This window comes from Bacteroides faecichinchillae JCM 17102, assembly GCF_000614145.1.
Taxonomy (GTDB): Bacteria; Bacteroidota; Bacteroidia; order Bacteroidales; family Bacteroidaceae; genus Bacteroides; species Bacteroides faecichinchillae.
Genome location: NZ_BAKK01000021.1, coordinates 1 through 57,671 on the forward strand (window position 1 = coordinate 1; position 57,671 = coordinate 57,671).

Genomic DNA, 57,671 nt, shown 5'->3' on the forward strand with positions numbered 1-57,671 from the left:
TTCGTCATTAACTAACTACCGTCCGCAGTACTTCAATTACTTTATCCGCACCGTCTTTTCCGAAACTACGATTCTTACTTCCCGATTCTCCATGACCAGCCATTGCATGACGGTCGAATTTCAAGTGAAGCAATGTCCAATAGTTACGATTACCGCGCAAGATGATATGACCTCCTCTTCCGCCATCGCCCCCGTCGGGACCTCCGTTAGGACAATATTTCTCGCGCCTCATGTGCGTAGAGCCTCTTCCGCCCTTACCGGAGCGGCAGTATATCTTTACGTAATCAACAAAATTCGATTCAGCCATATTGTTTCTATTCCTTTTAATTAAATGTTATCTACTACTTTGCAGATATCAGCAAAAATACCATCCATCGTACCTAAACCGTTGATATGCTGATATTTTTTTTCTCCTTTATACCAATCGATCAGCGGAGCAGTCTGTGAATGATAAACAGTCAGACGTTTCTTAATTGTTTCTTCATTATCGTCAGCACGACCGGAATCTTTACCACGTTTGATCAAACGAGTCATCAATTCATCTTCCGGAACTTCCAGATCCAGCATAACAGAAACATCCTGTCCTCTTTCCACCAGCATCTTCTTCAATGCTTCTGCCTGTGCAATTGTTCTTGGAAAACCGTCGAAAATTACACCTTTACTATCTTTAAAGCTATCAAATACGCTTGCCAAAATATCAATCATCAATTCGTCAGGAATCAATTGCCCCTGATCGATATAACCTTTAGCAGTTTTGCCCAGTTCCGTACCATTCTTAATTTCTGCACGCAATACATCTCCTGTTGAGATGTGATTAATTCCATACTTCTCTACAATACGTTCACTCTGTGTTCCTTTTCCAGAACCCGGAGCACCGAAAATTACAATGTTCAACATCTTTTCTTCCTAAAATTTAATTTGTATTTGATTTTAATCTATCACAGTATAAATATCGGGATAATTACGCCCGAAACCGTCATAATCCAATCCGTAGCCCACGATAAAGTCGTTAGGTATCTCCATCGCTACATATTCAATATTCAAATCTACTTTCAGTTTGTCTGGCTTTACCAACAGAGAAGCAATATGAATGGCTTCAGGATTACGTGTCCCCAATGTTTCCAGCAATCGTTGCATAGTAAGTCCCGTATCTACAATATCTTCCACGATAACGACCGTACGTCCGGCAATGTCTTCATTCAGACCTATTACTTCTTTTATCTTTCCCGTAGAAGTCACTCCCTGATAAGAAGCCAGCTTAACAAATGAAATTTCGCAAGGAATTGTGATATGTTTCAGCAAGTCGGCAGTAAACATAAACGAACCGTTCAACACACTAAGAAAGAGCGGATTCTTACCAGCTAAATCACAATTAATTTCGTTCGCTACCCGAATCACTTCTTTCTGAATATCCTGTTCTTTAATTGAAACAGCAAATTGTTTATCTTTTATCTGAATGGTATTCATAACCGGTTATTTTAAAAAAGTTGAGGCAAAAGTACAATTTTTATTCCACTCCATGCATCATCTTCTGTAATTTCTTCGAAAGGAGAAACAGAATCAGGGATGCAACACCAGACATTACTACGAACACCATAAAGAAATCGTACATGCTGGCAATCTGAAAACCAAGGATTGATTTTACCTTTCCATCTTCGGGGTAAAGTCCGCTTAACATACCTGCAAACTTATTGGCAGTGGCTGTAGAAAGATACCAGATACCCATCATCAGGGAGGCAAAACGCAACGGACTGAGTCGATTGACCATCGAAAGCCCTATAGGAGATAATGCCAATTCACCCATTGTATGAATAAAATAAAGACCTGTCAGCCAAATCATACTAACTTTCACACCGGGAATCGCATCCTTCACACCAAAACAAATAAAGAGATATCCTAATGAAAGAAGAAGCAATCCGATCGCTTGTTTGGTCGGAGAAGATGGCTCCATTTTACGTTTATTCAGAAAATTCCATATTTCCGGCATAATATAAGCCAACAATACAACAAAAAGCGGATTGAAGGATTGGAACCAGGAAGCGGGCATTTCCCAACCTAATATATCACGATTGGTTTGTTCGGCTGCAAAAAGGGTCAGAGAAGCACCGGCCTGTTCGTAAGCAGCCCAGAAGAATATAACAAAGAAAGCTACAATATAAATCACAAAAATACGACTGCGTTCAATTTTTGTCAATGAACCATCCAACAGAATAAGGATAGGGAATACAATACAAGCGGTAAAAATACCGATACTTACCCAATCTCCGCTAAAAGCATAGCTGAAGAAAACCAATAGGAAGGCTGTCAGCAGAGTGATGATAATACCATTACACCACATGGTTGCCGAATTCATCTTCGGGTGTGAAATGTGTTCAGCTTTATCTTCTTTCTTTTCACGTTTTGCGTCAGGAATTATACCAATAGGTTCTCCGGAAGGACTGAAAAGATATTTGTTCTTCTGAGTTTCAAAAAGGATTACTGTGAATAGTGTCATAATGCCGGATGCAAAAAATCCCCATTTGAAATCCTGTGGGTTTCCGGTTTCTCCCAAATATCCACAGATTAAAGGGGCCGCAAAAGAACCGACGTTTACTCCCATATAAAAGATGGTATAAGCAGCATCGAGACGTTTATCTCCCGGTTCATAAAGTTGTCCGACAAGGGAAGAAACGGTAGGTTTGAAACAACCATTACCTAATATAAGGAAGCCAAGTCCTCCATACATTAACCAATGTGCGAGTTGAGTATTATCCAATGTAGAGGCACTCATAAACATCATGAATTGTCCGACTGCCATCATCACTGCTCCCCAAAATACCGAACGACGAATACCCCAATATTTATCGGCAATATAACCACCTATCAAAGGAGTCAGATAAACTAATCCGGTATAGCTACCATAGATAGATGCGGCAGCTTCTTTATCAAACATTAAAGCTTGCGTTAAGAAAAGAATGAAAATGGCACGCATACCGTAATAACTGAAACGTTCTGCCGTACTTGTCGCAAAAATAAGATAAAGGCCTTTCGGATGCCCTTTCAATGCACTCATAAATATAAATGTTAGTAGTTTACGAGTTGCAAAGGTATAAAAAATAGATTAAACAGCTCATAAAAGCGAATTCATATGAAAAGATAAAGATCAAAACGTAGTAAATTCCATGCATCCACCTAATTAAGTTTTCGACAGTGTAAATAATCGAGTGGACACTAACCTTCATGCAAACAGAAGCATTTTAACCAAATGTAAATTCTACATCCTCAATACATGCAAAAAGCATTTCATCTTTTTTCCGAAGAAAGATTTTGTTTTCCCTAGCCAACCAACCAATAGCCAGAGCTACATCTTCAAATGTCAAACCTAAGTCGCGACATAAGTCAAACATAGATAGTTCACCTTTTTCATTTAAAATACGCCATACTTTTCCAGCATTTACACCAATTTTAGTTTTCTCCATCATGCAAACTTTAAAAGATTAAACAATATATTTATAATCAAGATTGTAAGCATAGGGAAATAATATTATTTTATACTATCACAAAGATAATATTTTTGCGCAGAATAACAAATAATCAGCCTTTTCACATTCAAATAATATTAAAAAGGAGGATATGTAAATACTGGTACAATGACTAATCAGTAAATGAGTAGTAAATAGCAACTCATTTTTCTTTGTGCTATCTTTATCAATAAAAGGATTAATTCAGAGTTTTTGTGTAAATTTGTAGGTCGAAAACCTAAAGAACATTACAATGAAAATATTTCCAAGCAGTAGTATTAAAAGACTGGACGCTTATACCATTGAGAACGAACCGATTGCCTCAATAGATTTGATGGAACGTGCCGCAAAAGCACTTACTAAAGCCATTGCCCAAAGATGGGATACAGAAATACCTGTCACTGTCTTTGCAGGTCCGGGAAACAATGGTGGTGATGCACTTGCCGTAGCTCGTATGATGGCTGAGAAAGGATATGAAGTTGAGGTATTTCTCTTCAACACAAAAGGAGAACTTTCTCCTGACTGCCAAACGAACAAAGAGTTGGTAGAAATGATGGAAGAAGTGAAATTCCATGAGATCAGTACACAATTTGTTCCTCCGACATTAACTTCCCGACATTTGGTAATCGATGGTTTGTTCGGTTCCGGACTGAATAAACCTCTCAGCGGAGGATTCGCTGCCGTTGTGAAATATATCAATTCTTCACCAGCTACTATCTTATCGATTGACGTTCCTTCGGGATTGATGTGCGAAGAAAATACATTTAATGTCAAAGCACACATTATCCATGCTGATGTTACTTTTAGTTTGCAATTTCCAAAATTAGCATTCCTCTTTGCCGAAAATACTGAATTTGTAGGTGAATGGGATATTTTGGATATTCAATTGAGTCAAAAAGGTATCGAAGAGACTGAAACGAACTATGAGATGTTGGAGGTCGAAGAGATTCGTTCTTTGATCAAACCACGAAAACAATTTGCTCATAAAGGAAACTTCGGACATGCTCTGCTCATAGCAGGTTCTAAAGGAATGGGAGGAGCATCTGTATTGGCAGCACGTGCTTGTCTTCGTTCAGGAGTGGGATTGCTCACTGTACACGCACCGTTCTGCAATAACGATATCCTGCAAACCTCCATTCCTGAAGCAATAGTAGAAAACGATACTAATGATACTTGTTTCGCTATACCAACCGATACGGACGACTACCAAGCTGTAGGCATTGGTCCGGGACTTGGACGAAGTAGTGAAACCGAGGCTGCTTTACTGGAACAATTAGAACATTGCCAATCACCCGTAGTACTGGATGCAGATGCACTAAATATTTTAGCCAATCATCACCATACGCTTACTCATCTCCCTAAAGGCTCTATCTTGACTCCACATCCCAAAGAGTTAGAACGTCTGGTCGGAAAATGCCAGGATTCCTACGAACGACTAATGAAAGCTTGTGAACTGGCACGCACCGCAAAAGTACATATCATTCTAAAAGGTGCTTACTCCGCTATTATCGCTCCCGAAGGTAAATGCTATTTCAATCCGACCGGAAATCCGGGAATGGCAACCGGAGGTAGTGGCGATGTACTCACCGGAGTGGTATTAGCGTTACTCGCTCAGGGGTATTCTGCAGAAGAAGCTGCCAAAATAGGCACTTACATCCATGGCCTGGCAGGAGATTTTGCACAAAAGAAACAGGGTATGATTGGACTTATAGCAAGTGACATTATTTCCTGTCTTCCTACCGCCTGGAGATTGGTAAGCGAATAAAAGTTAAGAACTTACAGATTTATAAATAACTTCATTAACTTTGTTTTCAGAATCAGCAAAAAATAACCGAATATGAAGAAATTAATAATAGCAACCGGACTATTAATAGCAACTACCGCTTATGCACAGACTGAAGTACTGACAGGTGTCACGCGGGGAAAAGATTATGGAGTAGTGTATACCCTCCCAAAAACACAGATTGAACTTGAAATTAAAGCAAATAAAATAAGATATACTCCGGGTGAATTCAGCAAATATGCCAATCGCTATTTACGTTTGAATAACGTTTCTACTGATCCTGAAGAATATTGGGAGCTTACGAGTGTAAAAATTACTCCGATAGGTGTACCCAACGGTGATGCGACCTATTTTGTTAAACTGAAAGACAAAACCGTAGCTCCCCTAATAGAATTAACAGAGAACGGAGTTATAAAATCAATAAACGTTCCTTATACAAAAAGTAATACTCCCAAAGCGCATGGAGTAACTCCTACCATACCCAATAAAATAAACCCTCGTGATTTTCTCACAGAAGAAATCCTGATCGCAAGCTCCACTGCTAAGATGGCAGAATTGGTAGCCAAAGAAATTTATAATATTCGCGAAAGTAAGAATGCCTTATTAAGAGGACAAGCTGATAATACACCTTCGGATGGCGCACAACTGAAAATCATGATTGACAATCTGAATGCACAGGAGGAAGCTATGACCGAGATGTTTGCCGGAACTCGTGATAAGGAAGAAAAAACATTCACTATCCGTTTGACTCCTGATAAAGAGTTAGAAAATGCAGTTGCTTTCCGCTTCTCTAAAAAACTGGGTGTAGTTAGTAATGACGATTTAGCCGGAGTTCCCTATTATATCAATCTGAAAGATTTGAAAACGGTAAAAATGCCGCAAGAAGACGAAAAGAAGAAAAAAGATTTGGATGGAATTGCTTACAACGTACCGGGACAAGCATTGGTAACCCTGACTGATGGCAAAAAGAAACTTTACGAAAGTGAAATCCCAGTTACCCAATTTGGAATTATAGAATATCTGGCTCCTGTTCTATTCAACAAGAACTCAACCATCAAAGTATATTTCGATCCAAATACCGGTGGTCTGCTCAAAGTAGAAAGAGAAGAAAATAAATAACTCCCTTAAATAAATAAGGCGATGGTATGAGGTGGATTTGTATTTGACATGATACGGCGGATTAAGCTTAACAAAGAAGCTTCCCGTATACGACGAGAACGTGCTAGTGAAAGAGTACAGCGTATACATTCCGCTGAGAGTCACTATCCACACCGGATACTACTCCTGAAGAAATGGAGAAGATTATTCACCAATCTGAAGAAAAGAAAGAGAAAGACGAAAGTTACTTTAAATGGGAAGGTTCCATCATTCTTGGAGCACTGATTGTACTCGCCTTAGTTACTTGGAGTATTTTCCTCATTTATAATTAACTTGATGAACCCATCTTTCTGTAACTGAGAAAGATAAACAGATACACGAGACTCGTAGCCCGCTTCATGATGAAAGTGGTCTGCGAGTTTTTCTATAATATCCTGAACCGTTCGCTTATTGTCTATCAACTCCCAGACAGCCGTTCCATGTTCTTCCAAACGTACATGAATCTCCTTTGACATTCCTTTAGGAACCAGATAACGGTTCATCCACGAACGTTTGAAACGGGGAAAGGAGAGAATCACCTCCTCTCCTTCCTTCACCGCTGTAATATGCTTACTACGACAGGGAATAACCTCTAACAGGTTTATTTTCTTTTTCTCCGCCATTATTTTATCTTTTTTGTTGTCCGCACCTTTACTTAACGTGATTTCGAAAGCACATTATCAGACAACTGACATCAAACTCTTTTTGTATTGGATATAGAAATAAAATATTATTTCTTGATATTAGGTTCTTCCAGTCCATAACCTTTCTTCCGGTTTTCTGCTTTCAACAGCAAAGCAACAATCAAAGCCAGTACACCGAAAACAGCAAAAATGGTCATAGGCAATGTGTAATCATAAGTTTGTGCACCTTCTACAACCGGACCTTTACAATATGAATTAAGCACCCACCCAATCAACAAAGGTACACCCATCAATCCCCAATTCTGCACCCAGAAAATTAAGGCATAAGCTGTACCCAACTGTTTTTCCGGAATAATCTTAGGAACAGAAGGCCACATTGCAGAAGGAACTAAAGAAAATGCAAATCCCAATATAATCATAATCACAGTAGCAAACCACCATACATTCAATATAGGAAGAGCAAACATAGTATGTACAAAAATCAACATAATGGAACCAATTACCATCAAAGTAGCACCCTTACCAATGCGGTCATATAATGAACCGAACAAAGGAGTCAGCACAATAGCACCAATTGGCAACAATCCAGGAATGGTTCCTGCCAACTTCGGATCCACATTATATTTCTGTACCATCAAATCAGCCGCATACTTAATAAACGGGAATACTGCAGAATAGAACAATACACACAACAGAGCAATCAACCAAAAACCTTTGTTAGTGATAATATATACAATATCTTTCATGCGGAACGGTTCTTCCGGTTCCAAGCCTTCTGCATCCAACGAAGCATCTAGTTTCCTGTCGTAGAAAGTATATATAAAGAAAGCGATAGTTCCTACACAAAGCATTACCAGACAAAACAAAATAGGAGCAGGAATATTAGTATGGAAAGTTCCGGTCTCGTCTGTAGTACCGAAGAAATCTGCCAAAGGAACAGTCAACACCATAGCCAACGTCGTACCGATACGCGCAGTAGCCATTTCAAGCCCCATAGCAAGAGCCATTTCTTTTCCTTTAAACCATTTCACTATAATCTTAGAAACTGTAATACCTGCAATTTCCACTCCCACGCCAAAGACAGCATATCCAATGGCAGCAAGTGTTACCTGCATCTTAAATCCGAAAAGCATCGAACCTTCAGGAAATGTGGTTGATACCGCATAATATTTTAGTCCACAGCCAAATACCATCAACAAACATGCTCCCATTCCTGTGAAACGGACACCCATCTTATCTAGAATGATACCGCCAAAAATCAGCATTAATAAAAAGACATTGAACCATCCATAGGCACTCGTAAAGAAGCCATAGTCCAAACTATCCCATAACAGTTCTTTCTCCAACATGGGTTTTAAAGGTGACATGACGTCGGTAAGGAAGTAGCCGCACAACATTGTAAAAGCGACCAATGCAAGAACACTCCAACGTAACATAGCGGAGTCATTCAATTTTTGTTTCAATTGTTCTGTCATTGTTATATTTCAATAAGTATTAATAATCAGATTACGGGCAACAAAGGTAGTTAAATATCGTTTGTTTTCCTCACAAAGTGTTTGTTTTTACAGGAAAAAGTTAAGCGCAGAATCCATGAATAACCCGGATATTGATTTACTCCGAGTACTTCATTCAATCTGCGCTTAAAAAGAGAGTGATGCAGTAGCATTCTTCCGCATCCTCAAAATAGATTTAACCGAATAATACCGAATCTTACCGAATGTTATTCTGCTGCCGAAGCAGGAGTTTCAGCAGGTGCCGGAGTTTCTGTGGCAGGTGCAGATTCTGTGGAAGCAGCATCTGTCTTAGGAGCGGCAGTACCGGTAGGCATGTTATACGGGTTGGTTTGTTGTTCTTTCTGTGCTTGTTCCATTACTGCATCTTGTGTTTTAGATTTATCAGAAGGAACTACATAAGCAGTCGCAATGCTCATTACAACCATAAAAGCAGCTAAGCCCCAAGTTGCCTTTTCCAGAAAGTCAGTAGTCTTGCGCACGCCCATGATAGCGTTTGATGAAGAAAATCCGGAAGCAAGTCCGCCTCCTTTTGAGTTCTGAATCAGCACAATGAAGCACATCAATACGGCTGCAATAACCATTAAGATAACGAATAATAAGTACATTTTGAGTTATTTTGAATTAGCGTTAATAATCAATTTCTCCAAAAATCTGATTTGGTCTGCAAAGTAAGCATTTTTTTTTGGATATTTCAAACTTAATTTTTTAATTATTTCAAGTGCTTTTGAATATCGTTGCTGTTTTACATAAATTTTTGCCAATGTTTCTGTAAAACAGCTATCATCTTCCTCTTCACTATCAAGAGGCTCTTCCGAAGGGGTAACAGACACTACATCCTCTTCCTTTAAAGGTTTCATACATAATACAGATTCACATTCACTTTTCTCAATAAAGCCATCAATGAGTTCATGTCCTATTAATGGAGGAGTCGTTTCTGGCGATTCACTTACTACGGTTGTATCTTCCAAGAGATAAGATGTATAGTCAATAGAATAATCGAAACTTGTCTGGTTGGTCACTTCTTCTGGGGCTGTTGAAAGGAAAGCGTCGATCAAAGCTAATGTACGGTCTACAGATGGCTCTTCTTCTAATACTTCAGTTAAAGCGACGTCCTTATCCTTAGCTTGGATAGTAAAACGTTCACCCTCAATCAAATGAAACAACTTGCGCCGGTCAGAAATATAAAGGACCGCCTTTCGAAGTTCAGCACCGAAATTAATATCATGGAGAATATATAAATTCTTTAGATACAACAAACGGAGCGACTGAAAATACGGATAACGTGCGAGCATATTACGTAGCTCATACAACGTATCCCTATTCAGCGTCTCAGGATGCTGAATCCATTGTTCAATATTAACAGAAGTCATTAAATTACCAGTTTGCTACAGTTGCATTAAATATTTGGTCGGTTATCTCTTTCGTCATTTCAGCAATCAATCCGTCCTGCACCGCCGTCAGCAGTTGAGTGGAAGAATAGGTACGGAAAGCTGAGAATTGTTGTTCAAAGTCCTCAGCATGATTGGTATTATTAACAAAGCGAACATTCACTGTGATGGTCAGCTTCGTCTCCGAAGAGTACCCATCGGCAGATACTGCTTGATTGTATTGATTGTAACCTGTTATTTCTCCATCGATCTGCAAGTCTGCATTTTGATTCGGTTTCAGTAACTGCAAACGTGTTTGACGAATAAATATATCTTTCAAATCCTCATTAAACTTGGTTGCTAACGGAGCATACACATATTCCGACTTAATCGGAAAATCGGCAATCGAAATGGTTTTTACCTTATCATAATTGATAGAGGAACCATTAAACTTATAGGAAACAGTACACGCAATCACTACTACCGGTAATACGAATACTAGCACAACACGTGATATCTTCTTAATCCAATCCATATTCTTTTATTTTTCTGTAAAGGGTACGCTCGGATATATTCAAATCCTTTGCTGCGCTCTTCCGCTTTCCATGATGCTTTTCAAGAGCCTTGCGTATCATTTCTTTTTCAACTTCATCCAACGACAAGGACTCTTCCACATACTCCTCGGTGTCTTGAATATCATCATCTTCATCTTTACAAACAGTAGCCTGTACCGGGTGAATGATAGCAGGAACAGATGGTTGATGTGCAGTCACTACGGGAGTAGAAACAATCTGCCCACCTGCTCTGCCCGTTCAGCCATCATATTATGTACCATCTTTTTCAGTTCCGCCACTTCCTGACGCATATCAAAGAGAACGGAATAAAGTATTTCCCGCTCGCTTTCAAAACTTTTACTTTCACGCGTATCCAATAAAGCCGGTAGGCGTTGCATATTCTGCTGAGGAAGATACGTATGTAAGATATTCGCCGTAATTTCTCGGTTAGTCTCAATGATAGAAATTTGCTCGGTAATATTCTTCAACTGACGTACATTTCCTGGCCAAGGATAGGCAAGTAATACTTGTTTAGCATCATCCGTCAGCTGAATAGCCGGCATACGGTATTTCTCTGCAAAGTCGGCGGCAAACTTACGGAATAGCAAGAGTACATCGTCTCCCCGCTCACGCAAAGGAGGTATCTGAATAGGTACTGTATTTAAACGATAATATAAATCTTCCCGAAAACGCCCTTGAGCAATCGCCTGTGATAGATTTACATTAGTAGCCGCCACAATGCGTACATCCGTTTTCTGTACTTTAGACGAGCCAACCTTGATAAATTCACCACTTTCCAAAACACGTAGCAAACGGGCCTGTGTAGGCAACGGCAACTCTCCGACTTCATCCAGAAAGATTGTCCCCCCATCAGCCTCGCCAAAATATCCTTTCCGCTCACCAATTGCCCCTGTAAATGCTCCCTTCTCGTGCCCAAATAACTCAGAATCAATAGTCCCTTCCGGTATAGCTCCACAATTGACAGCAATATACTGCCCATGTTTCCGCCGGCTGTATTGATGAATAATCTGTGGAAAGCTTTCCTTTCCCACACCACTTTCTCCGGTAATCAGCACAGACAAATCGGTAGGCGCTACCTGTATGGCAACATCAATGGCTCGTGACAACGTTTCGGTATTACCAATAATACCGAAACGTTGTTTCACTTGTTGTATCTCCGCTTTTGTCATTGCTTGCTTAATCTTCGTCTACTGTATCCAGTTTTAGTTTATCACTATCATCTCGTTTCTCATAATATTGTTTCCGCAACGGATTTACACGAGCTGCTTTTTCACGCTGGCGATTGCGAAATACATCAATTGCCACATAGATAGCTTGGCGAAAAGAATCCTCGCTAGCCAATCCTTTGCCTGCAATATCATAAGCTGTACCATGTGCCGGAGAAGTTCGGACAACCGGCAAACCTGCAGTATAGTTCACTCCATCATCCATTGCCAAAGCTTTGAACGGAGCCAGTCCCTGATCATGATACATCGCCAGAATTCCGTCAAAGTGAGTATAATTGCCAGATCCCATAAAGCCATCAGCAGCATAAGGACCATAACAAAGAATTCCTTTTTCCTCCATTTCCTTCAATGCAGGAATAATCATTTCTTGTTCTTCCATACCCAGCAGACCGCCATCACCCGCATGAGGATTCAATGCCAACACAGCAATACGGGGAGCACCAATACCAAAATCTTGTTTCAAACAACGATGAAAAATCATCAATTTCTCCTCAATTAATTCTTTTGTGATGGTAGTAGCAATCTCCCTTACCGGAATATGAGTTGTAACCAATGCCATACGAAAATCTCCTTTCATTAGGATCATCAGTGATTTATTACCTTCGCCCAGACGTTCCTCTATATATTCAGTATGTCCAGGAAAAGAGAACTCTTCCGATTGAATCGTATGTTTATTTATCGGAGCCGTAACAATCACGTCAATCAACCCCTCACGATATTCCTCAATAGCACGTTCCAAAGCACCTAATGCTGCTTTACCCGCTTCTGAATCAGGTTTAGAAAACTCAACTTTTACTTCGTCATCGGTGCAGTTCACTACACTCAGACGATTGTAAGAAGCCTCAGAAGCCGAGTTTATAATACTAAAATTAGTCGGCAAATCCAAAGACTTGCGATGATAGGCAGCCACTTTAGGCGAACCATATATAATCGGAGTACACAACTCCAGCATGGTAGGATCAGAGAATGCTTTCAAGATCACCTCATAGCCTACCCCATTGATATCTCCTTGGGTAATGCCGATTTTTATTTTGTTATCTTCCATGTTTTTATTTTTTAGTTTTCTCCGCTTCCCTAGTCTCTCCCAATGGTATTTGTGATTCCTTCACTTCTCCCGGAAGTTTCAGTGTATACAAAGAAGCCTCTACCTGGCGGAGTAAATTACGTTTCATTTTTTCGGGTGAATATACAAATACTTCTGCTACAACAACTCGATGGTTCTTTTCATCTACACGTGAATGTGATACAAACGGACCACCCATAAAGTCACCTTCCATACGCCACAATCCACGTGCCTCCAATGCATACTTATCATGTACCCGAATCGGACGGACACTTGTACGCAAAGAATCTGTAGACATATATACACCTTCCTTAAATCCAGGAATATTAGCTTTCATGAAAGAGTCACGTTTATGCACAAAATATTCCTTAGTAAAAGTATCCTTATCCGTATAAGGATATGAGTATATTACAAAATTCTGGTCAGCCGCACCTTTGTTGGTAGAAGCCCAGAAGAAATCCTTTCCTGTCTTATAATTAGCTAACTCCGAAGGAATCCATATATCAGCACCAAACAAACTATCCACTCTAGCAGAAATATAGTTATTGTGTTTTTTCTCTAACGAAATAATCTGGCGATTCATCTCAGCACGAGTAAAGAAGTCGATTATAACCTGTTTATTCTCAGTTACAAATTTCTCGAACTCCTCTTCATTCGGGGCCTGAATGGTCAGAATCAGCTGCGGAGAAGCATAAACATCTTTTGCGAATTTGAAGGATCCTTTCGTAAAAGTATCTTTAATATCTACAATGATAATATTACGAACCAACTTTAACGTAGAATTATAATCTTTCGATGAAGTATACATAATCCGGAAAGAAGATTCCGGCTGTGGCAAACCAGGCATTTCGGAGTCAAGCACATCATGTAAGGCTCTTCCTGCAGCACGCTCCCATACACCGGGATCTACAACAACTAGAAGTTCATACGGACGACCACTGGAAGTATGATTTCCTCCCATGCCACATGAGGCAAATACGAAGGCCATTAAAGCCATGCTCAAATAAAAAAGTACTTTTTCATGATGATCGGTTTTTATAAATTAACTTTTGTTATTTTCCTCCTGTTTCGCTGTCGATAACATGCCACAAGCAGCAAAGATATCTTCTCCTCTTGAAGCGCGAATCGTTGTAAACAATCCATGTGAAGTGAGATAATCACGAAAACGAGTCATCGTTTCCATATCAGTCCCTTCTAAGTTTACTCCCGGAATAGCATGAAAGCGAATCAAGTTAATTCGGCAATCCAATCCACGAAGCAATTTCAATAGTTCCTTAGCATATACTTGCGAATCATTGAGTCCTTTAAAAACAATGTATTCAAACGAAAGTCTACGCTGTTTACTAAAATCATAGTTTTTTAACAGTTCCACAATCTCGGTTATTGAGAAAGCTCTCTCTGCTGGCATTAACTCTGAACGCTGTGCCGATAGCGGAGAATGCAGACTGATAGCAAGATGGCAATTACTTTCTTCTACAAATCGCTGCAATCCTTTTCGCAAACCAATCGTAGATACGGTAATGCGTTTCGGACTCCATGCATATCCGTAAGGAGCAGTCATGATTTCCAATGCTTTTAATACTTCATCCAGATTGTCGAGCGGTTCGCCCATCCCCATCAAAACAACATTTGTCAGTTTGTCTCTTTCGGGCAATGAATGAATCTGATTGATAATCTGGTTGGCAACCAGATTAGCCGTATAGCCCTGTTTTCCGGTCATACAGAACTTACAATTCATCTTACAGCCTACTTGAGAAGAGACACAAAGTGTTGCTCGGTCATCATCAGGAATATAAACCGCTTCCACAAAATTACTTTCTCCAACGCGGTAAAGATACTTCACTGTACCATCCACCGAACGCATTTCATCCACAGGAGTATATGCTCCTACCTCATAGTTCTCCTTTAGTAACTCCCGACATTTCAACGACAAGTTCGTCATTTCATCAATTGAAGTCACTTTTTTATCATATAGCCACGATGCAATCTGTTTGGCAGCAAAACTTGGCATACCCAGTTTTTTTGCCATCGACTGTAGCTCTATGAGAGTCATTCCTAAGAGAGGATATTTAAGCATTTTTCTTTCAGTTCATAGTTTATATTTGCAAATGTAAGGAAATAAAGTCGATTTACGTATAGTGTGGATGTAAAAGTTAGCAAAAAAGGTCGTTCCCAGAAGAGGAACGACCTTTTAAAGTTATCGTTTTACAATTAATTTTAGAAGAACAGGTAACGAGTATCTTTCACATTTGCTTTCAGATACAAGTCATTCATCAAACGACCAGCAAGGCGTTCGTGCATTGAAGTTTGTTTAGCTTCTTCCTCTTTTGCATCAAATGTTTCGTTCAATTTATCCTTCGCATACATTTGCAATACATATACTCCAGCATTGCCCTTAATAGGAGCACTCAATTTATTCATCTCAGCAACAGATGCATAAGCACCCACCAACGGTTCATGCTACGCAAAGCCGCTACATAAGCAGGAGCGCCAAACGTAACCATCTTCAAAGAATCGCTAACTGCACCATTCATAGCCTTATACTGATCCAAAGAAACCGCATTGGCAGCTTTCATGTCAGCTATAATCTTTTCAGCTTTCTTATCTTTGATGATCTCAGCTCTCAACTGATCCTGTACTTGTTTCAAAGAACGGTATCCTTCCGGAGTAATGCCAACCAGACCTACTACAAGCATATGATCACTTTCACCACATTCATACAGCCCTGACACTTCACCCGGTTTCGCTTTATCAAACACCCATCTCAAAGCCTCTTTAGTACCTCTTACGCCTCCGATAGCATGTTCATAGCTATATAGGTTTTCCCTGTCAAGCAACTTATATCCGGCTTCTTCTGCATTAGCTACCATCTTCTCTACTGTAGGATTAGCAGCAATAAACTGGCTGAAATCATTATAAGCGCGGTTGTATGTATCCTTACTGAATTCTACTTCACGTTTGATAACAGCAACTTTATATTTGTCTTTTACAGCTTTCTTGTTAGTCACCTGAAGAATAACATTTGCCTGACCCATAGGTAGGTTGGTCAATTCATTTACATTTGCGTTGGTAATAGTTGTGATAAATTTCAGGTTATCACCATCAATCTGTGCACCTTCGTACTGTGCAGAAGTCAGCCAGCTAGTATCACCATTCTGACCATATTTCTTAGCTAACTCTACGAAATCAGCACCACCTTTAATTGCATTGTAGATACTGTCAGCTAATGTTTTTGTTTTATCAACATCTTCTGCAAATACTTGAATCTGACGGAACTCGATAGAGTCAGGAGCAGCAGTTTTAGCAACTAATTTAAAAGAATTGATTGTATTATCAGCTCCATTATAATAAGGCCCGTAAATAGAGCCTACAGAAACTGAGTCCAAACGAGCGACAACATCTGCCGGGAAGGCAGTCTTATTATAGAACAAGTCTACATAAGGAGCTTCAGAACCAATCGAGCGAATGAAAGAAGTATAGTCTTCCGCAGTAGCCAGTTGTGCTGTAGCTTCATCTACTTCTTTCTGAATAGCAGCTCTATCTTCTGCACTTGCAGTTACCTGTACATCGATATATTTAATATCGCGGGCTTCCTGATATTGTTTAAATTGCTCTTTCTTCTTATTATAAAGGTCTTTCAATTCAGACTCAGATACAGTCAATGTGGAATCTACTACTGTAGAATAAGGAACAGCAGCCATCAATAAGTCGTACTGATTTACTCTTGCATCGAAAGCATCCTGAGCTTCTACAGGGTTAGAAATAAGAGACTTCGTAATTAATGCCTGATATTTCTGTGCCAAACGGCTTTGGATCAATGTCTTTTCAATGAAGCTCCAATATTTATACATATTATTATATTGTTCAACATATTGAGGCGGCATTTGACTTTCATTCATCTTAGAGTATTCTACTAAAAATTTATTCAGCATATCCTTGTCAAAGCGACCCGTTTGTGGGTTGCGGAAAGGAGTCTGTTGCAACAAAGGATTAGTACCTGTGTTCAGAATGTCTTGAATTTCAGCAATAGAAACAGTCAATCCCAGTTTGCCAGCTTCTTTTTCAATCAGTTTATTGTTTACATAAGAATTCCATACTTCGTCGCGCACCTGACTGGTTTGTTCATCATTCAGAGAATTCAATCCACGTGAAAGCTTTAACACTTCGGTATATTCTTCGACTAAAGATTGAAACTCCTGAGCAGTAAGAGCATCTCCGTTCACCTCACCTACGTCATGCGTCTGATGCGGCTGTAGCACCTTCCATGCGTCACCCGCAATGAAGGCAAACAGCGCCAAGCCGATAACAATCACCAATAGAGGTCCTTTCGACCTGATGTTTTGTAATGTTGCCATTTTGATTAATACAATTTATGTTTATTATTTATTTCTTCCTAATGTCATTTTAGCGCACGAAGATACAAAAAATGCTAATATGCTTCTATTTATTAGCCAAAAATTTCATGTCTTTCGTCATTATTCCATGACTTTTAGTCGTACAAGTTCTATTTTAGTCGCCGTAACCTTAATTATCTTGAACTGATAACATCCTATCCGAATCAATTCATGCAATTTTGGGAAACTTTGATACTGGCTAAGAATTAATCCTCCTACTGTCAGATATTCATCCGACTCGGGCAGATCAAGTCCAAATGTTTCATTTACCTTTTCAATCTCCAAACGAGCAGACAATACATACTCATGCCCCCCAATCTGTTTACAGATATAAGAGGTATTATCATGTTCATCCTCAATGTCACCAAAAATTTCTTCTACCAAATCTTCCAAAGATACAATACCAGATGTACCTCCAAACTCATCCACTACCACAGCAATCGTCTTTTTTTGCTGCATGAAAAGCTTCATCAACTTATTGGCAGACATCGTTTCGGGTACAATCGGAACTTTCTTCACATTATTACGCCAATCATCCGGATTACGAAACATTTCTGACGAATGAATATAACCTACCACATTATCTATATTCCCATCATATACAATGATCTTTGAAATTCCAGATTCTATAAAACGCCCCTTCAGTTCATCTAACGAAGTAGTCAGATTGACAGCCACCACTTCAGTACGGGGGACGATGCAATCGCGAATCTTTATATTTGAGAAATCAAGTGCATTCTGAAATATCTTCACTTCCGTATCAAGTTCCTCTTCATTCTCGGCATTACTGATACTCGTCTGAACAAAATAATCCAAGTCCACTTTACCAAAAGCTTTATCAGACACTTCTTTATTCACCTTCAGCCCAAAAACACGTAGGAATAAACAGGACATGCCAGAAGATAATTTAGAAACCGGATAAAGAACAACATAACAAATAAAGAGAGGAACAGCGAACACATTCAAAACCAGATTCGGATTAATTTTGAATAATGTTTTCGGCAAAAACTCTCCCGTCACCAGGATAATCAAAGTAGAAATAACAGTTTGCGCCAGCACTATCAGAAAATGGCTCTCTATAAAATTCGATAACAGATTATCACCGATAATCTGCGCCATTAAAATACCATAAATAACCAGAGCAATATTATTTCCTACCAACATGGTAGAGATGAATTCATTGGGATTTTTAAAGAAGATGGCAAGAATACGCGAAGTAATGCCTTCTTTACGCTCCATTTCAAAACGTAGCTTATCTACTGAGACAAAAGCTATTTCCATCCCCGAGAAAAATGCGGAGAAAGCCATCGTGATAAGTAAAGAGAAATAGATATTCATAGATTATTTCACAAAATCCTTATTTCAGTGAATTTGGTTGAGAAATCGGTTTTACTTCCGGTGAAATACGGGGTTCATCATCCACATCAAAAATACCAGATACATTACGGAAAACATACTGAGTAAACTGCTCGTTTGAATCAAATCCATATGAATGGATAACTCGTTCAGGTTGTTGAATCCGAATAAACCGATCGGTATATACTTTTTTAGTAGCCTGATTCCAGTAAAGCAATTCTGTATTGAAACGCTCTCCTATCCGATTTTGTATATCAACATGCCCTATCAACTTCCAAAGCTTTTCTTTGTCATAATAGTAGGCAGTATCTGCTTTAATACTGGCTTCTACATGAAAGATAGAGTCAAATTGTTCCAGATATACCCCTTTTTCAAAAGCCCAATACGAAGGTATTTTACGGTCATACACCAACCATTCTTCAGCATCTACCTTGTAACGAGTCACTCCCGAATCAGAAATAAAAGTGGTTACTCCCAAAGTTTGCATTACTGGCAACGAATCACGTTCGGTAATAGCATCTCCCATAGCCTTTTTCTTCCCTCCACACGAAGAAAATAAAAGAAGCATAACAATTGCCCCGAAGGCAATTGTTATGCTCATGCATTTATGCAATAAACGTATACTTCGTTTTCGCGACATAAAATTTATCTAATCGTTGTGGTCTCTCCAATCCAGCCACCGATTGTAATACGATCACCAGTTTTATACCTAACATAAAGAGATCTTTAGCCTGCGGAGTGTAAGCTGAGTATACAGCAATCTGTTTATTAGCTTCTTCTGCAACACTCGGATCTACAGTTTTTGCACGCTGTAACTTATCAAGGATTACAAAGTAGGTACATTTATTTAATGCAGATTCATCACTCCAATTAGGACTGGTTGCATATAAGGCAGCTATCAGCATATAAGGGTCGCCATAATTCTCGTTAAAACTGATGGCCTTCTGACAATAAGTTCTAGACTGTGCTAATTTTTTTGCTTTATATAATGCAACAGCAGCTTTAAATGCATATTCAGCCTTCTTCACATTATCTGTTTCCAAATCAATAGCTTCGTCAAAGAACTTCAGAGCTTCATCAATATCACCTTTTTTGTTTGCTTGCAGTGCACAGGCAATAGCAGCATCAGCTGTTGGCTCCATCTTATAAACATAATACCCTGCTTGCAGATAAGCTTCACTCTCTGTACATTTCATCTGTTTCAAAATATCGATTATCTTCTTTAAAGCAACGATATCTGTTTTGTCAGCTTCCACTTTAGGACCATAAATAGCCTGTAAAGATTCACAATCAGCAGCACCACTCCCTACAAACAAAGCAACCAGATTATCTTTGATTCCCTTCAATCTTTCTTTATTGGCATCCACTGTCTCAGCAGCCAAAATAGTTTCCATATATTCAGATGCATTCAGATAATCCTGAATAAATTGCTCCTTATGAGCCGGATCTGCCTGTAATTTATCGAAAGACGTTTGGAAAAAATAAAAAATAACCGCTGGATCAGCTTCTGCCTTTACGGTATTTACAGATTGACTGAACCATTGATAGAGTTGATTTAAATCAACTTTGGGTGCAAACGACATATAATCCAAAGCTTTGATACCTAAAATTTCATCAACAGAAGCTACCTTGACTCCCTTTGCCAAAAAATCAGGAGTATATTTCATACGTAAATCATGCGTATTCATCAATTCATCAAAATACTTCTGGTATTCCGGATTATTCTTATCTTTGATTTGCCCCATCAAACCTTTCAGAATCTTAAATCCATCATTAAAAGTGTAGTAACGAAGTGTCGGGCAATTTTCCAGAACCGCTTTCCAAGGAATATAAGCGTCTTTAAAATTGCCGGCTTTCACCGATTCATGTGAGATACTACTATTCGAATTACAGTTAGCATCATCCTGCGCCATTACAGTAGTCGCCCCAGCCGATAGGAACAACATAGCTACAAGCGTCTTAATTTTCATTGTATCTAAATTTTAGTTGTTATTATTTAGTCGTCTATTCTCTCTCAAATTTTCCACTTTACTCTACTCTGCGTTTGAAGAACCAACGTTCATTAAACGTAAGTCCTATACTTACGCGGAATATATTTTCATTTAACATATTTACTTCTTTTCCTTTCACATGAACAAACTGTCCACTAATGCTAAGGATAGAGCGCGAACGAGGAACAGGTAAACCAAAACCTGCTGTTACACCAAATTCGGTTGAAGCCTTTTTGCCCTCGATCTTATAATACGGTGTGGAATAAAAAGCTCCCACACGATATTTTACATGGGCGAGATAGGAACGTCCCAACAAATTTGGGATATATTCTGCACCCACAGATATTCTTGAACGGTCACTAAAGGCATACGTCTCATCAAAACTCTGACGTAAATCCTCATCACTCGTTGCAAGCGAAGACTTAACCTTTGACCATTTCTGCAGGCTATAATCCATACCTACCGTCAAACGTCTGTCATATTTATAAGTAACTCCGACTCCAAAAGTATTAGGGATTTCTAATGTTGCATCGGGAGTCACAGTAGTGATCGTACTAACCTGCCTGGTGACTGTAAAATCATTTTTTAGACTCTTTTTCGGAGTATATACTGCGCCAAAAGTCATCAATCCTTTTTCATTGAGCTTTTGTGTATATTGCACACCGAAATCCAGCTTATAATCCGAAATGGATGTCAATGTACTTTCTTGATATGAAAAAGCGCTGGACTCATTCGGAAAGAATTGATTACGTACACGAGTGATATCACCCCAAAAATAAGATACATTCATACCTACCGACAAGTTCTTCAACAATTTCATTCCCAATCCGAGATACAGTTGGTGTAAACCACCGTCACCTGTAAAGCTTCTACTATATTGCAATCCGTTATCCGTAGTCTTAGTATCCGACACCGAATATCCAACACTTGAATATGGTAACAACCCAATACTCATCGCCATCCATGGCTGCAAACGAAATTGCATGGCAAGATAATCTAAACTAGAATTTTTTGCATTTAGTTTCACACCTCCGCCACTAATGTTCATATTCTGCATAGTAACACCACCTTCAAACAGAAATGTTAATGAGTCAATAGCTGTATACGAAGCAGGATTCAATACATTGATCTGCGCTCCATCCCGGAGTCCATATGCAATTCCTCCCATTGCCTTGCTATTCCCAAAATACTGGTCAGACAAATCGCCAAAGCCATATCGTGTATAAGGAGAGTTTGTATTATTCTGAGCAATTGCTATTCCAGTAATCATTGTGAGCAAAAGCGCACAAAACGTGTGTTTATATCCTACCATTATTATAGTTTAAAATTCTATTTAATCCTTTCAACACTAAAAATCTATCTGCAAAGATGACACTTTTTACGTTGGTTTCAAAAGAAAATTCATCTCCGCCCGTTAAAAAAACCAAAAGTTCAGGATATTTATGCTTCATAGACTCAATATAACCTGAAATCTCATATTCAATCCCTTTCAACACTCCTGCCCGCATGGCAGTCTCAGTATCCTTTCCCATCGGGAGTTTACGCCCATTGGAATCTACCAACGGCAAGCGTCCAGTAAACTGATACAGAGCTTTAAAACGCATCTGCATACCCGGAGAAATATTACCACCATGATATTGTCCTTTTGAGTCAATAAACTCATACGTTATACAAGTTCCGGCATCAACCACTAAGATATCCTTGTCAGGAAATTGTTCATTAGCCCCTATTACGGCAGCCATACGATCGTATCCCAATGTTTCGGGAGTTTCGTATAAATTAACGACTGGCAATGGAGTTTGATGATTTAACCACAACAGAGGAAATGATAATGCAGCTAGATCTGCCAAGACCTGTTCATTCAAATCAATGACAGTAGCAACAATTCCTTGTTCTATCGGATATTGGGCGCAAAGTTCAGCCAAACAACCCAACGAGTGATTAGATTCAATTAGCACTTCGACCATATCATTGTTATCAAAAAGTGCTACTTTAGCCATTGTATTTCCTATGTCAATAATTAAATTCAATGCTTTTCCTTCTTTTGCGGGCGCAAAGGTAAAGCAAAAAAAGAGAACTAAAAGCATATAAAGAGAATTATCTTTCCAAATGTATTTTTTTAATATCAAAAAAACGCCTATTTTCAAAAAATCGAACTATTTAATATTATTGTTCTGGCATACATTTTCAGTCGTTTTAATTTACACGCTAATTCATTAATTATCGAATGATTATAAGCTATTCGATACTATTTCAGTATGCGTTTCCTAAAAAGCCTTTAATAAAAACACAAAGCCTCTTTCCCACAAAACGAAAGCTCTGTTTCACAGAAGTAAAACCTCTGTTTACACAAAACGGAGCCTCTCCTTTTTTACGAATCCAACAATTCTTTGTATCTTCGCCGCGAAGATAAAACAGGCACTTTTTATGAAACAGACTATTTTATATATATTGATTCCATTTTACTTGTTATTCCTGCCCTACGGACAAGTGAAAGCAAATAAGGATTCTATCCGGGTTAGTCTTTTGACATGTGCTCCCGGAGAGGAAATTTATTCTTTGTTCGGACATACAGCTATCCGTTACGAGAACCCGGCACAAGGAATTGATGTCGTTTTTAATTATGGTATATTCAGCTTTAATGTCCCTAATTTCGTACTCCGTTTTTCACTCGGCGAAACAGACTACCGACTGGGAGCAAGTGATTATGACAGTTTTGTAGCCGAATATACAAGCGACAACCGTAGTGTATGGCAACAGACTCTAAATTTGAATAATGAGGAAAAAGCCTATCTCTTCAATCTTTTGGAAGTAAATTATCGCCCGGAAAACCGCATCTATCGCTATAATTTTTTCTATGATAATTGTGCTACCCGTCCACGTGATAAAATAGAAGAATGTATTACAGGCAAAGTTTTTTATCCCGAAGCTCCTCAGGATGGTTCCCGTTCCTTTCGGGATATTGTCCACCAGTATTGCAAAGGGCATCCATGGTCACGTTTCGGCATAGACTTCTGTATTGGTAGCGAAGCCGATCGCCCGATCACCCAGCGACAGATGATGTTTTCTCCATTCTATCTGATGAATTTCTTCGCCAATGCAAAGATAGACCATGACGGACAACAGCGCCCACTCGTTATATCCACTGAAAAAATTGTCGATGTGACACCTGATATGAACGAAAGCAGTTGGTTCCCTACCCCTCTACAATGCACGTTGCTCGTGTTTATATTAACCGCTGCCGTTACTATCTACGGCATTCGCAAGAAGAAAGGGCTTTGGGGATTTGATCTTGTCTTATTCGGTATTGCTGGTCTTGCAGGATGCATACTTGCTTTTCTTGCTTTATTCTCAGCACATCCGGCTGTCAGTTCAAACTATCTGCTGTTTGTCTTCCACCCGGGACAACTTTTATTCCTTCCTTACATTATATATTGTATCCGAAAAAGGAAAAAATGTTGGTATATGACCTTAAATGCTATTGTTTTAACATTATTTATAGTGCTTTTTCCACTCATTCCGCAAAGAATTGACTTTGCTGTCGTACCTTTGGCACTCAGTTTGCTGATACGTTCAGTAAGCAACATGATTTTGAATTATAAAAAGAAATAATGAAAGGACTACTAACTTCTCTTATCACCGTACTCACATTCACAGGGCTACAAGCTCAGTCTCTCCCCACATCCCCCAAGTTAGTGGTAGGATTGACTATTGATCAATTACGTACGGATTATCTGGAAGCTTTCTCCTCACTTTACGGAGACAGAGGATTCAAGCGAATCTGGAAAGAGGGAAGAGTATTCTGCAACGCTCAATTTACTTTTAACAACGTAGATCGTGCTTCTGCGATTGCTGCTATATATACTGGTACAACACCTTCTCTCAATGGAATTATTTCCAGCCAATGGATGGACGTTTCCACTTTGCGACTGGTAAATAGTACGGATGATACTGCATATATGGGATATTACGGAGACATGACTTGTGCTCCGACAAAGCTTTTGACTTCCACCATTTCCGATGAACTGAAAATAGCCACTCAAGGTAAGGGACAAGTTTATGCCATTGCTCCTACCTGTGACGCAGCCATATTCTCAGGTGGACATGCTGCTAACGGAGCTTTTTGGCTCAACCCGAATACTGGAAAATGGAGTGGAACCACTTATTACGGAGAGTTTCCATGGTGGGCAAGCCAATATAATGATCGCCAAGCTATTGATTTCCGTATCTCCGGTATTATCTGGGAACCAGTTTATCCTAAAATGATGTACACATTCCTGCCAGATTGGCGGGATGAAACATTCAAATATAAATTTGACGACGACCGTCAAAACAAATTCAGAAGATTTATCACAAGCCCTTTTGTAAACGATGAAGTGAATATGCTTGCAGATGAAGTCATAACCAAAGCACTTCTGGGTATGGATGACATTACTGACTTACTGTCACTGACATATTACGCGGGCAACTATGCGCATAAGTCCGTACAGGAATGTGCCATGGAGATACAGGACACTTATGTCCGTCTGGACCGTAGTATCGCTAGTCTATTGGACATTCTGGATAAAAAAGTAGGCTTACAAAACGTGTTGATTTTCATCACTTCTACCGGATATACAGACAGTGAATCAACGGATTCGGGATTGTATAAAATTCCTACCGGAGAGTTTCATCTGAATCGTTGTGCCGCTCTGCTAAATATGTTCCTGATGGCTACTTACGGTGAAGGAAAATATGTAGAAGCTTATTACGATCAACAAATTTACCTAAATCACAAACTGCTGGAACAAAAGCAACTGAATCTAATAGAAGTACAGGAGAAATCTGCAGAATTCCTGATGCAGTTCAGTGGAGTGAATGAAGCTTATTCTGCCCACAGACTCCTGCTGGGAGCATGGACTCCGGAAATTTATAAGATACGTAATGGTTTTCACCGTCAACGTTCGGGAGACCTGACAATTGACGTCCTCCCGGGATGGACCATTGTCAATGAAGATACTAATTCAAGCAAGGTCGTACGTCATTCGTACATTCCTTCTCCGCTAATTTTTATTGGCCATTCAGTGAAACCAGCTGTTATACAGACACCTGTAACAATAGACCATATTGCGCCAACTCTGGCTAATTTCATGCGCATACGGGCACCGAACGCTTGTAGAGTAGCTCCTATTACCGACATCTGGTAAAAGTTTCCCCGTAAAAACAAGGCGCAAAGTATAAATAAATCAGCATTTTAATGTAACTTTGCGCACGTTATTTCAGTACGATAAATAATAAACATAATAATACAAATGGGATTTAATGAAATTTTAAGCTCGATTTTTGGAAATAAATCCACTCGAGACATGAAAGAAATCAAACCCTGGGTAGAGAAGATCAAAGCTGCTTACCCTGAGGTTGAAGCACTTGACAATGACGCTCTACGTGCCAAAACGCGAGAGCTCAAGCAATATATCTATGACTCGGCTAGCGCTGAACGTGCGAAAGTAGAAGAGTTGAAAGCAAGTATCGAAAGCATAGAACTGGAAGACCGCGAAGAAGTTTTCGCTCAAATTGACAAGATAGATAAAGAAATTCTGGAGAAATACGAAAAGGCACTGGATGAAATACTACCGGTAGCGTTCTCTATCGTAAAAGCTACCGCTAAACGTTTCGCTGAAAATCCGGAAATCGTAGTTACTGCTACCGATTTCGACCGCGAACTGGCTGCCACAAAAGATTTTGTACGCATCGAAGGAGATAAGGCTATTTACCAGAATCACTGGATGGCCGGTGGTAACGATACATTGTGGAACATGGTTCACTATGATGTACAGTTATTCGGTGGTGTGGTACTGCACAAAGGTAAAATTGCGGAAATGGCAACCGGTGAAGGTAAAACCCTTGTGGCTACCCTCCCTGTATTCCTGAATGCATTGACCGGAAACGGTGTACACGTAGTAACTGTGAACGACTATCTGGCAAAACGTGACTCCGAATGGATGGGACCACTCTATATGTTCCATGGATTAAGTGTAGATTGTATCGACCGTCACCAGCCGAACTCTGATGCTCGTCGTCAAGCTTATCTGGCCGATATCACATTTGGTACTAACAACGAATTCGGTTTCGACTATTTGCGTGACAATATGGCGATCAGCCCGAAAGACCTTGTACAACGCCAGCACAACTATGCTATTGTCGATGAGGTGGACTCCGTATTGATTGACGATGCCCGTACTCCGTTGATTATTTCCGGCCCGGTCCCCAAAGGCGACGACCAATTGTTCGAACAACTTCGTCCGCTAGTAGAACGACTTGTTGAAGCACAAAAGGTATTGGCTACCAAATATCTGTCTGAAGCGAAGAGACTGATTGCTTCGGATGATAAAAAAGAGGTTGAAGAGGGATTCCTTGCATTATACCGTAGCCACAAATGTTTGCCCAAAAACAAGGCATTGATTAAGTTCCTCAGTGAACAAGGTATCAAAGCCGGAATGTTGAAGACAGAAGAAATCTACATGGAGCAAAATAACAAACGTATGCACGAGGTTACCGACCCGTTGTATTTCGTTATTGAAGAAAAACTGAACAGTGTAGATTTGACTGATAAGGGTGTAGATTTAATTACCGGTAATTCAGAAGATCCGACTTTATTCGTACTTCCTGATATTGCAGCACAACTTTCTGAACTGGAAAATGTACCCGGACTGACAGAAGAACAGAAACTGCAAAAGAAAGATGAGTTACTGACCAACTACGCTATCAAATCAGAACGCGTACATACAATCAATCAGTTACTGAAAGCATACACCATGTTCGAAAAAGACGACGAATACGTAGTAATCGACGGGCAGGTGAAGATCGTAGACGAACAGACCGGACGTATTATGGAAGGTCGTCGTTATTCTGACGGATTGCATCAGGCTATCGAAGCTAAGGAACGGGTGAAAGTGGAAGCTGCAACGCAAACATTTGCTACCATCACATTGCAGAATTACTTCCGTATGTATCATAAACTTTCCGGTATGACCGGTACTGCAGAAACGGAAGCAGGTGAGCTTTGGGATATCTACAAATTAGATGTAGTCGTTATTCCAACCAACCGTCCGATTGCTCGTAAAGATATGAACGACCGCGTTTACAAGACTAAACGTGAGAAATATAAAGCTGTTATCGAGGAGATCGAAAAACTAGTTCAAGCCGGACGCCCGGTATTGGTGGGTACTACCTCAGTAGAAATTTCAGAAATGCTAAGCAAGATGCTTACAATGCGTAAGATTGAGCACAACGTATTGAATGCTAAACTGCACCAAAGAGAGGCTGATATTGTTGCCACAGCCGGTATGAGCGGAACAGTAACCATTGCTACCAACATGGCTGGTCGTGGAACCGACATCAAGCTAAGCCCGGAAGTAAAAGCGGCAGGCGGTCTTGCTATCATCGGTACAGAACGTCATGAGTCACGTCGTGTAGACCGCCAGTTACGTGGTCGTGCCGGACGTCAAGGTGACCCGGGTTCTTCTGTATTCTTCGTATCATTGGAAGACGATCTGATGCGTTTGTTCTCTTCCGACCGTATTGCCAGTGTGATGGATAAACTCGGTTTCCAGGAAGGCGAAATGATTGAACACAAAATGATCTCTAATTCTATCGAACGTGCACAGAAGAAAGTAGAAGAAAACAACTTTGGTATCCGTAAACGTTTGCTGGAATATGATGATGTAATGAATAAGCAACGTACAGTTGTCTATACAAAACGCCGTCACGCTTTGATGGGTGAACGTATCGGTATGGATATTGTAAACATGGTTTGGGACCGTTGCGCAAACGCTATCGAAAACAACGATTACGAAGGCTGCAAGATGGAAATGCTTCAGACATTGGCTATGGAATGTCCGTTCACAGAAGATGAATTCCGTAACGAGAAGAAAGAGGTAATGGCAGAAAAGGCTTTCGCAATGGCAATGGAGAACTTCAAACGGAAAACAGACCGTTTGGCTCAGATCGCTAATCCGGTTATCAAACAGGTTTATGAGAACCAGGGACAAATGTATGAGAACATCTTGATTCCCATCACAGATGGCAAACGTATGTACAATATCTCTTGTAACCTGAAGACTGCTTATGAAACAGAGTCTAAGGAAGTAGTTAAGTCGTTCGAGAAATCAATTCTGTTACATGTTATCGATGAAGCATGGAAAGAGAACTTACGTGAATTGGACGAACTGAAACACTCTGTACAGAACGCTAGTTATGAGCAGAAAGATCCGCTGTTGATTTACAAATTGGAGTCTGTTACATTGTTTGACGCAATGGTGAACAAGATCAATAACCAGACAGTCTCAATCTTAATGCGTGGACAAATTCCTGTACAAGAAGCTCCTGACGAACAAGCTCCACGACGCGTGGAAGTTCGCCAGGCTACTCCGGAACAACGTCAGGACATGAGCAAGTACCGCGAACAGAAACAAGATCTTAACGATCCCAACCAACAAGCTGCCGCTAGTCAGGATACCCGCGAACAACAAAAACGCGAACCGATACGTGCAGAAAAAACAGTAGGACGTAATGATCCCTGTCCATGCGGTAGTGGCAAAAAATACAAAAATTGTCATGGGAAAAATGCTTAGTTTATGAATAGCTAATTATGCCCTATTCGTGACTGAAAAAAAGAAAGCCTCGAACGGTTAAAAACTGTTTGAGGCTTTCTTTTATTCATTTTAAATAGTATCTTTGTTTAAACCTAATTACTAAATATTCGGCACTATGGCAAAATTAGATTCATTGGCAGTTGCTGCATGTTCGTACTATTTTTTGGCAGTTGCCAAAGTTTGGAACAAATACCTATCGAATATGTGCATCCTGCGGAAATATCCTTTCCGCCTGAACTTCGAAAAGTGGCTATAGTGAACAACTGTAGTACTCCACCAGACAGTGCATTGATTTTGGCAGCTTCAGCTCCAAGAAGTATATTTAAACTAATACAAATGAAAGGTATCTCAGCTTATGCTAATGGCGATCCCCGGATTGTAACCGAATCTCTCGCTGCAGAAATTGCAAGTCAAAATTATTTTGAGACAGTTGTTATCTGCGATTCTGCTTTACGAGCAAATGATAAAATTCCTCGTGAAAGTACATTAAGTCAAGAGGAGGTTCGTACATTAGTATCAAATTTAGGAGTGGATTTCATCATTGCGGTAGAAGGTGTACAGTTTATAACAGGAAGATCAGTTTATTATCTGGATGATTATAATACTTATGAAGTAGCAATAGATCTAAAAGCTTTTCCCACTATAAGGACTTACCTCCCTACGCTAAAGAATCCGATGAATACGATCACAGCTACCGATAGTATTTATTGGGAAGAAGTTGGTACGAAAGAACAAATAAACGCACGAATGATTTCGGAAGAACAAATTCTGAAAGAAGCTGCTGAATTTGCAGGCACAATCCCTGTTAAATATTTAATCCCTTACTGGAAAAAAGACGCTCGTTTCATTTATACGAATGGGTCCATACAAATGCGTGATGCTAGCGTTTATGTACGTGAGGCTCATGGGATGATGCTTATAAGCTTTGGCTAGAAGCATTCAATGGTACAAAAAGAAAAAAGAAAAAAATGAAAGTTGCTACCAACATCGCTGTTTATTATGAAATGAAAGATAGCATTGCCAAAGCAGTGGAATGGGCAACAATAGCACAAAATCTTGCAAAAAAAATAGACAAGGTAGATCAAATTAAAGATAGTACAAATGTAAATTTAAGGGATATTCCCAATTTCTATCAAACGTCATTCTATGTCACTGAATTAAATAAGAGATATGACTCATTAACTAAAATAAAAATGCAAATGAGTCGATTTAATGATGTTTTTTAAAAAAATCATGCAGCAATTATTATTTTTTTCATACCTTTGAACTAACAAAAAGAAGGAACCCCATGAAATTGAGCCAACAATCACTATCTACCATCGAATCGGCTATCCAAAAGGCAGTCGGTAAATATGTATATGGCTGTGAACAAACAGTCGTAACAGATATTCATTTGCAACCCGACCAGACATCCGGACGACTCAACATTTTTAATGACGATGACGAGGAACTGGTGGCTGAAGTGATGATTGAGGAATGGGCCACTTATGAAGGTGACGACTTTATAGATAATGTAGAACCTATCCTACGCAATCTTCTTTGTAGAATGAAAAATGCCGGTGATTTTGAAAAGGTATCGATTTTAAAACCTTATTCATTTGTATTGGTAGACGAAGAGAAGGAAACTATAGCCGAATTGTTGCTGGCCGATGATGACACTTTATTAGTCAGTGATGAACTACTTAAAGGCCTGGACAAAGAATTGGATGACTTCCTGAAAGAGTTATTGGAGAAATAAAAAAACAGAATATAGTGATCACCGGAAGAAATGTTCTATTTACTTCCGGCAATTTTATTTTTCACTAATTATCATCTGCTCTAAGGTCTGCCCGGCTTACTCTATAAGGCAAAATAAACCAAAAAGTAGAACCTTTCCCTTTTTCCGACTTTACTCCGATCTTACCACCCAACCGTTCTACAATCATACTACAAATAGAAAGTCCTAAGCCTGTACCTTGAATAAACGGGTTATATTTTACAAAACGTTCAAAAACATGTTCACATTGTTCATATGACATGCCACAACCTGTATCGGAAACATAAAAATAGATATTATTAGCATCCTCTTTATGATATCCCATACGAATAGAACCACTTTCTGTAAATTTGATAGCATTCACAACAAAATTGGACATCAACTGCATCAATCGATTCTTGTCTACATATAAACTACATTCAGGCAAACGTTCAGCAAATGTAATACTCACCTTATTTCCCTTCAAACGCAATTTCATACTTTGTTCAATCTCTTCCATAACTTGATTCACATCTATCAACGAAGGATAAAAATCAAAATTTCCCGCTTCAATCTTCGACATATCAAGAATATCGTTTATCAACTGAAGTAACAGATTTGTATTTGTTTCAATGATATCAGTATATTCACGCATTTCTTTTTTGTCTTCTACGTCCGGCAGCATATTGGCAAAGCCACAATTGCATTCAACGGAGTACGTATCTCATGACTCATATTTGCTAAAAAAGCGGATTTCAGCTTATTAGCCTGTTCTGCCTTCTCCATTGCATCTCTAAAACGATCATATGCTTTCCGAAGAATGCGAATGTAATAGGAAATAGCAGCTATCAGAATGAGTCCAATCACCAGACATGACAGGATAGCACTCCTATATTGTTCGAAGAAAGTTTTAGGTGAGTTGATATAAACAGCATTATCCGGATAACGGTAAGAGGGAATATTATGAAATTCAAGTACAGGATAACAAAGATACGCACTTTCCTTGCCACCTACACTCTCCGGAATATCCCGAGCTTGCTCACCGGATAATATCCGATTTAATATACCTAACAATGAATCTCCAAAAGATTCTGCCGAAACATAATAACCTCCGGCAAAAGTATTATTAGACAAATCTTCGGATGAGAGAAGAAACAGAGGTGAAGGAGAGAAATTAGTAATGATATCCTGAATATGATCGAAAAGATAATTATTATCATCCTTATTATGAGACTCAAACCAAGAATAATAAATGATTCCGGTATTCGCTTTATAGCCGCGCAAAGTATCTAACAATAATTCTGTAGACACTTCTGTAGTCGATAACAAATCTAATGTCAAATCAGGAAAGTTTTCCTTTACTGCATCTTTCACATCACTACGGGTTTCTTCACTGATATAACGATCATCGGAAATAAATGCGAGGCGTTCCATATCGGGTATCAACTGATACATCAGGTCTACCGTTTCCTTAACATAATAATGCTGCGTTAAAGTAGTAAGATTATATCCCTGTCTCCACCTTTCAGCCGGAACACTATTTGCCTCCGTTAATGAAGCATGTGAAAGCAATATTTCTATTGTAGCGGGCAAACGATCACGAGAATTGGTTATAATTACCGGTACTTCCTTCCATATATCGTCAAACAATTCCCTGCAAACAATCCACCCGGGATCTCCAATCACAACAACTACCGTAGGAGGATGGGGATATTTCTGTCGTAAATGAGTAACCATGGCTTTCACCTCCACTGTATCAATCAAAGACGGAACAGACAATGATTCCGCTTTTACAGATATACCCTTGCTCCGAAGTTGATCATGTACATACCAATAAAAACTTTTAGCCCAAGGAAGATTAAAATTGATAGAATTCAAAACCAGTATCTCTTTTTCAGATTGCCCGTTACGAGCTGATGCAGTCGAAAAGGTTCCTCCCAGAAGAAAGAACATCCCATAAAAGACGGCAATTTTCAGTACTTGTTTCATTCGTGTTATCATAAATAGATTAGCAAAGATAGTATTATTTTCTAATCTAAAAAAGAAAGACACCTCAAATTCCTGAGGTGTCTCGTATTTACACATTATTAAGTATCAAATAATTATGATTTCCTTAGTGCAGCAATACTTTCTTTTAAAGAGCTGATAATACTTTCTGCATCTGCTTGTTTCTTACGTTCAAGTTCAAGTACAGCTGCCGGAGCATTATTTACAAACTTCTCATTGCTCAATTTCTTCATGACTCCCTGCAAGAAACCCTCCTTATGTTTCAGTTCAGCTTCCATACGGGCGATTTCAGCTTCCACATCAATCATATTTCCCAATGGAACTGCATATTCGGCCGTTCCTACCATAAAAGAAGAAGCTACTTCTGCTTTAGAGGTAACCACCTCGATAGATGAAAGGTTACATATCTTCTGAATAACCGCATTGAACGCAGCTACAGGATTCTCTTCTACAACCTGCAGTTCGAGTGCTTCTTTCTGGGTTATATTCTTTTGAAGGCGAATACTACGGATATTACTAATCACTTCTTTCACTACTTCAAACTGCTGAACAATCTCTGTATCTACATAAGTATCCAAAGTCAAAGCACTTACCATTAAGCTTTCTCCCTTTTCTGCATTACGTTCGTACATCTGTTGCCAGATTTCTTCCGTAATAAATGGCATAAACGGATGGAGCAAATGAAGCAGATTATCTAAGAAACAAAGAGTAGCATTATGAGTACAACTATCGATACCTTGTCCATAAGCCGGTTTTATCATTTCCAGATACCAGGAAGAGAACTCATCCCAGAACAACTTATACACAGCCATCAATGCTTCACTCAAACGGTATTTACTGAACAGATCCGCCATCTCAGCAGCTACTTCATTTTGTTTGGATTCAAACCATTGTGTAGCCAGATTAGCAGCCTCCGTAGGTACCAGCGTTTTATCTACCTGCCAACCTTTAATCAAACGGAAAGCATTCCATATCTTATTGCAGAAGTTACGCCCTTGTTCGCAAAGCGCATCATCAAAAAGAATATCATTTCCGGCAGGAGCTGAAAGCATCATACCCATACGTACACCATCAGCACCATATTTCTCTATCAGTTCCAACGGATCAGGAGAGTTACCGAGGGATTTAGACATCTTCCGTCCCAACTTATCGCGAACAATACCTGTGAAGTAAACATTCTTAAATGGCATCTTCCCCTCATATTCGTAACCTGCCATAATCATACGTGCCACCCAAAAGAAGATAATATCCGGTCCCGTAACCAGATCACTTGTCGGATAGTAGTAGTTGATCTCTTCATTTCCCGGATTGTTGATTCCATCAAACAGAGAGATAGGCCACAACCAAGAAGAGAACCAAGTATCCAGACAGTCCTCATCCTGACGGAGATCTTCTATTATCAAGTTGGCATTGCCTGTCTTTTCTTTAGCCTTCGCCAATGCTTCTTCAGGAGTTATAGCTACGACATACCCCCCTTCCGGTAAGAAGTATGCAGGAATACGATGTCCCCACCACAACTGACGGCTGATACACCAGTCTTTGATATTTTCCATCCAGTGCCGGTACGTGTTCTTATATTTTGCAGGATAAAACTTCAGTTCATCATTCATCACCGGAGGTAATGCCATTTCTGCAAAATGCTGCATTTTGAGGAACCACTGCATAGACAGTTTAGGTTCAATCACAACATTAGTACGCTCTGAATAACCCACTTTATTCGTATATGATTCTGTTTTCTCCAATAAATTTGCAGCTTCCAGATCTTTTTCTATCTGCTTACGAACATCGAAACGATCCATACCGACATACATTCCGGCAGCTTCGCTCAATGTACCGTTATCATTGAAAATATCGATAGTGGGTAGATTATACTTTTCTCCCAACATATAGTCATTCACATCATGAGCCGGCGTCACCTTCAAACAACCGGTACCGAATTCGATGTCTACATAATCATCTTCAATCACAGGAATGACGCGGTTTACCAACGGAACAATCACTTTCTTACCTTTCAACCATTGATTCTTCGGATCGTTCGGATTGATACACATCGCCGTATCGCCCATGATCGTTTCAGGACGGGTAGTTGCTACAACTGCATAACGCCCTTCCGGATCATCTTCTACTTTATAACGGAGGTAATACAGTTTGCCATGCTCTTCTTTATAAATAACTTCTTCGTCAGAAAGTGCTGTTAATGCTTTCGGATCCCAATTCACCATACGGACGCCCCGATAGATCAATCCTTTATCAAATAAATCGACAAACACCTTTATTACACTTTCACTACGCTTTTCATCCATTGTGAAAGCAGTACGTTCCCAGTCACAAGAGGCACCGAGTTTACGAAGTTGCTTCAGAATAATGCCTCCATGTTCTTCTGTCCATTCCCATGCATGTTTCAGGAACTCATCGCGAGTCAAATCCGTTTTCTTGATACCTTGGGCAGCAAGTTTGTTCACCACTTTGGCTTCCGTAGCAATAGATGCATGGTCTGTTCCCGGTACCCAGCAAGCATTTTTACCTTCCATACGGGCACGACGAACTAAAATATCCTGAATGGTATTATTAAGCATGTGTCCCATGTGGAGCACACCAGTGACGTTTGGGGGCGGAATGACGATGGTGTAAGGTTCACGACCATCGGGTTTCGAACTAAATAAACGGTGTTCCATCCAATATTGGTACCATTTTCCCTCTACGTCAGCGGGATTGTACTTACTTGCTAATTCCATGTTGTTTATATATAATATGATAGTTTCGAAAAATAACGGGTGCAAAATTAATAATTTTAATTTAAATCTGCCCACACTTAGGGTGATTCTCTTCTGTTGTAGCCATGTTTAATCAGGTTGATATTGGAGCATCAGGTTAGTATTAACAGTTTTTTTGCAAATATAGAGGTATTTTTCCGCGTTACATTTATTAATTGCCTATTTTTGTTACTTCAAATCTGAATAAACGATGAAACGGAGGTTAAAAATTAGATATATCATTTTAGGAGTGTTACTACTTCTGGTATGGATGATACAATGGATTCCTGCTCTGGCAACCATCTATTCCCAGAAAGTCTACCCAGGCATTTCTTATGTTTTATCAGCGTTTTCTAACATCTTTCCTTTTGCAATAGGCGATCTGTTTATTTTTCTCAGCATTGTAGGTGTCATAGTATATCCTATATATGCCAAGATTCGAAAGAAATTATCCTGGAAGAAAATCTTGTTAAACGACATAGAATATCTGTTATGGATTTATGTATGGTTCTACCTGGCTTGGGGACTTAACTACTCACAAAAGAACTTTTACCAACGAACCGGAATTCCATATACGGCATATAATCCGGAAAAATTCCGGACTTTTGTAGACGAATACATCACACAACTAAACCGTTCATATACTCCTTTAAATAACATTAGCGAAGATTTAATTCGTAAAGAAAGTGTACGGTTATACAATCAGCTTAGTGACAGCCTTGGCGTTCACCGTCCACCGCACGCTAATCCCAAAGTAAAAACAATGCTGTTTACTCCATTCATTTCAATGGTAGGTGTAACCGGCAGCATGGGACCTTTCTTCTGTGAATTTACTTTAAACGGCGATCTACTTCCAATCAATTATCCTGCCACTTATGCTCATGAATTAGCTCATTTACTCGGTATAACTAGCGAAGCGGAAGCTAATTTCTATGCTTATCAGGTTTGTACCCGTGCACAGGCTACAGGGATTCGTTTCTCCGGTTATTTTTCAGTACTCGCCCATGTATTAAGCAATGCCCGAAGATTACTTTCAGAAGAAGAATACACTAAACTTTTCAAGCGTATCCGACCGGAAATTATTGAATTAGCCAAGCAAACCCAAGCCTATTGGGCAGCTAAATACAGTCCCATTATCGGGGACATCCAAAACTGGATTTACGATCTCTACCTCAAAGGAAATAAGATTGGAAGCGGAAGACAGAATTATTCCGAAGTAGTAGGATTACTGATTTCTTATCAAGAATCACTAAAAGATAAAGAGAAAAAGATTGAACAGAAAAATTAATCATAAAATAAAATAGAAACAACATGTCACATACCAGACAAGAACAGATGGAAGCCTTCGGACGCTTCCTGGATATTCTCGATGAATTACGTGTAAAATGTCCCTGGGATCGTAAACAAACCAATGAAAGTCTACGCCCTAACACCATAGAAGAAACTTATGAACTTTGCGATGCAATAATGAAAAATGATAAGCAAGATATTTGCAAAGAGTTGGGTGATGTACTCCTGCATGTTGCTTTCTATGCCAAAATAGGTTCAGAGACAGGAGATTTCGATATCAAAGATGTATGCGACAGACTCTGTGATAAATTGATTTTCCGTCACCCACACGTATTTGGAGAAGTAAAAGCAGAAACAGCCGGACAAGTATCCGAAAATTGGGAGCAACTGAAACTGAAAGAAAAAGATGGTAATAAGAGTGTATTAAGCGGAGTCCCTGCCGCACTTCCTTCACTCATCAAAGCATACCGTATTCAGGATAAAGCACGCAATGTAGGTTTCGACTGGGAAGAACGGGAACAAGTCTGGGAGAAGGTAAAAGAGGAAATCGGTGAATTTCAGGAAGAAGTTGCCAATATGGATAAAGAGAAGGCGGAAGCTGAATTTGGAGATGTGATGTTCAGCTTAATCAATGCAGCACGCTTATACAAAATCAATCCCGATAATGCGTTGGAACTTACAAACCAAAAATTCATACGCCGCTTTAATTATCTGGAAGAACATACCATTAAAGAAGGAAGAAATCTCAAGGATATGTCACTTGAAGAGATGGATGCCATTTGGAATGAAGCAAAGAATAAAGGATTATAAGTTGAGCAAAACGCGTATTTTAATCCCCAGATCAAAATACGCGTTACCCATATGCTAATATAATAATTTATCGACCTCTCTTCGGATCATTTCCTCCGCGATTCATTGCTTTCAGCATTTCTCTGTGAAAACGAGTTTCCGCACGTTGCACAAGGAATATCTTCTTCCAAGTTAGAATCTTTTTAAACTTATCCAGATAAGTTTTATCCAAACGATCGGCTTCAATTCGATTATCACATATCTTCCCGATAATTTCTTCATATTGAGCTTCAGTAGCATTATCTTCTTTTCCCTTACGCATCAAAGTCCAAGAATCATCATTCAACTTCTTCTTTTTATCCTGAAGTTCAAAATAGATCGGGAAAAACTTCGTTGCCTCCTCTTTTGTCAATCCTGCTTGTTCTATAATAAATGCTTTTTGCTTTGCCCTAAATTCATCAGGAGTCAAATGCTGCTCACATCCGTCGGCTGCCAAAAGAAAGGGAACGAAACCACATAATAAAACGACTAAAGCAATTAATTTCTTCATTTTAAATTCTCAAACTTTTAATTAATCATTCTACACTTGCGTCACTCAGATAAACATATAATGAATAGTCATCCAACATGGCACCTTCTACTGCAAAATCAATCATCTGATCGGACACAACTTCTGTTTCTGGTTCCGGTGCTACAACATCATTATTCACAGGCTTATGATCTGATGATGCTACCCGGATAATCAAAGCAGCTCCTACAAACATAGCTGCCATATATACTAACGGTTTTAGCCTTGTCCATGTGCTAACAGGCTCTTCCTTAAAAGCAACTTTCTCTTTTTCGGGAAGTTTATCCATTACCTCGGAAGTCAAATTTTCAAAGTATCCTTCAGGAACTTTGAAGGAATGCTCCTTTCCAATCTTCTTCAATAGGATATCTTCTTCTTTCATACGTTTTTCTCCTCTCTTTTTGTTAGACATAATGCAACCTAAAAGGTTTAATCGATCTCTTCGAAAAACTTTTCTATTTTCTTCACTGCGTGGTGATAAGAAGCTTTCAACGCCCCGACTGAGGTACCAAAAATCTCAGACATATCTTCATACTTCATCTCCTGATAGTATTTCAAATTAAACACCATCCGCTGTTTCTCCGGCAAAGCCATCAACGCCTTCTGTAATAGTAGTTGTATCCGGTCACCGGAAAAGTAAGAATCACTTTCAAGATTTTGCACACCAATAGCTTCGGGATCATCAATAGCGACCGTATTGGCACGTTGTTTATTAAGAAAAGTAAGACACTCATTCAGTGCAATGCGATAAAGCCAGGTAGAGAGTTTAGCCTCGGCACGAAAATAATCAATGTTCGTCCATGCCTTAATAAAAGTATTTTGAAGGAGGTCGTTCGCATCTTCATGCGACAACACCATCCTACGTATCTGCCAATACAGTTGCTCACTGTATTCTGACACGATCATTTCAAATCCTTTCCGCTGCGTACTCTCCTCCTGAAGAAGCTCCAGCACTTCGCGTTCGTTATAAGGGGTCATAATTTCTCGTATTCTGTATTTTTGTTTATGGTTTCAGTTCTGGTTATTCGTTGTTTCCAACAGAGATACAAAGGTTTTCTTTCGCTAAGACTGTCACCGGAAAAATCCCTGATGCTTCTTCTAATAATATCTGTTCATTTTCATAACGTGCCGAAAAATGTCCGATTACTAATTGCTTGACTTCTGCTGCCCGAGCTATCTCTGCTGCTTGTGCAGCTGTCGAGTGAAAAGTCTCTTTGGCTCGCGCTGCTTCATTTTGAGCAAAAGTAGCTTCATGAAATAACAAGTCTACTCCTTTTATCTGCTCTATTATCTCTTCGCGATAGCAAGTATCAGAACAATAAGCATACTTTCGTACCGGTGATGCGGGACGTGTCAGACGCGAATTGGCAACAATCTCACCTTCAGGGGTCACATAGTCTGCTCCATTCTTAATCCGGTTCAACTCATAGACAGGGACCTGATAGAAATCAATCATTTCTCTGATAATATGATTGGGACGTGGCTTTTCTTCGAACAGAAAACCGCAACAAGGAATGCGATGCCTCAATGGAATAGTAGTCACTGTAGCCGAACGGTCCTCATATATCAAAACAGGTTCGTGAGTTTCAAACTCATGAAAAAAAACCTGATACGTCAGCTTCTTGCAAAAGAAGTCCAGCATTGGAGCAAATAATTCTTCCAAACCTCTCGGAGAATGAATATGTAAGTCAGCCGTACGTCCCAGTAACCCGAATGTAGAAATGAGCCCTAGCAACCCAAAACAATGATCGCCATGTAAATGAGAAATAAAAATATGGTTCAATCGGGAGAACTTTAACCGGGATTTACGTAACTGCATTTGCGCCCCCTCGCCACAATCAATCATAAAAAGCTTTTCACGCAGATTCACAACCTGCGATGTTGCAAAGTGGCGGGTAGTAGGCAAAGCGGAGCCACACCCAAGTATATGTAATTCGAATTTTTCCATCCTATGCAAATATAGGTGATTTAAACTTCACAACACCACTAACGAAGCAAAAAAATAATAATCACAGAAAAAGGGTACCCCGAAAACCAGAGTACCCTTCCTATTATATTGAAACAATTTTAAAAATTATTTCTTTCCTTCCAACTGCTCTTTCAATGCAGCCAAAGCATCAATATCACCAAGTGTAGTCGAAGCAGCTTGGTTCTGAATCATCGGAGCATCTTCTTTCTTAGTATTTTTCTTAGCAGTAGCTTTCTTTTCTGCTTTTTCTTCTGCCTTAGCAACATCTTCGAAGATACGGCTATGAGACAAGATGATTCTCTTAGCGTCCTTGTTGAACTCGATTACTTTGAACTCAAGTTTCTCATCCAACTGTGCTTGTGTACCGTCTTCTTTTACAAGATGTTTCGGAGTTGCGAAACCTTCTACACCATAAGGAAGAGCTACAACAGCACCTTTATCCAACATTTCGATGATTGTACCTTCGTGCACTGAACCTACAGTAAATACTGTTTCGAATACATCCCATGGATTTTCTTCAAGTTGTTTGTGACCAAGGCTTAAACGACGGTTTTCTTTGTCGATTTCCAATACTTGAACTTCGATATCAGCACCAATCTGAGTAAATTCTGACGGGTGTTTCACTTTCTTAGTCCAAGACAAGTCAGAGATGTGGATCAAACCATCAACACCTTCCTCGATTTCTACGAATACACCGAAGTTAGTAAAGTTGCGAACTTTAGCAGTATGTTTAGAATTTACAGGATATTTTTCTTCAATAGTTTCCCATGGATCTTGTTTCAGTTGTTTGATACCCAAAGACATTTTCCGTTCTTCACGGTCCAAAGTCAATACAACAGCTTCCACTTCGTCACCCACCTTCATAAAGTCTTGTGCAGAACGCAAGTGTTGTGACCAAGACATTTCAGAAACGTGGATCAAACCTTCTACGCCCGGAGCGATTTCGATAAATGCACCGTAGTCAGCCATAACAACCACTTTACCTTTCACTTTGTCACCAACCTTCAAGTCAGTATCAAGTGCATCCCATGGGTGCGGAGTCAGTTGTTTCAAACCAAGAGCGATACGTTTCTTTTCGTCATCGAAGTCAAGGATAACGACGTTAAGTTTCTGATCCAGTTCAACCACTTCTTTCGGATCGCTAACGCGGCCCCAAGAAAGGTCTGTGATATGGATCAAACCGTCTACGCCACCCAAGTCGATGAATACACCGTAAGATGTGATATTCTTAACAGTTCCTTCGAGAACTTGTCCTTTTTCAAGTTTACCGATAATTTCTTTCTTCTGTTGTTCCAATTCAGCTTCGATAAGAGCTTTGTGAGAAACAACAACGTTTTTGAATTCCTGGTTGATCTTAACCACTTTGAATTCCATCGTTTTTCCAACGAATACATCATAGTCGCGGATCGGTTTAACGTCAATTTGAGAACCCGGCAAGAATGCTTCGATTCCAAATACATCTACGATCATACCACCCTTAGTGCGGCACTTGATGTAACCCTTGATAATTTCTTCATTTTCCAGAGCAGCATTAACGCGATCCCAAGAACGAGTGGCGCGAGCTTTTCTGTGTGACAGAACGAGTTGTCCTTTTTTGTCTTCTTGGTTTTCGATGTACACTTCTACAGTATCACCAATCTTCAAGTCAGGATTGTAACGGAATTCATTCAATGGGATGATACCGTCTGATTTGTAACCGATATTCACAACTACTTCACGCTTGTTCATTGCAATTACGGTTCCATCAACAACCTCACGGTCGTTTACTTTGTTAAGCGTACCATCGTAAGCTTTTTCAAGATCTTCATGGCTTACATTGGTTACTGTTTCGCCATTTTCATAAGCTTCCCAGTTGAAGTCATCAATAGGAGCTACATTCTTCAAATTTTCCATTAATAAATAAATTGTTTAATACTTTAATTAAATAAGACACTATATTGCTATAAATCGGCTGCAAAGGTAGCAACATTTTCTTGATTGACAAAAGAATACCGATAGAAAAAAAATAATGATTGTACATTAAAAACATATAAAACTATCTGTTGAACAACTCAAATGTAAATTTGCATCCGATTTGGTCAAACTTCCAATTCTCACTGCTGACAAATACCCCTACATCAAATATATGTGTACCAATGCCATACCCAACTTCCAGATAAGGCTGAAGATGGGGCATAGAAAGTGCACTGATATAGATACGTTCATTCTGCACATAACGGGTGTATTTCATCAGGTGCTTTAATACAAGGAAAGGGGCTTCGTAAGTAAAGTGTCCGCGAACATACCGACGGGAAGAGTTATACCAACGACCATCGAGTAGCTGAAACACTCCACCGATTTCATCGTTCCAACCGACCGGAAGATTCCGGCGGGAAAAGTTGGCAAAGTCTACGAAATACAACTCATTCTGATTGGTGAACATTCCGAATCCGAAACGATAATAGATGTTTCTCATCAATCCCAAACGGATTTGGTGTTGCAAATCAAATTCTACTTTCTCATACTCGCCCGTACTTTTGAATACACCTTTAACTCCCCGCTCGTAATCGGCAGAAAAAGTCGGATAATTCGAATGAAGGTTGATTTTACGTTTCCCATTCATATAATAATACAGGCAAGGAGTCCATTCCAAACGAAAACGAGGAGCGAAACTTATATAAGTATTCTTAAACCGTTTCATGAATTCGGGTGGAGGCATCGGGTAATTGCCAATCATTTCAAAACGAGAAGGTTGGACTGCCGTTCTTTTATGTGCCGAGAAACCAACACTTACATCCAGTCCGTTTACAACTTCAATGCTATGGCGGAAATTAAAGTATAAGTCCTTAAAATAATCGAGATGTATCAAATCGAAATTGAAAATGCTATCCGGCATAGCCTTCAATTCATCCAGCACCTTACTACTATAAATACGGTTACCATTCCCCACATTCAACCTAAAGAATCCTCGTTTTTGAGGAAAATATTCAAAATCGGCATTCAAAGACCAATAAAACTCTTTGCGGGTAAAATTATATCCCAGTTTAGGTACGATACGAAGCCACTTATCACCACGAAAAAGACGGTTATAACGGAAATCCTGCCGATATGACAATCCATTACTTCCGCTATAACTGAATAAAAGGGGATTGATAAATGGCGAGAAACGTACACTTCCGATATTCGATAGATTAAACTTGTAATCTTCCAACATCAAGTCGCCCATTGTTCCCCAGAATGTCTGACTTTTCGATTTACTATGTTTCGCAACTGTATCCTTTCTAATCATATAATCCTTATATAACAGCTTTTCTCCATCTGTTAACGGAATCGGGCGTAACACAGCAAAAGTAGAGGCGTCTGTTTTATAGGCATTTGTATCACATCGTAAAGAGAAAGACTCCGAGAGATTATACTTCTTTTTTTTCTTCACAGCTGTTTCTTTCTCTTTCAATTCAATGGATTTATAATCCAACGAAGCTGTATAGTTTCCATCTATCTTATTACCAAGAAAATTAAAACGAGCATCCAATACATAACGTACAGGCAGAAACTCATCTATCTCTCCCTCCTCTCCCATTTGAATGTTACAAGTAAAGGTAAGCAGTTCCGACCGTCCGGAAAAACGAATCTCCCGTATACTCCAACTATTGCTGCTAACAATCATATACCCCCCAACCAACTGGTCACTTTTGGTTTTAGGAATGAATCGTATCCTATAATCAAAATTACTAGGATCTCCCATAATACTATCGATCCGGTATCTATAATATTTACGTCCATTTTTGGCCAAAGGTGATAAAAGACGCTCATCATTGAGCAAAGAAGACGAGTAAATATTCACATTAAAATATTCCAGCAAACCGGGTAATCCCCTATTCCCTCTTACAGTTCCTTGGGAGGCTTTTACTTTTTGGTCGTAAATATTAGGTGCAGTGTAATGAAGATCACTATATGTTTCCAGTAAATATTCACGAACTCCTTTCTGTAATCGAAACATCGAAGGTACATAGCGAAGAATAAAATTCTTCTTCTTGATGTCCATCTTACCTTTTATATAAAGATTTGCTTTGTAATCTCTGACAATTGTTTCATAAGTAGGAACCATCTCCATCACGCACTCAACAATAGAATCTACAGAAATTCCTTGCCCGATTGACGGATTCACAATATTACCAGCTGTTCCTTTTACAAAAAAAGAGAACAAACATAGCATATATAGTATCAATATCTTACCTCTCAATAGTCGTATCTCCCTGCTAATGGAAAGCAAATATAGAAAAGAATATTGAAAATCAAATAAATCCGGTCCTAAAAAGAGTTATTGCAAATAGGTTCTATTCACACTTTAACTCCTTCCCAGCACATAACCACCATCCACTCTTCCGGCTGACAGTTCCCATTATTTTTATGAGGAACGATACCGACCACCAGATCACTGTGAGTTTCCAATGCAATCTTCAATTCTTTCTGGAGCACTTTCATCAAAATAACCAAATGAATCTCGTCCATGATACAGTTTATCACACGTACATACTGATAAATGCACACATTGTGTCCGTTCTTAACCGCACTTATATCACGAGCGGACATATGAAGTTCCATTTCCAGATAAGGATAACTAAGTGACGCATCCACATTCATTAAACTCACCATGATATTATTCAGAAATTCATAAGAATCATGTTTCCCTTTTACTACACCCATTTCAGTTAAATATTTATAATTGTTTGTTATATATTTGCTTATTCAATCTGTACCGACTTATGGTACAGCCTTAAAAAACAGACTTCTTACTTTTGCTCCGGCTATCCCGATAGTGAGATAGATAATCAAAAACTTCAGTATCATATGAAAGCATTAGAAGAAATCAAAGTTTCGGTCTACGAAAGTGTGTATTCCAAAAAACCTCGAGTGACCTCTTTCCAAGAAGCGATTTTTATGTGTATTAAACCTACCTATGCGAGCATCATTAATTCCATCAGACGCTATCATCAAGAAGGAGAGCGTGAAGCTGCACAACAAATGAAAATCAAACTCCCCTGTTTCACACCTGCCGGAACATTCAACGGAGCACATGCCATTAAGAATTTCCTGCAACCAAGCAATATTGTCGGCCTTGACTACGATCATGTGCCCAACCGATTGGAAATAATCCGGCTCTGTGCCGAAGATCCACACACAATAGCCGCACTTGAAAGCCCGACGGACGGTGTGAAAATCTTCGCGTACGTTGAAGACATCGAAGGACGATACCGAGAAGCACAGCAAATAGTGAGCCATTATTACGACCAACTGCTCAAGCAGGAAAGCGACCCCGCCTGTAAAGACGAAAGTCGCCTGTGTTATTTCACTTATTCCCCCAACGGATATATTGCCAGCCTATATCAACCGTTCGAACTGGAATATTTACCGGAAACAGGGAATATTAACGCTACCGGACACTTTCCCGTTTCCAATGAATCGACTGTCCCGGAAATCTCCGAGGAAGAGGTTAAAGTTTTCCTTTCGTCCTACATTTTCTTAAATCCGCTAGTCCCCGGAAAGCGACATAGCAACCTATTCAAACTAGCTTGCGAAGCCGGAAAAAGACAATATCCCCAAGAATCCGTATTACGCGGAATTATGGCTTTTTTCAAAGGGACCGATTTCACAGCCGAAGAGATAAAGTCCGTATTACATTCTGGTTACCAAACCGTTAGCAACAGCAGCACAGCTTCACACTCCACATTTTCCCATTCCCCTCAAAACGACAAAACGACAAAAACGCCATATGACGCTTTTGCAGGAGAACTTGAAGCAGACGAAGCATATTGGCAAGGCGAAGAATATCGGAAAAACACACCTTGTTTTCCGGAAAGTGTGTACGAAAATCTTCCCAATCTTCTGGAGGGATGTATCCTTGAAGACGAAGGAGAACGTGAAAATGATATTTCCATGTTGTCTGTATTTACAGCAATAAGTGCCGCACTGCCGCAAACTTTCGGAATTTACAATCATAAGAAATACACTCCTCATTTCTATACCGTCATCATCGCTCCGGCAGGAAGCGGAAAAAGCGTGGCACAGACCGGACGTTATCTGTTAGATGAAATCCAACAATATATTCTCTCGCAAAGTGAATATCAGCAGAAAGCATACGAAAAGGAACATATCCGATGGCAAAAGAGATGCATGAAAAAAGAGAATTGTGAGGAAGAGATGCCCGATGCTCCAGAAAGACCGGCCTTCAAAATGTTGTTTATCCCGGCAACCACCAGCTATACGCGAATGCAAATACAAATGAGAGATAACGGGGGACTGGGAGGTATTATTTTCGATACTGAAGCCGAAACCCTTACCACTGCCAACCATCTGGATTGCGGTAATTTCAATGATATGCTTCGAAAAGCATATGAGCACGAGAATATTGAATCTTCTTACAAAGCGAATGGAATTACTCCCATTATCATCAAACATCCTAGTCTTGCCATGTTTCTAACCGGAACTCCCGGACAGTTGGAAGCCTTGTTAGGAAGTTACGAAAACGGCTTGACAAGCCGGGTCGGTTTCTATACATTCAGACTTGATCCGAGTTGGAAATCAATGGATGACGACAGTGTGTCACAGGAAGAAATCTTCCATCCGTTAGCACATCAGGTATTCAAGTTATTCAATTTTTGTTTGAACAATCCGGCCTTATTTCACTTCAAGCGTTCACAATGGAATCAGTTAAACAAAACCTTTTCCGGATTATTGAATGAAGTAGTGCTGGAAGGAAATGACGATCTGCAAGCAGTTGTGAAAAGATATGCTGTCTTAGTAATGCGTATCAGTATGGTACAGACCCGTATCCGCCAGTTCGAAAACAATGATCTTTCACCGGAAATCTACTGTACCGACATCGATTTTCAACGTTCATTAGAAATCGTACTTTGTTGTTACGAACATAGCCGCCTCTTACTCTCATCTATGACTTCATCAGGCGGTCATCCACTAAAAGATCCTAACATAACAAGAAGATTTATTAATGAACTTTCTGATACATTTACTACCGATGACGCCATCAAAGCCGGCGTAAATTACGGCTTCAGTTCTCGCAAAATAAACAGGTTACTAAAATCACTTAATGGGGTGATAATCACAAAAATATCCCATGGTTCATATCGAAAGCTGAATGGTAAATAACGTCATATGTCGTTTTTGTCGTTTTGTCGTTTTGAAACACTGAAAAAAACATTGGGAAGTTTGAAATAATCTTTTCAATGATTGAGTTCAAACATTGGGAAGAATGAAGACAAACTTCCCAATGTTTTTATCTTTTTTCAGTACGTCGGTGTACGTCATTGTACTTTATGCAGGTTCCGCTATATCGTATCTTTGCTATGTAATCGGTTACAAAATGATTCAAAATTTCAAAACTTAAAATTCTAATTGTTATGGCTCAGAATTATGTGATTATGGCTCGAAAGAACCTGTTGAAACCGGACGAAGCCCCCAAGTATTACGCAGTGGCACGCAGCGGAAAGAAAGTTTCCGTTAAGGAGGTCTGCAAACGTATCACCGAACGTTCCTCTTACTCCAAGGGAGAACTCGAAGGATGTATTGGAGAGTTTCTATTGGAGATTGTCAATGTATTGGAAGAAGGAAATATCGTACAGATGGGTGACCTGGGAAATTTCCGAATGAGTCTCAAAACCGGCACTCCTACAGCAACGGAAAAAGAGTTCAAGGCATATTGCATTGAGAAAGGCAAAGTGCTATTTCATCCGGGAAGTGATCTTCAGAAATTATGTAAAGCGATGGACTTCACTTTGTATAAGAGCGACAACAAGTCCGATTCGAAAGAGGATGAACCGTTGCCTGACGGCGGTGGATCTGATCCTGATGACGGAGAGTCTCCTGATCCGACCCTGTAACAAGTAAATCGGTGATTCATTATTTAAAATTCAAATGATTCATTTAAAACGTAAAATTGTATGTGTATGAAAAAACAAGTTTGGAAAAATGTTCTTCAGTTTATCGTAACGATAGCCACGTCTATCATTTCTGCCCTGGGTGTTACCTCTTGCATGGGAAGTTTATAAATAGATGAAGATGGAAAATTCAAAAGATGAGTATCTTCCACGTGAGATTAAGTTGTTGGTGATTCATTGCAGCGCTACGCGCTGCAATGTCCCCTTCTCTGTAGAGCAACTTCGCGAATGTCATCTGCAAAGAGGATTCAAAGATATCGGTTATCATTTTTATATTACCCGTAACGGAGAAGTACATCAGTGCCGTCCGTTTTCGGAACCGGGAGCTCATGTGAGAGGATTCAACCGGCATAGTATTGGAATTTGTTATGAAGGAGGACTCGATAAAGAAGGCCGTCCGGTAGATACGAGAACGCAGCCACAACGCTTCGCACTGATCGATCTACTGACTATCCTCAAACATCAGTATCCGGAGGCACAAATTCTGGGACATTATCAGTTAAGTGCTAATATTCATAAAGCTTGTCCTTGCTTTGATGCGAGAAAAGAATATTCACTGATATAATTTTGTGTATAATCCCTAAAAATTACGGGAGACGGCGAAAGTGCTGTCTCCCGTGATTTTAATATATCACTTACAATATAGGTTTCACAATTTCCGCACTTCAATCACCAAATTCATTGATAATTTGCTGTAATACATTCCGCAACTGAGGCAAATCATGTTTTATCACATCATAAACAATTTCTGCATCTAAATCAAAATAGTGGTGTGCAATTATATCCCTCATACCCATAACACCTTTCCAATCAACTTCCGGATACCTAACAAATAAGTTTTTTCAGTTAGCTTATCTACTCCTTTTACTCCTTCTCCTATTGCAATTAATAACATACATGTACTTTCCAATCTTTCCATGCCTGAAGGAGTCAATAAATAGAAGGAGAAGTGATACTTCCTGAGTTAGATAGAATCCTCTCTACTGTTTGCAGAATCTTCTTTAACAAAGATTGTATAATTTGATTTTTACACATAAATTCCATCCCTATTTATACACATCTTTAATAGTTCGTCCATGTTATTACGCAAACGAACAACATCAACTGAACATCTTAGCAATTTCTCTAATTCTTCTTTTATATGGACTAAAGTAAATATAGACGGCCTGTCTATTTCAACACAAACATCAATATCACTTCCTTCATGCTGCTCACCACGAGCCACGGACCCAAATATTCCCATACGAGAAATACCATATTTTTCAGCATTCCCCCGCATATACTCACGAAGTAAAGACAAATATTCTACAGTACTTAACATATAACCAATTATTAGTTTATAACAAAGAAAGAAATTTTCTCCCAATAATCAAAGCTTCTATCTCCTTTTTATTATAAAACCCTCATAACTTATGAAAATGCTTATGTACCTTTTCCAAGATAATCTTTTTAGATGCTTCCAAAGTTATACATTCGTTATCTAGTTCTTCTTGAGTAATCATAGGTACCACTTCTTCTTTATTGCACCGCTGATATTATACCATTTCCTCACGCGCAACAAAAGATTAAATCAGAATTCTCCCGGCTTCCCCAGATAATAAGCTATCAAACGTACTTCCCGCACAGAAAAGGCTTTCGTTTTCGGATGAAAATCCGTAGCCAATATCTCATCCATCAAAGGTTGGCAACGACGCATCCAACGACGGAGCTTATCAACAGAAGCACGAACACTTATATCAGGAAAATACATTTGGGCAAGTTCTTGTTTGTTGTAGCATTTCACTACAAAATCTGGTTGGTTCATTGTATCTTTATATTTGGATTATAGGATATAAAGATACAAAATAGATCACTAATACACAACAAAATAGCGCAACATTTCGAATCTCTAAAATTTCTTTCCGAAAACTATATTTATGAATGTTCTCACTAGAATTTTAAAATCAAACCACCAAGAACGATGTTGCAAATAAAATAGATCGTATCGTAGACGACGTAACATTTTCTCCATTGTATCTGTATACCCGTTATATAATGTCGCATACGAAGTCACTCCCGGACGGATCTGATACAAGAACCGGTAACGAGGATCACGTTCCATTATTTGATCAATATAAAACTTACGTTCCGGACGAGGACCAATAAATGCCATTTGACCACAAAAAACGTTCCAAAGTTGCGGTAACTCATCCAAGTGATGTTCACGCAAGAACTTTCCCACTTTGGTCAATCGGTTATCTTTTCCTCCAGCATAAAGCTGAGGTCCCATAGATTCTGCATCCAAACGCATACTGCGAAATTTGTAGATGTAGAACGGACGGCCGAAACGTCCTATACGTTCCTGTTTGAAGATAGCAGGACCGCCATCTTCACGATGCACTACGATGTAACAGATTAAAAACAACGGAGAAAAAATAATTAGTAAAATCCCCGCAATGATACAATCCCCCACTCGTTTAACATTGCGTTCAAAGCCATTCATTCCATCACGAATGAACTCGTCATCATACCCCATGATAATTATTGATTAAAAAAACAAAAAAGAATATTCAATTAATTGTACATATATTATTGTTTGTATATCTCCATATACCCCTCAACCATCTTTTCAACTGTTAAATCCTCATTAAATCGTTGAATAGCTTTTTCTGAAAACGATTTATTTACTTCGTCATGCTCTAGTATATATTTTATTTTTTCGACAAAAGCTTCTGCCACATTCTCTACTACATAACCATTCTCCCCATTCACCACAATTTCACTTATCCCCCCTACATTTGACGCAACAACAGGCTTACCATAGCTCATAGCCTCCAATATTACCATTGGTAATCCCTCATAGTTACTAGTCAATATAAACAAATCTGCATAATTTGTATATGCACCGGCATTAGGAATATTACCCATAAAGAAAACATTCTGTAGATTCTCTTCTACAACTTCGTGCTGATTCCCGATCCAGATAAAAGCATATTGAGGTAATAAAGATGCAACTTTAAGAAACAGTTCTAGGTTTGTCTGAGGTGACAAACGCGCAATACAAAGTATTTTGCGTTTATACTGACTACAAAAGTTAAAGGGATTGGATTCTAAAATAACAGGTTTTAAAATACCATTATATACCAAGCAAACATTATAAGTTATTTTTTCCTCTTTCAAATAATGCACATCATAAGAGCTAACCCCAACAATTGCTTTACAACGTGTTTGAAGCATACGTTCTATCGGCAAATATTTTCGATAGGCAACACGTATTGAGTCAACCCCATGTACCGTATATACAACCTTTGATTTAGGAAATACCAGACGTCCTAACACACCTATCTTAGAAGAATGAAGATGAATAATATCAGGCTTATATTCGCGATACAATTTTATCAATGATAGCCCGGTTTGCACATCTGAAATTAGTGACAAAGATCTTTTCAAATGTTTCACAGAAACTTTTTGCACATTAGTATTCAACATTTTCCACATCTTACCATCCCCTTCTCCCGCTGCAACAATGACTTCGTGGTCTTTACTCAGACTATTAGCCAGATTAACAACAACAGATTGCGCCCCACCTAGTTCACAGAGCGTTATAATTTGAAGTATACGCATATATAACTTTAGTTATTACACAAATCAATTAAGTATTGTATTCCGATTAATTCCATACATCTTTATCCTGAATAGCAGCATCTAGCTCCACCATAGCCTTTTGCATATCAAATGATATAGAGTATCGTTTATTAGTCTTCCTTAATGACACTAATACATCCATCTGATTAGTAAAATGACAATACAGACAGAATATACTTTTCGCAAAAGCAAAAACTATATTTTTTACAGCAGTCAACCAATTAAGATCATATTTTATGGGATGGACAAAAATTCTCAATGAGCTCATATGGGTGGTTAAATATTTCTTACAAGTTGGAATCCCATATTCTCTATAAAACATTAATGACTCTTGCAAATTTCGGAATTTTGAATATTTTAGTGTCCTCATCCACAACTCCTTATCTTCTATTCTTACAAATTTATCATTATATGGATTATTAACAAACCAATCTCTCTTAGCCATTACAGATGGATGGAGTATATACATATTACTTGTAATAGGAATATTTGGCATGAGTATACACGCATGAACCTCATTGTTAGCACCTATCGAATAGTACGAAGTACCCAAAACATCAATTGTACTATCAAGTTTCAATGTTTCTAATTGCTTCTCAATTCTCTGCCTATTCATTATATCATCAGCATCCATACGGGCATAATACTCTCCTTTAGACATTAAGACGGATTGATTCAACCTATATACCAGTCCCCTATTACCCCCGTCGGAAATCACCTTTATACGCTTATCTACAAAAGAAGTAGCTATAGCCAACGAACGATCTGTACTCCCATCATCAACCAATAATATCTCTAAATTAGTATATGTCTGGTTTATAACTGAACGTATTGCATCTGCTAAATGAGCTTCAGCATTATAAAAAGGAATAGCAACGGTTACTAAGATCTGATTATTATTCATATCATTAATTTTATCCAAAGTCCTATTTTAATATACAACTTCAAAATAAACTTACATTTATTATCTAATAAAAACAATATAAATCTATCTTTATTTGCTATTTCATCCTTAGTATAAGTTGTATTATCAGGAAATATATTCATTGCATAATCAAAGGCATCATTATTATAAACTGACGATTTTAAAAGATGAATCTTAAGAAACGTTTTGGAAAGAGATAAAACTCTTAAATAATATGATCCATCTCTCTTCAAAAAGAAATCAGAAAGAATAGTCATAGCCCTTTCCAGACTTTTCACAGACCGAACATTGACAGAAGCCGTATAAGATGAAGAATTATACTTTACATAATAATAGCAGACCGAATCAAGATATACTATTTTTTTAGCATTATATATTAAGCGAGGGGTAGTAGCATAATCTTCGCCATAACACACAAGAGGATCTAATTCAACCCCTTGATAAAGATCCTTCTTACAAAAGCGAAAACACAATTCAAAACGAGACTGTCTAGTAAGTACATTATAGAGATAGTCCTCCTTTATTTTAGGAATGGATTGAACAACTATCTTATAATGGTTAGAATACACTTCAGTAGCATTAAATAGAACCATATCAGCATCACTTTCGTTAGCCTTATTTACTAGTAGTTCAACAGCATCCATAGAAATATAATCATCACTATCAACATGCCAAATATATTCACCTTCTGCATATTGTAAGCCACTCCTCCTAGCAGCTGTAAGACCTTTATTTACATCATGTGTTACTACACAGACTTGATTAGCTCGATGAGGATACTCAAGAAGCTTTCTTTCAACATGCTTCATACTATCATCAGGAGTAGAATCATTCACAAATACATACTGAATATTTATGTAACTTTGCGAGAACAAAGAATCCAAACACTTGTCTATATATCGTTCTACATTAAATATTGGAACGACTATAGACACAAGAGGTAATTGAATATTTACCATAAAAATTATCTATTATAAATATACGGAGAACCCGACGAATCTATATTTTCATAAATCCAGTTATCATCATAATCCATTGTCAAAGCCACAGGAAATGGAGAAAACAAATAGTACCAACGGGTTATAGTATGTATTCGCCAGCCAACAAAAACAGCAAGAACAGTGTACAATAGATAGATCTGGAATAATCTCTTTACTTTTAAAACACCCACATACTTGATTAAGAATACAATACCATATAAAAAGAAAAAACTCTGAACACGACCATTTAACGCAAAAAATGAAATAGTAAATGCGTATAACAAAAAAAAGATTATATACAATAGAGGTATCCTTATTAATTGGAACTTTCTTACAAAATAGAATTATAAACAAAACATTAACAGCATATCCAAATATAACAGGTAGCCAGAAGAAAATATTAAAACCGGAAAGATACGAAGTATCCGAATATCTTCCTTCAGTATAATTCACTAAATAGTTTCCCAGATCTCCTAAAGGTAAATAAGACAAAAGAAGATTCAACGAATTAGAAATTACCAAAAGAGCACCGAATATAACATAAAAGAACGATTTTTTAGGTATATAAAAATTAAGCATTTTCATTATGATCAGCATTATTATCATCAAAATGCTAAAATGAAAATAGACAGCCAAAATCAATAATAAGAAATCGAAGAAACTTTTTTTATGAAAAACATACCTTTTACAAATATAAAATGAGACAATTACAGCAGCAAAAGTAAACCTTAGGCCAGTTGCAATAGCAGAAAAAGGAATAATTAATACAACAAATCCAAAAACAAATAGTCTATCATATGATCCTTTCTGCTCCGAATCACTAAAATAATCATATAATTTCAAGAATAGTAACGATGCTACAAATACTAACAAAAATCGAACAAAACCAAAAGAAATCTCATATCTTGTAAATATAAACTCTAGAATGTACAACAAAAAGTCTATTTTTATATTATACGACAGATAAAGAAAAAATTCATTCTTGTCCATCATAGATATAGTACCGAAAATTTTCCAATGACGATAAAGGTCTGCAGTAGGTGGAACCAGTAAAATTGCACACAGTCCCATAAACAAAGCAAACAGTATATATGCATTTTTCTTCTGTTTATAACACCTATTAATTACCATTGGCATTGCTAAAACCGGGCAAATTAAGAATACCAACCATATGAACCAATCAGTTTGAAGAAGGACCTTTAATTGTGCTTTTTCCATATTGTTCTTCCAATCGCGGATGACATTCAAGTCCTAAATAATGCAAGCGACTATCTTTGGGGAATGAATAAATAGCTGTACTATCAATGGTATATACGTCATCAAAATGAATACCGACTAATGCAAAAAGTTCTGCAGGCAACTTCCTAGAATAAACAGTTATATTGGGAAAGACCTTAGTATAGTCTATACTATCACGAGGATGAGTTTTAAGAAGAACATCTTCTGGCTGATATTTAGCAATTATATCCCCATAAATATTAATCATAACATCATCACCGACATCTTGATTATAGGGTTGGGTTAAAATAATAACCTTTTTCCCCTTTAACATTGAGATATCCTCATTGTCAAAATCAAATAAATATTTTATATATTCCTGGGCTTCACTCTGATTCCACATTTTATTCAGATCTATCACAGTTGCTTTATTTTTCACACACTGAGGTATCTCGTCTATTCCTGTCATCACCACCTTTTTTGACTGTCTGGGATATCCATATTCCCCTTCTCCCATTATAGGACCATAAAGTAGTTTATATAGCCATTTAGGATGGAGATTCGTAGTACGAGTTATCTCATTTATATCATAGTTTGCAAGTCCGTCTTCAAGCACTACCATTGTGCGTTTACGCAACAGAGCTGGAGTAAACCATAGATGATCACCACCATAAATAGGAAGTTTTTTAAGAAATGGCCATCTAAAATAAGAAGTACAATAAAGCCCGAAACGATACAGAACCCTCATAAGATAAGGTTTTCGTATCATCTTTAAATACGAAAGACACTTTTTATACTTCATTTTTTTCTGTACTTCTTCTGAAATAGCATCAGACACGAAAAAGAAAGTAGACTCAAACTGTTCTTTTCCGTAAACCAACAGGTATAATAACATGGAATATGTAGAAGCCAGGAAACACACCGCTTTTATATCTTTATATTTAGCCATTTTTACACCTCCATTCGCATTTCTTTTGCACGTTCCAAATTCTTCTGTAAATAAACAGCCGCCTCCAAACGGTAATTTCTCAATGCCTCTTCAGTCAATTGATAATCAATATTTCTCATTAACTTCTCGCCTAACTGACTGTAATGACTAACCAAACGGTCAGAAAGGTGTAGCATAGATAATAGACTCGTCAACTTCTGCATATTGGAAGAGCGTAAAAGAGTACAAAATCTACTATGAGTTATAATAGAAAATATACTTCCATGAAATGTATCAGTAACTACATATGAAGCATTTTTTGAAATAATCAAAAATGTCTAAAGGAGAATTAGGAACGAATTCACTATCACACCAACTATAACTACAAAACAACGATATAATCCGCAGTTTATATTTAAGAGCATAAGATTTTATCTCAGCAACTTCCTTTTTACTTCGAATACGTCCTTCGTAACTATAAATCAAAATATAATCTTCATATTTTACTGACTGCATCTTAGATATCTCACTCTGATAGCCATAAATAAGCACAGGATCGAGATGCATAGTAGGAATATTACCTGTCAATTCCTTGATGATTTCATATGAATTACGATCACGAACAGAAATATTTTTCAATGCCTTTAAATGATGACTTATCTCCTCAGCAATACCATATTGGAAAAGTTGCTTAATTGTAGTATGCCCAAACGAACCAGCATAGGAAAAGACATAAGAACAATCCATTTTTCCATAAAGTTGAGGAGTATACCCCCAAGATGAGTTTTGTACAGCATTAAAAACCTCATCACTACCTATCACCACTGCATCACAAGCACTAACATCAACCCCTCCATTGGGATCTAACTGTTTATAAAACTTCTCAAAAAGGGGAGCCAGAGTCTTACCATGATTACGAGTTATAATCTTCCCTCTGATACCCATAAGCCGCAAATCTTTCAAAAAACGTTTAATCCGACAAGGTATCGACTCTGACACTAATATTATGCCAGGCTCAATATCAATAAAGCCTACTTCATCAGCCCCATTAACTAAAAGCAACTGTTTCAATGCATAAGCTTGTAACCAAGAACCATAATTAGGCACTCTCTGCATAGATAATATACCCACCTTCATCTAAATATCTACTATTTCCTTAATAAAATTCGTTTCAATCTTCTCCATACTCTTTGTGGTAAACGCAAGATGCGTTCAACAATAAATACCAATCTCCACATGCGAGTACTCCATAAAAGAGAACTCTTTAACATACATTGTACCACCGGAGTCATAAATGCTTTTCCTGCATTCTGCTTCATCTGTCCTTGGGCAACTACATCAAAAGAATGTTGCGTAAGTTCGCAAAACCGTTTCAATTTTTCAGCAATTGCAAGTCCCTTAGGAGTGAAACAGACTAAAGCACTAACCCCCTTCTCATCATTTTTATAAGCAGCTCCCCAAAGATCACCAATACGAATATCAGCAGCTGAAGCGTCATATTTATATTTACACTGCTTACTACATGCACTACTACAGCAATAATCACCTAAAAAGAGACTATAAAAAATGTCACCTTGCGATAATCGGGAATTTAGATAAGTTTTTTTTTCTCTAATTAATATATTATACGAGTCTTGCCAATCCACTTTATCACCAGACTTATCTTCCCCATCTATCCCCATAACCCATGAATCATGCCAACCGGTTGTTTTATTACGCCATGACACATAGGTAACCTTTCCCACTTGCTGTTCAACCAAAGCGATGT

48 protein-coding genes and 6 pseudogenes (1 of these 54 running past the window's edge) are annotated in these 57,671 nt (G+C 38.6%); 13 read left to right on the plus strand and 41 right to left on the minus strand.

Annotation, left to right across the window (positions count from 1 at the left end; all coding sequences use genetic code 11):
• Positions 1–28: 28 nt before the first annotated feature.
• The 5 genes and pseudogenes from JCM17102_RS11585 to JCM17102_RS11605 all read right to left on the minus strand — a co-directional run.
• A pseudogene (locus JCM17102_RS11585) lies at positions 29–307 on the minus strand (GTPase ObgE); the annotation flags it as partial.
• 20 nt (positions 308–327) lie between these two features.
• Complete coding sequence (locus JCM17102_RS11590) at positions 328–897, minus strand: adenylate kinase (protein ID WP_025075236.1); 570 nt, start codon at positions 895–897, stop codon at positions 328–330.
• A 33-nt stretch (positions 898–930) separates the two neighbouring features.
• Positions 931–1,467, minus strand: a complete 537-nt coding sequence (hpt, locus tag JCM17102_RS11595) for a hypoxanthine phosphoribosyltransferase (RefSeq protein ID WP_025075237.1) — start codon at positions 1,465–1,467, stop codon at positions 931–933.
• A gap of 40 nt (positions 1,468–1,507) precedes the next feature.
• Positions 1,508–3,052 carry a peptide MFS transporter gene (locus JCM17102_RS11600; RefSeq protein ID WP_025075238.1) on the minus strand — a complete coding sequence of 515 codons (1,545 nt, stop codon included), beginning with the start codon at positions 3,050–3,052 and terminating at the stop codon, positions 1,508–1,510.
• Between the two features lie 184 nt (positions 3,053–3,236).
• The gene (locus JCM17102_RS11605; RefSeq protein WP_136498394.1) at positions 3,237–3,461 is read right to left on the minus strand and encodes a winged helix-turn-helix domain-containing protein; all 225 of its coding nucleotides are present in this window, start codon (positions 3,459–3,461) and stop codon (positions 3,237–3,239) included.
• Between the two features lie 292 nt (positions 3,462–3,753).
• Here JCM17102_RS11605 and JCM17102_RS11610 point away from each other — a divergent pair, with 292 nt between their 5' ends.
• Complete coding sequence (locus JCM17102_RS11610) at positions 3,754–5,265, plus strand: bifunctional ADP-dependent NAD(P)H-hydrate dehydratase/NAD(P)H-hydrate epimerase (RefSeq protein ID WP_025075240.1); 1,512 nt, start codon at positions 3,754–3,756, stop codon at positions 5,263–5,265.
• 72 nt (positions 5,266–5,337) lie between these two features.
• A complete protein-coding gene (locus tag JCM17102_RS11615) occupies positions 5,338–6,402 on the plus strand; it encodes a DUF4831 family protein (protein ID WP_025075241.1) in 1,065 nt (354 codons plus the stop codon).
• Positions 6,403–6,677: 275 nt separating this feature from the next.
• Here the strand turns inward: JCM17102_RS11615 and JCM17102_RS11620 are convergent, their stop codons facing one another.
• The 15 genes and pseudogenes from JCM17102_RS11620 to JCM17102_RS11690 form a co-directional block, all read right to left on the minus strand.
• Positions 6,678–7,043, minus strand: coding sequence for a PqqD family protein (locus tag JCM17102_RS11620; protein ID WP_025075242.1), 366 nt, complete (start codon positions 7,041–7,043; stop codon positions 6,678–6,680).
• Positions 7,044–7,150: 107 nt separating this feature from the next.
• Positions 7,151–8,539 carry an MFS transporter gene (locus JCM17102_RS11625; RefSeq protein ID WP_025075243.1) on the minus strand — a complete coding sequence of 463 codons (1,389 nt, stop codon included), beginning with the start codon at positions 8,537–8,539 and terminating at the stop codon, positions 7,151–7,153.
• Positions 8,540–8,784: 245 nt separating this feature from the next.
• Positions 8,785–9,183 (minus strand): preprotein translocase subunit SecG, encoded by a 399-nt coding sequence (gene secG, locus JCM17102_RS11630; RefSeq protein WP_025075244.1) that lies wholly within the window; start codon positions 9,181–9,183, stop codon positions 8,785–8,787.
• A gap of 6 nt (positions 9,184–9,189) precedes the next feature.
• Complete coding sequence (locus JCM17102_RS11635) at positions 9,190–9,948, minus strand: DUF8458 domain-containing protein (protein WP_025075245.1); 759 nt, start codon at positions 9,946–9,948, stop codon at positions 9,190–9,192.
• A gap of 4 nt (positions 9,949–9,952) precedes the next feature.
• The gene (lptE, locus tag JCM17102_RS11640; RefSeq protein ID WP_025075246.1) at positions 9,953–10,480 is read right to left on the minus strand and encodes an LPS assembly lipoprotein LptE; all 528 of its coding nucleotides are present in this window, start codon (positions 10,478–10,480) and stop codon (positions 9,953–9,955) included.
• Positions 10,467–11,689 (minus strand): annotated as a pseudogene (locus JCM17102_RS27365) (sigma-54 interaction domain-containing protein). The gene lptE and the pseudogene JCM17102_RS27365 overlap by 14 nt, the downstream one beginning before the upstream one ends.
• Before the next feature lie 7 nt (positions 11,690–11,696).
• Positions 11,697–12,791 carry a 4-hydroxythreonine-4-phosphate dehydrogenase PdxA gene (pdxA, locus tag JCM17102_RS11650; RefSeq protein ID WP_025075247.1) on the minus strand — a complete coding sequence of 365 codons (1,095 nt, stop codon included), beginning with the start codon at positions 12,789–12,791 and terminating at the stop codon, positions 11,697–11,699.
• Positions 12,792–12,795: 4 nt separating this feature from the next.
• On the minus strand, positions 12,796–13,806 hold the full coding sequence (locus tag JCM17102_RS11655) for a DUF4837 family protein (RefSeq protein ID WP_025075248.1): 1,011 nt from the start codon (positions 13,804–13,806) through the stop codon (positions 12,796–12,798).
• A gap of 45 nt (positions 13,807–13,851) precedes the next feature.
• Entirely contained in the window at positions 13,852–14,886 is a 1,035-nt protein-coding gene (gene rlmN, locus JCM17102_RS11660; protein ID WP_025075249.1) for a dual-specificity RNA methyltransferase RlmN, read from the minus strand.
• Positions 14,887–15,026: 140 nt separating this feature from the next.
• A pseudogene (locus JCM17102_RS27370) lies at positions 15,027–17,164 on the minus strand (peptidylprolyl isomerase).
• A gap of 120 nt (positions 17,165–17,284) precedes the next feature.
• Positions 17,285–18,541 carry a hemolysin family protein gene (locus JCM17102_RS11670; protein ID WP_025075250.1) on the minus strand — a complete coding sequence of 419 codons (1,257 nt, stop codon included), beginning with the start codon at positions 18,539–18,541 and terminating at the stop codon, positions 17,285–17,287.
• A 19-nt stretch (positions 18,542–18,560) separates the two neighbouring features.
• Positions 18,561–19,160 carry an LPS export ABC transporter periplasmic protein LptC gene (lptC, locus tag JCM17102_RS11675; protein WP_025075251.1) on the minus strand — a complete coding sequence of 200 codons (600 nt, stop codon included), beginning with the start codon at positions 19,158–19,160 and terminating at the stop codon, positions 18,561–18,563.
• A gap of 44 nt (positions 19,161–19,204) precedes the next feature.
• Positions 19,205–20,529: pseudogene (locus JCM17102_RS27375) on the minus strand (tetratricopeptide repeat protein).
• Positions 20,530–20,587: 58 nt separating this feature from the next.
• Entirely contained in the window at positions 20,588–21,862 is a 1,275-nt protein-coding gene (gene bamG / locus JCM17102_RS11685; protein ID WP_025075252.1) for a BamG family beta-barrel-assembly machinery protein, read from the minus strand.
• Positions 21,849–22,637, minus strand: coding sequence for a type III pantothenate kinase (locus JCM17102_RS11690; protein ID WP_033886779.1), 789 nt, complete (start codon positions 22,635–22,637; stop codon positions 21,849–21,851). Before JCM17102_RS11690 ends, bamG begins: the two co-directional genes overlap by 14 nt.
• 340 nt (positions 22,638–22,977) lie before the next feature.
• On the opposite strand from JCM17102_RS11690, the gene lnb reads away from it, so the two are divergent.
• From lnb to JCM17102_RS11715, 5 genes and pseudogenes are all read left to right on the plus strand, one after another.
• Positions 22,978–24,162: a lipoprotein N-acyltransferase Lnb gene (lnb, locus tag JCM17102_RS11695; RefSeq protein WP_025075254.1), complete on the plus strand. Its 1,185-nt coding sequence runs from the start codon at positions 22,978–22,980 to the stop codon at positions 24,160–24,162.
• Positions 24,162–25,736: an alkaline phosphatase family protein gene (locus JCM17102_RS11700; RefSeq protein WP_025075255.1), complete on the plus strand. Its 1,575-nt coding sequence runs from the start codon at positions 24,162–24,164 to the stop codon at positions 25,734–25,736. The genes lnb and JCM17102_RS11700 overlap by 1 nt, the downstream gene beginning before the upstream one ends.
• A gap of 105 nt (positions 25,737–25,841) precedes the next feature.
• Positions 25,842–29,162 (plus strand): preprotein translocase subunit SecA, encoded by a 3,321-nt coding sequence (gene secA / locus JCM17102_RS11705; protein ID WP_025075256.1) that lies wholly within the window; start codon positions 25,842–25,844, stop codon positions 29,160–29,162.
• Between the two features lie 136 nt (positions 29,163–29,298).
• Positions 29,299–30,409: pseudogene (locus JCM17102_RS27380) on the plus strand (DUF6340 family protein).
• A 62-nt stretch (positions 30,410–30,471) separates the two neighbouring features.
• The gene (locus JCM17102_RS11715) at positions 30,472–30,921 is read left to right on the plus strand and encodes a hypothetical protein (RefSeq protein WP_025075257.1); all 450 of its coding nucleotides are present in this window, start codon (positions 30,472–30,474) and stop codon (positions 30,919–30,921) included.
• A gap of 64 nt (positions 30,922–30,985) precedes the next feature.
• On the opposite strand, the pseudogene JCM17102_RS27385 reads toward JCM17102_RS11715, so the two are convergent.
• Together JCM17102_RS27385 and JCM17102_RS11725 are read right to left on the minus strand one after the other, a co-directional pair.
• A pseudogene (locus tag JCM17102_RS27385) lies at positions 30,986–32,907 on the minus strand (sensor histidine kinase).
• Positions 32,908–33,020: 113 nt separating this feature from the next.
• Positions 33,021–35,660: a valine--tRNA ligase gene (locus JCM17102_RS11725; RefSeq protein ID WP_025075258.1), complete on the minus strand. Its 2,640-nt coding sequence runs from the start codon at positions 35,658–35,660 to the stop codon at positions 33,021–33,023.
• 229 nt (positions 35,661–35,889) lie between these two features.
• Here JCM17102_RS11725 and JCM17102_RS11730 point away from each other — a divergent pair, with 229 nt between their 5' ends.
• Together JCM17102_RS11730 and mazG are read left to right on the plus strand one after the other, a co-directional pair.
• Positions 35,890–36,966, plus strand: coding sequence for a DUF3810 domain-containing protein (locus JCM17102_RS11730; RefSeq protein WP_025075259.1), 1,077 nt, complete (start codon positions 35,890–35,892; stop codon positions 36,964–36,966).
• A gap of 23 nt (positions 36,967–36,989) precedes the next feature.
• Entirely contained in the window at positions 36,990–37,778 is a 789-nt protein-coding gene (mazG, locus tag JCM17102_RS11735) for a nucleoside triphosphate pyrophosphohydrolase (RefSeq protein WP_025075260.1), read from the plus strand.
• 67 nt (positions 37,779–37,845) lie between these two features.
• Here the strand turns inward: mazG and JCM17102_RS11740 are convergent, their stop codons facing one another.
• The 7 genes from JCM17102_RS11740 to JCM17102_RS11770 form a co-directional block, all read right to left on the minus strand.
• On the minus strand, positions 37,846–38,307 hold the full coding sequence (locus JCM17102_RS11740) for a hypothetical protein (RefSeq protein ID WP_025075261.1): 462 nt from the start codon (positions 38,305–38,307) through the stop codon (positions 37,846–37,848).
• A 25-nt stretch (positions 38,308–38,332) separates the two neighbouring features.
• The gene (locus tag JCM17102_RS11745; RefSeq protein WP_025075262.1) at positions 38,333–38,707 is read right to left on the minus strand and encodes a hypothetical protein; all 375 of its coding nucleotides are present in this window, start codon (positions 38,705–38,707) and stop codon (positions 38,333–38,335) included.
• 47 nt (positions 38,708–38,754) lie between these two features.
• Positions 38,755–39,303, minus strand: a complete 549-nt coding sequence (locus JCM17102_RS11750; protein WP_025075263.1) for an RNA polymerase sigma factor — start codon at positions 39,301–39,303, stop codon at positions 38,755–38,757.
• Positions 39,304–39,346: 43 nt separating this feature from the next.
• On the minus strand, positions 39,347–40,273 hold the full coding sequence (locus tag JCM17102_RS11755) for a ribonuclease Z (RefSeq protein ID WP_025075264.1): 927 nt from the start codon (positions 40,271–40,273) through the stop codon (positions 39,347–39,349).
• Positions 40,274–40,399: 126 nt separating this feature from the next.
• A complete protein-coding gene (gene rpsA, locus JCM17102_RS11760) occupies positions 40,400–42,187 on the minus strand; it encodes a 30S ribosomal protein S1 (RefSeq protein ID WP_025075265.1) in 1,788 nt (595 codons plus the stop codon).
• A 142-nt stretch (positions 42,188–42,329) separates the two neighbouring features.
• A complete protein-coding gene (locus JCM17102_RS11765) occupies positions 42,330–44,489 on the minus strand; it encodes a DUF5686 family protein (protein ID WP_033886783.1) in 2,160 nt (719 codons plus the stop codon).
• 125 nt (positions 44,490–44,614) lie between these two features.
• Complete coding sequence (locus tag JCM17102_RS11770) at positions 44,615–44,980, minus strand: hypothetical protein (RefSeq protein WP_025075267.1); 366 nt, start codon at positions 44,978–44,980, stop codon at positions 44,615–44,617.
• Between the two features lie 144 nt (positions 44,981–45,124).
• Between JCM17102_RS11770 and JCM17102_RS11775 the strand changes: the two genes are divergently transcribed.
• From JCM17102_RS11775 to JCM17102_RS11785, 4 genes are all read left to right on the plus strand, one after another.
• Positions 45,125–47,440: a DUF3987 domain-containing protein gene (locus JCM17102_RS11775; protein ID WP_025075268.1), complete on the plus strand. Its 2,316-nt coding sequence runs from the start codon at positions 45,125–45,127 to the stop codon at positions 47,438–47,440.
• A gap of 251 nt (positions 47,441–47,691) precedes the next feature.
• On the plus strand, positions 47,692–48,171 hold the full coding sequence (locus JCM17102_RS11780) for an HU family DNA-binding protein (protein WP_025075269.1): 480 nt from the start codon (positions 47,692–47,694) through the stop codon (positions 48,169–48,171).
• A gap of 66 nt (positions 48,172–48,237) precedes the next feature.
• On the plus strand, positions 48,238–48,339 hold the full coding sequence (locus tag JCM17102_RS30680) for a smalltalk protein (RefSeq protein WP_159106330.1): 102 nt from the start codon (positions 48,238–48,240) through the stop codon (positions 48,337–48,339).
• A gap of 10 nt (positions 48,340–48,349) precedes the next feature.
• Positions 48,350–48,793 (plus strand): N-acetylmuramoyl-L-alanine amidase, encoded by a 444-nt coding sequence (locus JCM17102_RS11785; protein WP_025075270.1) that lies wholly within the window; start codon positions 48,350–48,352, stop codon positions 48,791–48,793.
• A gap of 100 nt (positions 48,794–48,893) precedes the next feature.
• On the opposite strand, the gene JCM17102_RS31680 is transcribed toward JCM17102_RS11785, so the two are convergent.
• The 12 genes from JCM17102_RS31680 to JCM17102_RS11845 form a co-directional block, all read right to left on the minus strand.
• On the minus strand, positions 48,894–49,019 hold the full coding sequence (locus tag JCM17102_RS31680; protein WP_245798521.1) for a HepT-like ribonuclease domain-containing protein: 126 nt from the start codon (positions 49,017–49,019) through the stop codon (positions 48,894–48,896).
• Entirely contained in the window at positions 49,016–49,147 is a 132-nt protein-coding gene (locus JCM17102_RS31685; RefSeq protein WP_262481107.1) for a hypothetical protein, read from the minus strand. Before JCM17102_RS31685 ends, JCM17102_RS31680 begins: the two co-directional genes overlap by 4 nt.
• 108 nt (positions 49,148–49,255) lie before the next feature.
• Complete coding sequence (locus JCM17102_RS11800; RefSeq protein ID WP_025075271.1) at positions 49,256–49,549, minus strand: nucleotidyltransferase family protein; 294 nt, start codon at positions 49,547–49,549, stop codon at positions 49,256–49,258.
• 249 nt (positions 49,550–49,798) lie between these two features.
• Positions 49,799–50,032 carry a DUF4248 domain-containing protein gene (locus JCM17102_RS11805; protein ID WP_025075272.1) on the minus strand — a complete coding sequence of 78 codons (234 nt, stop codon included), beginning with the start codon at positions 50,030–50,032 and terminating at the stop codon, positions 49,799–49,801.
• An 84-nt stretch (positions 50,033–50,116) separates the two neighbouring features.
• The gene (locus JCM17102_RS11810; protein ID WP_025075273.1) at positions 50,117–50,743 is read right to left on the minus strand and encodes a sugar transferase; all 627 of its coding nucleotides are present in this window, start codon (positions 50,741–50,743) and stop codon (positions 50,117–50,119) included.
• 53 nt (positions 50,744–50,796) lie between these two features.
• Positions 50,797–51,831, minus strand: a complete 1,035-nt coding sequence (locus JCM17102_RS11815; protein ID WP_025075274.1) for a glycosyltransferase — start codon at positions 51,829–51,831, stop codon at positions 50,797–50,799.
• Positions 51,832–51,877: 46 nt separating this feature from the next.
• Positions 51,878–52,756, minus strand: a complete 879-nt coding sequence (locus JCM17102_RS11820; protein ID WP_033886787.1) for a glycosyltransferase family 2 protein — start codon at positions 52,754–52,756, stop codon at positions 51,878–51,880.
• Positions 52,753–53,736, minus strand: coding sequence for a glycosyltransferase family 2 protein (locus JCM17102_RS11825; protein WP_025075276.1), 984 nt, complete (start codon positions 53,734–53,736; stop codon positions 52,753–52,755). The genes JCM17102_RS11820 and JCM17102_RS11825 overlap by 4 nt, the downstream gene beginning before the upstream one ends.
• A gap of 1,201 nt (positions 53,737–54,937) precedes the next feature.
• A complete protein-coding gene (locus JCM17102_RS11835; RefSeq protein ID WP_025075278.1) occupies positions 54,938–55,924 on the minus strand; it encodes a glycosyltransferase family 52 in 987 nt (328 codons plus the stop codon).
• A gap of 2 nt (positions 55,925–55,926) precedes the next feature.
• The gene (locus tag JCM17102_RS30355; RefSeq protein WP_148302054.1) at positions 55,927–56,127 is read right to left on the minus strand and encodes a hypothetical protein; all 201 of its coding nucleotides are present in this window, start codon (positions 56,125–56,127) and stop codon (positions 55,927–55,929) included.
• Between the two features lie 70 nt (positions 56,128–56,197).
• Positions 56,198–57,040, minus strand: a complete 843-nt coding sequence (locus JCM17102_RS27390) for a polysaccharide pyruvyl transferase family protein (protein ID WP_051572892.1) — start codon at positions 57,038–57,040, stop codon at positions 56,198–56,200.
• 11 nt (positions 57,041–57,051) lie between these two features.
• A protein-coding gene (locus tag JCM17102_RS11845; RefSeq protein WP_025075279.1) for a Coenzyme F420 hydrogenase/dehydrogenase, beta subunit C-terminal domain crosses the window boundary here: on the minus strand, positions 57,052–57,671 show its 3' portion. It continues 598 nt past the right edge of the window; the window shows 620 of its 1,218 coding nt (coding positions 599–1,218); the start codon falls outside the window, past its right edge; its stop codon occupies positions 57,052–57,054.

Coding starts and splice junctions, on each gene's coding strand:
- JCM17102_RS11725 (WP_025075258.1), bottom strand. CDS start 35,660: ATGGAATTAGCAAGTAAGTACAATCCCGCTGACGTAGAGGGAAAATGG.
- JCM17102_RS30680 (WP_159106330.1), top strand. CDS start 48,238: ATGAAAAAACAAGTTTGGAAAAATGTTCTTCAGTTTATCGTAACGATA.
- JCM17102_RS11825 (WP_025075276.1), bottom strand. CDS start 53,736: ATGGTAAATATTCAATTACCTCTTGTGTCTATAGTCGTTCCAATATTT.
- JCM17102_RS11600 (WP_025075238.1), bottom strand. CDS start 3,052: ATGAGTGCATTGAAAGGGCATCCGAAAGGCCTTTATCTTATTTTTGCG.
- pdxA (WP_025075247.1), bottom strand. CDS start 12,791: ATGGAAGATAACAAAATAAAAATCGGCATTACCCAAGGAGATATCAAT.
- bamG (WP_025075252.1), bottom strand. CDS start 21,862: ATGGTAGGATATAAACACACGTTTTGTGCGCTTTTGCTCACAATGATT.
- JCM17102_RS11820 (WP_033886787.1), bottom strand. CDS start 52,756: ATGAATAATAATCAGATCTTAGTAACCGTTGCTATTCCTTTTTATAAT.
- JCM17102_RS11750 (WP_025075263.1), bottom strand. CDS start 39,303: ATGACCCCTTATAACGAACGCGAAGTGCTGGAGCTTCTTCAGGAGGAG.
- JCM17102_RS11740 (WP_025075261.1), bottom strand. CDS start 38,307: ATGAAGAAATTAATTGCTTTAGTCGTTTTATTATGTGGTTTCGTTCCC.
- hpt (WP_025075237.1), bottom strand. CDS start 1,467: ATGAATACCATTCAGATAAAAGATAAACAATTTGCTGTTTCAATTAAA.
- JCM17102_RS11715 (WP_025075257.1), top strand. CDS start 30,472: ATGAAATTGAGCCAACAATCACTATCTACCATCGAATCGGCTATCCAA.
- JCM17102_RS31680 (WP_245798521.1), bottom strand. CDS start 49,019: ATGAGGGATATAATTGCACACCACTATTTTGATTTAGATGCAGAAATT.
- rpsA (WP_025075265.1), bottom strand. CDS start 42,187: ATGGAAAATTTGAAGAATGTAGCTCCTATTGATGACTTCAACTGGGAA.
- lnb (WP_025075254.1), top strand. CDS start 22,978: ATGAAACAGACTATTTTATATATATTGATTCCATTTTACTTGTTATTC.
- JCM17102_RS11765 (WP_033886783.1), bottom strand. CDS start 44,489: ATGCTATGTTTGTTCTCTTTTTTTGTAAAAGGAACAGCTGGTAATATT.
- JCM17102_RS11610 (WP_025075240.1), top strand. CDS start 3,754: ATGAAAATATTTCCAAGCAGTAGTATTAAAAGACTGGACGCTTATACC.
- JCM17102_RS31685 (WP_262481107.1), bottom strand. CDS start 49,147: ATGGAAAGATTGGAAAGTACATGTATGTTATTAATTGCAATAGGAGAA.
- JCM17102_RS11800 (WP_025075271.1), bottom strand. CDS start 49,549: ATGTTAAGTACTGTAGAATATTTGTCTTTACTTCGTGAGTATATGCGG.
- JCM17102_RS11635 (WP_025075245.1), bottom strand. CDS start 9,948: ATGACTTCTGTTAATATTGAACAATGGATTCAGCATCCTGAGACGCTG.
- JCM17102_RS11805 (WP_025075272.1), bottom strand. CDS start 50,032: ATGAACCAACCAGATTTTGTAGTGAAATGCTACAACAAACAAGAACTT.
- JCM17102_RS11690 (WP_033886779.1), bottom strand. CDS start 22,637: ATGCTTTTAGTTCTCTTTTTTTGCTTTACCTTTGCGCCCGCAAAAGAA.
- JCM17102_RS11700 (WP_025075255.1), top strand. CDS start 24,162: ATGAAAGGACTACTAACTTCTCTTATCACCGTACTCACATTCACAGGG.
- JCM17102_RS11755 (WP_025075264.1), bottom strand. CDS start 40,273: ATGGAAAAATTCGAATTACATATACTTGGGTGTGGCTCCGCTTTGCCT.
- JCM17102_RS11730 (WP_025075259.1), top strand. CDS start 35,890: ATGAAACGGAGGTTAAAAATTAGATATATCATTTTAGGAGTGTTACTA.
- secG (WP_025075244.1), bottom strand. CDS start 9,183: ATGTACTTATTATTCGTTATCTTAATGGTTATTGCAGCCGTATTGATG.
- JCM17102_RS11785 (WP_025075270.1), top strand. CDS start 48,350: ATGGAAAATTCAAAAGATGAGTATCTTCCACGTGAGATTAAGTTGTTG.
- JCM17102_RS30355 (WP_148302054.1), bottom strand. CDS start 56,127: ATGCAGAAGTTGACGAGTCTATTATCTATGCTACACCTTTCTGACCGT.
- JCM17102_RS11590 (WP_025075236.1), bottom strand. CDS start 897: ATGTTGAACATTGTAATTTTCGGTGCTCCGGGTTCTGGAAAAGGAACA.
- JCM17102_RS11670 (WP_025075250.1), bottom strand. CDS start 18,541: ATGAATATCTATTTCTCTTTACTTATCACGATGGCTTTCTCCGCATTT.
- JCM17102_RS11620 (WP_025075242.1), bottom strand. CDS start 7,043: ATGGCGGAGAAAAAGAAAATAAACCTGTTAGAGGTTATTCCCTGTCGT.
- JCM17102_RS27390 (WP_051572892.1), bottom strand. CDS start 57,040: ATGAAGGTGGGTATATTATCTATGCAGAGAGTGCCTAATTATGGTTCT.
- secA (WP_025075256.1), top strand. CDS start 25,842: ATGGGATTTAATGAAATTTTAAGCTCGATTTTTGGAAATAAATCCACT.
- JCM17102_RS11780 (WP_025075269.1), top strand. CDS start 47,692: ATGGCTCAGAATTATGTGATTATGGCTCGAAAGAACCTGTTGAAACCG.
- lptC (WP_025075251.1), bottom strand. CDS start 19,160: ATGAGCATAACAATTGCCTTCGGGGCAATTGTTATGCTTCTTTTATTT.
- JCM17102_RS11810 (WP_025075273.1), bottom strand. CDS start 50,743: ATGGGGTATGATGACGAGTTCATTCGTGATGGAATGAATGGCTTTGAA.
- rlmN (WP_025075249.1), bottom strand. CDS start 14,886: ATGCTTAAATATCCTCTCTTAGGAATGACTCTCATAGAGCTACAGTCG.
- JCM17102_RS11775 (WP_025075268.1), top strand. CDS start 45,125: ATGAAAGCATTAGAAGAAATCAAAGTTTCGGTCTACGAAAGTGTGTAT.
- lptE (WP_025075246.1), bottom strand. CDS start 10,480: ATGGATTGGATTAAGAAGATATCACGTGTTGTGCTAGTATTCGTATTA.
- JCM17102_RS11625 (WP_025075243.1), bottom strand. CDS start 8,539: ATGACAGAACAATTGAAACAAAAATTGAATGACTCCGCTATGTTACGT.
- JCM17102_RS11655 (WP_025075248.1), bottom strand. CDS start 13,806: ATGGCTTTAATGGCCTTCGTATTTGCCTCATGTGGCATGGGAGGAAAT.
- JCM17102_RS11835 (WP_025075278.1), bottom strand. CDS start 55,924: ATGGCTAAATATAAAGATATAAAAGCGGTGTGTTTCCTGGCTTCTACA.
- JCM17102_RS11615 (WP_025075241.1), top strand. CDS start 5,338: ATGAAGAAATTAATAATAGCAACCGGACTATTAATAGCAACTACCGCT.
- JCM17102_RS11815 (WP_025075274.1), bottom strand. CDS start 51,831: ATGCGTATACTTCAAATTATAACGCTCTGTGAACTAGGTGGGGCGCAA.
- JCM17102_RS11770 (WP_025075267.1), bottom strand. CDS start 44,980: ATGGGTGTAGTAAAAGGGAAACATGATTCTTATGAATTTCTGAATAAT.
- JCM17102_RS11745 (WP_025075262.1), bottom strand. CDS start 38,707: ATGAAAGAAGAAGATATCCTATTGAAGAAGATTGGAAAGGAGCATTCC.
- mazG (WP_025075260.1), top strand. CDS start 36,990: ATGTCACATACCAGACAAGAACAGATGGAAGCCTTCGGACGCTTCCTG.
- JCM17102_RS11605 (WP_136498394.1), bottom strand. CDS start 3,461: ATGATGGAGAAAACTAAAATTGGTGTAAATGCTGGAAAAGTATGGCGT.